Raw genomic sequence first — 57671 nt, forward strand, 5'->3', positions numbered from 1 at the left:
ACACATTTCGTTTTATTCTTATTGCATCCCCATACTACAAGAAAACTACAAAAAATGAGTAGAATAAAAACTATCTTTTTCATACTTCTTTTTATTTTTATTGCGACAAAGATACAGAATTTCTTTTTATTTTCTGCAAAAATTAGCAATTATCTTACTCCACCAATCGCAATTGGATATAAATCGTGCTGTGGGAACTTCTCGCAGCCGATATAGAGCGTTTCGAAGGCATCGGTGCCGTCGGTACGGTGTTCGAGAAGTTCTTCTTCTGATTCAGGTTGTTTTCACCCAAAAAGGTGCAGATGAAGCGAAGCGTAACAGGAGATGATGCCGATGGCTGCTGCCCACAAAGGAAAAGCCATTGTCCTACGTTTGTTGGGCGCAAGACAAAGGCTGTATCTGGAAAGGCGGATTAGGAGGGATTCCGCTTCAATGCAAAATATACTTTCTGTTTAATTTGGCTACTTTTTATTGCAAGCATTGCAATAATTCTATTTTACACTCGTTATTATAGTAAGAAAGTACAAACTTTGTTGCTTCAATAATGTACTTTATGTAATCACAATAAAGCGATATAAAAAGATGAAACAAAACGATAAAAATATAAAAGAGATACGAATATACCATAGCCTTTGGAAGAATATTCTTCTGACTGTTGGTTGTTTTGCTTTTGCTGCAGGTGGATATTTCATACTCCATGATGCTAATACCTCATGGCCAACAAAAGTATTTGGCGGTATAGGATGCATGGTGTTTTTTGGTTGTGGCGGAATGCTTATGTTTATGATGACTTTGTATAACATAACTACTCATATACCATTTTTGATAATCCATGACGATAGGCTTGACATTTACGAACAGCGCAAGAGAACATATCGAACAATCTATTTTAAAGATGTGGAGCAATTTCGCCTAATTAGTATATATTCTAACAACTACATAGCCATTGATTATTGTACAGTACCTTTGATGCGTAAGATGGAAAATGCTTCATGTCTAACCCAACGTATGATGAAATTTAATGTGTCTGTATCAGGAGCAATAGAAAGCATCCTCGTGCAGAATCTGACAATGAGGGGTAAGGACATATGCAATACTTTGAACAATCGAATGAAAATATGGAGGTCGAACTGCAATTAATAATTGTGCTGTTGAGTTTTTATAGCACAAGACAAATACTTTATTGAAAAGCGGATTAGGAGAGATTCCGTTTCAATAAACAATATAGTCCTTGGATACTTTTACATTTTACTAATATCATCATCAAGTTGTTTCCTCCAGATTAAAGTTCCGATACCTGAAAAGATGAACGTGAAAATTAAAGCTGCTTGGGCATAACCGACAGGCAAATAATCTCCTTCAAAAAAAAAGATAATCAGTTTTTGAAGAATAGTATAATTTAGGAAAATACCCTGACTTTATCTTGTCCAAAATTCGATCTCCCGTATGTAATGCATATTGTTTTGATTTATAGGTTATAAGAATTGTATTTGAACTCTTATAGTTACTTTTTTCCTTAAATCCATTATATGTATAACCAGTAATAGGCTCCTGTGTCTTTTCTATATAGTTGCCGTATAAATGGCATAGATACAAAACAAGAGTTAAAACTAATCCTGCGCAAAAAATTGTCTTAAATAATGTTTTAATCTTCATATTCTTACGATTTTATAATAGTGTTATAATTGATTGTGTAATTACGGACTTTGCATCATCAAAGGACATATCTCGTTGATCTACTAAAGTAAGTATTATCCTCTATTGATTCGTTCTACCAATTCGTCTGGTGTAAGTATCTCCATCTTAGAGAAAACAAACTCTTCATCATAAATAAATTGTTTGCATTAGCTTCGATAGCCCAATTCCCATGATTCCACATTGCCGATAGTTGATACCGCCAGTTCGTCTCATTCATTTCGAGATTGGATCTGTTTTGCCCATAATACTAAGAAAGTACTCTCCCCCTAAATAGCCATCAATTTCTTGGACAATTACATTGTCAACAATAATTGATTTGAGTTCCAGTTGGATCCTTCCTGGAGAGATAGGACGCTTGTCTGCATCAAAAACAAATTGCGAAGGACATTTAAAGTTGAAAAGCACAAGATGCTGCTTTCCGCCATAGTTCAGTGTCACAGGTACTTTGCTATCGCTATATATGATTTTCCCCATTTTGCTCGCTTCTCCTGTTTCTTCGTCTGAGCTTGCAAAAGAATAAGGTATCGAAATATCATAATCGGGCAACAGCTTGACTGCTTCTGCCAATTTAGTATCTTTTATAACAAAACTTATCCAGCTGATTGGGACTTGCTGTAAGGTGACAGTCCGGTTTTCGTACCCTCCAAAAGTGTAGTGGATGATAGGTTGACCATTTTCTGTGACCTCACCCTTCCATAAACTTTTATAATCCATCTGTTCTTGCGATGCATTATAGATTACAGGAATGAATATACTGCTGTATTGTCCTTTAAGCTCATTACTCAACTCCTCAATTACACTTTGACGCTGGAAGTAAGAATCCACATAAGTAGGATCCTCATGGCATCCGTTTAAACTAATCATGGCTGAAATAGCCACAATGACCATTGATATCTTTTTCATTGCTATTGTTTTTATTATATAACGGCGAGACTATATTATTATTGTTATGTTCAGAGTCTATCGTATAGTTTACGTTTGCATCGTAACCATAAGCTTTCTTGGTTGCCTCAAGTTCGTTGTCCGTCATGCGCTGATAAATCACCATGCCGTAGAATGGTTTCAGATTTCCATTCTCATCGGTTGCATCGCCCAGTTTCTGCATGGTGTGCATTTGCAAATAATTTGACTCTGTTTTTGTGAGGAGTAAAACTTGCATATAGCGGCTTTGCATACTTTGACTTGCCGAACCGCGCATGATGAATCCTGTTACAGCATCATAAAACCATTCTGTCTTGTTATATGACTTACCATCGGTATCGCCATGGTGGAAACCTATCAGATGACCGTCTGACTCATACCAATAATCCATATATCCACCGCCATAAACTGTCTTGCGGTAGTCTGTTTGTGAAAGTCTGCCGTTATCCTGCACTTTATACATGCCTATGACTTTCCATCCATAGCCCTTTACCTTATTTTCAATGTCAGCAGCACTTACGGGCTTTAATCCTTTAAACACACAGCATCCATCGTTGTTAATAATATAAGTCCTATCGAACTCATAGTCAATAACTGTAACTGGTCCGCTAGGTTCCTCAGTCATATCACAACCTGTAAAAGAAACGATGCTGAGCATCGCCATCAAAAAAATCCAAATCCTTTTCATTGCTTACTTTATATTTATGTATTAAGTTCTTTTTCTTGAAATTTGTATGTATTATCCTCTATTGATTCATTCCACCAATTCGTCTGGTGTAAGTATCTCCATCTTGGAGAAACCAAACCACTTCTTGCCCAAGTCCTTAATGGATGCTCCTATATGATACACATCATCGTCTATACAAAGGAAGCGGTCATGTGATAAACGGAATGTTTCAACATCAATCGGTGCATATTGAGCATTATGACGGTCTATGTCGAGTTGGAACTGACGGCTTATCTGCTGAGTGTAGATGATTGCAGACACGTTATTGTCTCTTTTATCGAGCAATGTCAGTACAGTCTCGTCAACATAGTTGTCGATAAGGACAATACGTTTCTTTGAACTCTTAATCAAGTCGGACACGAAAGTATAGGCATCATAAACTTGCCCATTGTAGAACACACCCTGCTTCGGCTTTGCGTTGCCCTCGTCCAATCTACGGAACACTTCTTCTATACGCTTGTCGGATTCTTGCAAGTGTTGTTGCATTTCCAATTGATGGTATTCCATAGTCGAGAGACGCTTACAAACAATCTGCTAATTTAGGAAAGAATAACGAACCAATCCTAAATCGGCTTTCATTCCTAATAGACTGTAAATCAGTGATATTACATCACCTTACTATCCTTTCATTTCCGATGGTTAGACCCGCTTGGGATAATTGGTGGTTACTGGTGATTAGCGAAACCGCCGAACAGCAGAAAGTGATCGGCGCATGGCTCTGTGATTATGCGGAACACCAACAACAATTTGATGAAATAAAACATCGCCACACACTCAATGAGGTTGGCGATGTTGCAGAAAGTCGGTATGATTAGAAGATTGATAGGGGGCGAGGGGGAATCAGTCTGTAATGATTATTTCTTTATTATGATAAATTCCACCTTTTGAAGCCCCTTTTTATGGACGTTGGCAAGAATAAGCGCATATCTGACCTCCTCGCCGGAGTTCATGGAGCGGATACGTGTAAACTCGTCTTCTGGAACGACATTCTTGAACATCGGGCCGGATGACTCGTTACGCACCAGACGAATTTTGTCGGTAAAGGGTGAAATGACATACGAGTAAGTTGCTTGATAAGGCACACTATGGAATTTCACCCAGTTCGGGTCTTTATGATCAAGGATATTTACCAGCCATATACGCGCCTTATCGTAAGATGGTAGCGGCGAAACATTGTCATATTCAACTTTACCATTTATTTTACCTTCATCATCTACTACAATAGTGCTAGCTACGCCATACTTTTCGAAAGGACACAAGTCATAGTATTCTATGTCTGCTTCTGTTTTTATCTCTTTGTCAATCGGAATTTCAGGGTCTGCTACAAGCCTGTCTTGAAGAACACGGATAAGTTCATATCTGCGGTCGGAAGCATCCGCAGGTGGATTGGCGAGGATTGTGCGCTTTACCGAGAGATAATATTCGTGCCCGCGTTCATAGGTAAAGCCTTTTATCTGTTTAAATCCAAGGTCTTGCCATTCTTCGGAATCACCTTCCGTCTTGACGAGCAAGCACTCTATGGGGTTTTCCTTCATATCATCGCCCCACGCATACGTCACGCCTGTTTCTGCCGACACCAGCATCCTGATTTCTTTGACTGAATCTTTAGGCTCATCATCATCGCTACAAGCTGCCAGTCCTGCCATGGCGAGGAATGTCATGAGCAGCATTCTGAAAAAATTTATATTCATCATTCTTTTTAAATTTTAATTGTTCTCTACATAATAATAAACACCGAAAATGCAAAAATATTGCATTGCAAACACATTTTTAATTCCGAGAACTCTGTATCTTAGCCAAAAGCTCCTCAGACATCCATACCCTGTCAGCTCATGGGGAATTACATTTAAAGAAAACGTGATCCAACTATGTCATTTCCCTCAGAAACGCCACTTACGTATATCTCCTTCTCTGACTCATTTGAAGAACACGAAACCTTGGCAACACTATCATCAGAAGAAGTTGCTGATACTTTACCCTTAGCTCCATTAACATTCACCTTGCTGCCACTATCGGTATAGGTTTGTAAGAGTGTTAATAACAATCTGCTTACCAGTAATTATATCACCGAGTACTTCGTCTTCAGTGAGTTGGATTCCAGAATCATCATCGCTACAACTTGCCAAACAGAGCAAAGCTGCTAATGCCATAAGAATCATTCTAATTTTCATACGCTTCTTGATATTAAAGGGTTATAATTATTCTATAAACGCAAAAGAAATCAAAAACTTGCATGAGATTTCAAGATTATTTTATTCCTTGTGTTATTTCATCAATACAGGCTTATTATCGTAGCCGTTCATCTTGTTTGTCACTATTGTCGTTCCAAATAACCTCTGGTTCATGTACAGTTTGCAATGGTACTTTAACAATAGAGTCAGAAGCCACTTTCTCATAGTCATTTGGTGAGTGATTGGTTTGCTCTACAAAGGTTTTCTTCTTGGAGAGACAGGCATGACGGAGCTTACTTTGTTCTACACTCTTGAATGGTGGCAGTAGGCATTTCGTAACAGTGTCAAAGACGTTATCCAAGATTCTAAGACAATTGGTTGCAAGCCTAAGTAATGCGATATGCGCTTGCGTATCTTGTCTGCTTTCAGATTATGTAAACCATGTTCACATTGCCCATTGTCTGCAACTCATTGACTGTGATACATGAAGTGGTGCGATTAAAATTATCGAAAAAAGCAACTGTGGAATAATATTTTTTAAGATAATAGTTTGCTCTAATCCAATATAAATCTGTATCTTTGCAACCAGATAAGCGTTCTGTAACACAAGAAACGGAAGAGACTGAGAAACAATGCATTGCATTTGTTTCCAGAATCTTACAAAAAAGGCTAAAAAGGAGCGGTACAACTTCATCGCTAACAGGCTGAGAATAAGCACATTACATTTGTTATTCATTTTCTCTGCACTTGTAAAAAGGGTAGTTGTACCGTTTAAAAGATAAAAGCTTAACTATCAGCAACATCCACATGTTGCATCGGAAAGTAACCCCCTGGACAGCTCTAAAACGAACATTTTTATAACTGCTTGCAAGCCACCTACTTAGGTGGCTTTTTTCGTCTTAACACATTCCATTTGTAATTTGCTGAAACCAATATTTTGGTGTATTTTTGGCTCAAATTTCATTCGTGGCCCTCAATTCTGTGATCAAATGGAAAGCCAAAATTCTATTTTTGGACACTAATTGCAAAATCTGCAAACCTTTCCAGTGACCGACATTTCTCATGTTGGACACCATCATGAAAATTGCTGCAAAAACGTGAAAATTGCTGCAAAAGAATTAGGGGGACTCATAGGGTACTAAATAGCAAACAAAAATGAGGATTTTAAGAAAATGTGAGGTATGTGGTGAAGAGTTCATTGCTACCAAAATCACAAATAAGTATTGCTCCAAGAGGTGTGCTCGTGTTGTGCATCGGAAGAAAGAAGCCGAGAAAAAGAAAAAAGCAAGAGAAAGTAAGAAGGACGATGCTCAGAATTTGCAAAGTCTGGAAATCGCTTCTCGACCTTTCTTGACACCTTCAGATGTCGCATTTCTTCTTGGTGTTAGTGTTACTACTGTGTATCGATGCTTTTACTCTGGAACACTCAAAGCTGTCAGACTACGACGTAAGACATATGTTCGTCGTGAAGATCTTGATAAGTACTTTGAGGAAGCTGGTGCATACAAGAAGAAAAGCTATAAACGCAAAGATGACCAGGAGTATTATACTTTGCGTGAAATCATGGAGAAATATAATATCGGTCGCAAGGCCGTATGGGGACGCTGTGACCGTTTGGGTATTCCAAAAGTCTATGTAGGACGTAACACCTTCTTCAGTAAAAAGGCAGTTGATGCAAAGTTTGCAGACCTTCTTGAAGAAATCGATCTCGACAACTACTATACAATGGATCAGGTGATGGAGATGTATGGTATGACTCGAACTAACGCTATGAGTTTTGTAACCTATCACAAGGTACCAAGGGTAAACAGAAATGGTAAAGCCTATTACTCAAAGATACATATCGATAGTATCAAGCAAAAAGGCAATGAGGTAGATCCGGACTGGTACACTTACGAAGAGATTTCAGAAAAGTATGGCTTAACAAAGGATCAGATTAGCTACACTCTTAAAAATTATGATGTAAGGACAGAGAAGCGAGGTAAGTTCACGATGATCTATAGAACCGACTTCGACAAGATTACTCAACAGCGAATGGGCAACACCAAGAAAGTGGAGAACCTGGATGGAACAGAACGTGTCATCTTCCAACCAAAAGCACAGGAGCGAGCATGTCCTCCTACTCCAGAAGGATATTACTCAACTGAGGAAGTGGCAGAAATGTTCAAGATTACCATCAAGCATGTCGGTGTGATGACCAGAGAGAACAAAACTCCTAAAATAGCTCTTAAAAATTTCAACTTCTATGAGAAGAAGGCCATTGACATCCTGTATAATCAAAAGCATAAGTATGCGGATATAAATGACTGGATCACTCCTGAAGAGATGAGAGATACCTACAAGATGACGCATGACGCAGTACGTTCATTCATCCACAGGCATAAGATACCTTCAAAAGTTGAATATGGAGTAACCTACTATTCAAAGCAGCACATCCAGGCGCTGAAGACTGGATATTTCGAAGGGAGAGAACGCTACTATTCCGTAGAAGAAGCAATGAAGAAGTATGGAATGACAAAGGATATTGTTCAGTATTACGTCAAGCATTACAAAGTCACTAAAGTAAAGAAGGGGCAATTCATGTTCTTTAGAAAAGAAGAATTCGACAGACTCATGGAAAAACGTTTCAAAAATGATGATTTGAAAACAGATTATACTGAATAGTATGATTTACTTTCTCTTTACTGCTGTCAATGTAGTATTATTTAAGAATTTTGCAAACGAATTTTATTAATACAAAAATCAGATATATTATGCAAGTATGTAAAACCGTTAAGCTCCGTATGCGTGACAGACGCAACGGAACAAAGTCACTTTTCCTGGACTTCTGGCCAGGATATAGAGACCCGGAGACGATGGAGTTGATACGCCGTCGCTCACTTGGCATGTACATTTATGCCGATCCTGCCAACAAGCAGCAGAAGCTCTACAACGACAAGATTCTCGCTAAGGCAGAAGCTATTCGTTGTAAGGTGTACATTGATGTTCTTGATGAGAAGTACGATTTCTTCAACCGTGACAGATTGAAGGAGGACTTTCTCGGATATTTCAGAAATATGGTGAATCGCAACTATGTGAAGTGTGATGCAGCCTACAAGCATTTCGAGAAGTTCAGTAAAGGTAAATGTACATTTGAGATGCTTGATGTACTTTACTGTAACAAGTACATGGAATATCTCCTTGACACCAAAGTGTCATCAAGAGGTGGACATGTTATCAAGAAGTCTATTTCCAGAAATACGGCATCAGCCTATTGGAATGTGTTCAAGCAGGTCTTGACAAAGGCATACCGTGAGCGAAGACTGACAGATGATCTTGCCAGCCTGTTGGAAAACATTTCATGTACAACGCCAGTGAAGCAAAGTCTTACATTGGAGGAAGTTAGAAGAATGTATGCCACTGAATGTTCTATTCCGGTGGTTCGAAAGGCAGCTTTGTTCTCTTGTCTGACTGGTCTCCGTATCAGCGACATCCTGAGATTGAAATGGGAAAACATCCGTAGCTATGCTGATGGTGGATATTATCTGGATTTTATTTGCGTGAAGACAAAATGCCAGACCCAGGTTCCAATTGGCGATGATGCGTATGCTCTAATCCATCCAAAGACCAACAGAACATATATCTTCCAAGGTTTCAAACGTACTATGACGTATGGTGTGATGCAGAACTGGCTAAAAGAGTGCGGTATCGAAAAGCATATCACCTTCCATTGCTTCCGTCATACGTATGCCTCGTTGCAGCTCGAACTTGGTACAGACATCTATACAGTTCAGCATCTGCTTAACCATAAAAATGTCAGCACAACGCAGATCTACGCTTCTCATGCAAATCCAAAAACACGTGAGGCAGCAGGCAGAATTACGTTAACGAACGTAAAAGACGACGAGAAGCCAACAGAAAGCAAGATGTGCCCAAAAGCAAATAAGAGAAAATAAGATTATAATACGGCAAATAAGAGAAAATAAAATATCGCTTAAAGCATTGAAACACAGAATAATAAATAGTGTTTAAGAGACGCATTTTGTTGATACGAAATAGTAGAAAATAGCAAGATTCTCTATATCTTTGCAGACACAAAAACTCCAAAAAGTAACAATTGCAATGATTAAAAAGTTAAAAGAGAACTTCTTGATTCTCCTCATTTCGAATATGCTCACCATCGTTATGGTAGTAGTCGCTCCAAGAATACATGGAGCGATTGCTAACCTGATGGTGACAGTTTCCGACTCTGATTTCGGTTTCTCTTTGCCGATGATATTCTATTATATATCATTTGCCATCATTGTCTGTGCATTCATGTGCTTGCGTAAGCCGCAAGCGGTGAGAGACATCGTGATCAACAACAGTATTTCTTCCAACGAACCATCCATCTCGGATGTGGAGAAAGCAGAAGAAATGCGTGAACGCTATCGCAACAGGCAGTATAGTCTTGAAAGTTCAAAATATGATGCAGTCAAAGACTACACTTACTCTGTACTTTCGCCATATATGACAGATGAGTACTTGGAGATGCTGTGTCAGAACATAAAACTGTATGACATCCCTGAATCATGTATTGTTCCAGTGAAAACAAATGGAACATTGAATACTCTCGACATCAGGCATTACTCCTGGAATATTGGAGAACGCCTTGGCTGGAGCGGTCAGAAACGAGCTACCTTCATAAAGCTATGTTTTCCTACCGAACTCCAGGATGTTGAAGTGGAAAGCATGAGACGTACATTGAGACAGAAGGGCAAATGCGTAATTGAGATAGATGTACCCGATTACAATGATTATCAATTTCATCATCAGAAATAAAGAAAGTTTTCAATATGCAGAACGAAGAAAGACAAATAACATTCAATGACATACCGGAAGTATTGTCAGAGATTCTAAAAAGATTCGATCTTCTTGACCAGTCTATGGAACTGATTCGAGAAGAAGTGCGCAGGACTAAAAGACCTTCCCTATCAGATCATATTCCGATGGATGTGAAGGAGGCATGTGAGTTTCTTAAAATCAAGAAATCCACTATGTACACTTACATACAAAACGGTGAAATCCCTGTCAATCAGAAGGGTAAGAAATACACCTTCTTTAGAGATGACCTTATCAAATGGTTAGAATCTGGCTGCAAGATAGAGGCTCCAATCAGCACCATGGAGATTAATCAGATACTCAGCAAAAGACCAAGACGAAGAATTTGACAGGACAGATAAATGCCTATAATTCAGAAGCCTACATTGGATATTCCCTAATGTAGGCTTTTCTTTTGATAACAGTCTAAATAATCATACTGATGTTATTTTTTATACTGAATGCAGATAGACTGCACAATTTTAGTGTATCTTTGCACTGAAATGATGACTTACATAGCAAATATCAGTCAAGTTAAATACACATTTCCGCCTGCTTCATTAAGTAGGCGTATTTCAAATTTATTCATTAACAAAAAGTAATATGAGTCAGAAGAACAATTCCTCTGTGCTCTCTCTTTTTGTGTTTACAATGCTCAGATCATTGTCCAAAACAAGAGATTGAGCTTTCCAAAGATGAGCTTTGGACACTCTATCGTGCTGCTTACGAGCAGTACAAGTCGGAAATCCTTAACGATGGCAAGTTGTATGACAGATATGTCAACGACTTTGTTAGCTATCACCTCCCGGTCTTCTCTTCCGAGGAGCAGATCGTCCGCAACCATTTCAAGCATGTATTCAGCTTGTATGAGTTGCTTACAACCAGAAAAGACCTTGTCACTAAGTACTTCACCAAGTCCTCATTTGAGAAAGGAGACTTTGAGACAATGGTTTATGAGTTCAACCACATTGAAGTTGTGGTTGAAAGCCCTCGTATTCTTGCTTCATTCACTCCAGAACAGATTCGACTCATTACGAAATTCGCCAATGAGTCGAATTTCTTTGTAGATGGTATCGATGAAGAAACGATGGACGGATTCTTCAAATGTGCGTTGGAAGAATCTCTGGTTGTAGTCAACATGCGACAGGTACTTCAATTGCTGTATGCTTTGTCTATCGAGAAGATGATTCCCCACAACTGGGTATCACTTATTGCGGACAATCAGCTGCTCATCCCTAAGAGTACGGGAAAGGCATCCAAGCGAGGTGCTATCAGCAGCCGACTTAGTGAACTGAAGGCTTCATCTGCAAAGTTCCCAAGTGGGGAGTTTCTGGATTTTGCAAAACAACTGAAAGAAATGCGATGAAGTAAAGTAAGTTAAACAACTGAAAAGAAAAATCTCCTTACTTCCCCCCTGACACTTCCGAGTGTCAGGAGTAAGGTCGGTTGTATTAGATTTTATTGGGGTAATTTTGCCCCCGAATCGATTCAGTTTCGGGGGTAGCCCCCTTATTGTCTAACATAAAAGTAATTAGAAAATGGAAAATAGTAAAATTGACATGAACATACTTGCCAAGAGAGTAGAACTTTTGGAAATGAGAGTAAAGGAACTTACTTCGGTAGAACCTGAGGCACTTAACGAGCGACTTTCAAAGATTGAGGAAAGATATTTCTCAAACAAAGAGATGCTCACCACCACTGAGGTTGCGGAATATCTTGGCGTTTCTCAGTCTCAGATATACAAGCTCACCATGAACATGGAGATTCCTCACTACAAGCCACAGGGCAAAACCATCTATTTCGACAAGAAGGAGCTTTTGAAATGGATGCGCAACAACCATATCACCCCGGCACGAAAGGACAGTGCCAATAAATAGAGAAGCGTTATGAAAGACAGAAAGAAAAACAAGACCAGAGTTTATTCTGATGTCCAACTGACGGCTCTCTTGGAAAAGTCTGAGATAGTGATTGACCCCTCAAAGTGTAGAAATCAAATTGAAAGAAGCAATGGCAAGAGGAAGAAACAGTAAAAGTGAGAAAGAAGAGTCTGCAGCAAGTTCTCTTGAAGTAGGCATGCTGTGCAAGAGCGCTTTCAACGACAGTGAACTGGAAAGCTATCTCAGACAAGGAGAGATAAAAGCTTCAGAAAAACCGCCCGTACCACCCCAGGTGTTATGGGTCGGTGACTGTACCATTGCCACTTTCGGAAATTTCAGCGCATCAACTGGTAAGGCAAAGAGTAAAAAGACGTTCAACATCACGGCGATGGTAGCAGCAGCTTTAACCAATTCCACTGTACTCAACTACCGGGCAAGTTTTCCTGAAGGAAAGAGACAGATCCTCTATTTCGATACGGAGCAGAGTCGCTATCATTGCCACAATGTTGTTGAACGAATCTACCGACTGGCAGGACTCAGCCTTAACAAGGAAGACAAGCGCATCAAATTCTATGGACTAAGGGAGTTCACTCCTACTCTACGCATAGCCCTCATAGATTATGCGCTAAGAACATTTGATGGTGTGGGACTTGTCATTATCGATGGTTTGCGAGATCTCATGTACGACATCAACAATGCCAAGGAGTCAACAGACGTAATGACGATGCTGATGGCATGGACGAGCAAGTATGATCTGCATATCCATTGCGTGCTCCACCTTAACAAGAATGACAACAACACTCGTGGCCATATTGGTACTGAGTTGGAGAATAAGGCAGAAACGGTGCTGATTATCAGCAAGAACAAGCAGGATGCCAATATCAGTGAGGTAAGACCCATGCACATGCGAGACAAAGAGTTTTCGAGCTGGGCATTCCACATTGACGATAACTCTCTGCCTGTCCTTGATGTCGGTTATCACGTCACTGTTGTCAAGCCCAAAGACAAGCCGCTCACCTCTCTGCCTGACGATGTTCATACGATGGTACTTCAAAAGATTTTCTCCAAGAGTACCCCACAGAGATACGTCGATTTGGTAAAGGCTCTGGGTGAAGCTTATGCCGAAGAAGGTTACAAACGTGGTGATAATGCCGTGAAGGAGATGCTAAAGATTTTCAATGAACGAAAGTTGATAACAAAAGAGAAAGACGGCTACCATTATCACCCTACTCTGTTTCCGTCCAAGTAAGTTTATAAGTTTAAGTTTAACCGGGTATATATATATTAAACTAATATGTGCCCATAAAATATGTAACAACATGACTATAGAAGAAATCAAATCAGTCAGCATTGTGCAGTTCCTTGAATCACAGGGCTATCATCATGTCTATATATTAAAGGAGAACTATTGGTATCTGTCTCCTTTTAGGACTGAGGCATCGCCTTCATTCAATGTCAGTCCCAAGAAGAATCTATGGAATGACTTTGGAGCTGGCGAAGGTGGCAATCTCATCAATCTGGTTCAGAAAATGAATCCTTCCTGGAACAATCATGAAGTTCTGACCTATCTGGAACAGAAGATAAAAGAACACCATCTACAATATTCAGAGGATTATGAAGCCCAAAGAAAGGAAAATGAGAGAAAGGAAGCCTGGAAACAAGACCAAGCTGACCAGCGAGAGAAGGCAAAAGAAGCCAACACCATCATTGAGCGTATTGTTGGGCTCAGTCATCCTTATCTCAGAGACTACATTTTGCAGAGACGAATAGACTATGACATAGCCAAGGAGTATTGCAAGGAAGTACATTATCGTATCTATGACAAGAGTTACTATGCCATAGCCTTTGAGAATATCGAGGGTGGAATGGAAGCAAGGAACAAATACAGCAAACGAAGCATTGGCAAAAAGTCGATTTCAATCATCAGACCAAACAACGAGCTACACAAAGAATGTTGTATCTTTGAAGGTTTCTTTGATATGCTGACATATGCCAGTATCAAGAAATGGATAACAGACAATGAGATTTGTCTGCCACATGAATGCGACTATCTCGTTCTCAACTCTGTCAGTAACATCAAGGTTCTGCTGCCATACCTGCAGGAATACACTCTGATACATTGTTATCTGGACAACGATGATGCAGGTGCAAAGACTGTAGAGAAGATAAAAGCTGCTTATCAGGATAAGGTAGTAGATGAATCCCATCGATATGTCAATTACAAAGATGTTAATGATGTAATCAATGGTATCATCAAACCACCCAAATAATGTCCCAAATGCCATATCACTGACCAATCAGGAGGTTCTCTTTCGAGAGGGTCTCCTTTTTTGTTTTATATGCCCTCTTGTTATTTTATAGTATGATTATTAAAATATTATCATACTTCTTTTATAATCTGTGTTAAGACTGAAACGGTTTTAGCTCTGTTTTTTCATTTATCGCACAAATATATGTTCCTTTGCACTGTTTTTGGGAAATACGCCGACTCGTCGGATGTAAGTTCCGAGTATGATAACAATAAAAATAACAAATAAAATTCAGATTAAAAATGTCAGGATTCGTAATTTTTGCGCTCGTCCTCACTTTTGTGTATGTAGTGTACTTTGCAGTAATGATCACATTAGACCTACATGGAAAGAAGGATGAAAAGAAAACAGAAGAAGAGGCCTATGATGTAGGTGATTTGACCAATGAGGAACAGCCAGTTGCAATCGAAGAACGCAACGAGGGTCCTGACGAGGGTGACATGACCTTCACGGAGCAAATCACGGATGATGGACTCAGAGTTGTCAACCCGACAGGAAACGTACCCTATCCGCAACCTCCTTCTGGTGAAGAGCAATCGCAGCAGCCACAGTCACATACCGTGACCAGCGAAGAACTCAACGAGAAGAACGATGAGATTTTGGAGCACATAGATCCAGTGCCACAATGCAGTTACCTCTCAGATGAGTTTATGCAGAATCTCAACAATAAGCACAACACCCGAAAAATAGAAAAGAAGAATGCCAGAGATAAGCTGTAAACACAATCTTTTGTTTGCCATAATGTTAATAGGTGTCATGCTCTTCCAGCCAATGTTGGCATCTGCCAAATGCGGTGGTGTCGATTATAGCTGGGGAGCAGACGCACTGAGCAATGCTCATGACTTTACGGTAACAATGATGCTCTATGTAGTCTATCTGGTGTATGCCATAGCTGCCATCGTAGCCATCATAGGAGCTTTGCAAATCTATATAAAGATGAATACGGGCGAAGGTGACGTAACCAAATCCATCATGATGCTGATTGGTGCCTGCCTTTTCATGATAGGTGCAACTATCCTGTTCCCTGCATTCTTCGGTTATAATATAGTATAAGGTAAAAAAGATAGGATAACAAAACATCTCAACCTGCAGGAGAGATAAATGAGTGTAAATTTTTTAAGTAACATCAAAAGAAATCAAATGAAGAAAATCAAGAATTTCGCAAAGAATCTTTTCAGTGCCAAGCGTATGAAGACGCTCGCCATGCTCCTTTTCTGTGGAACATTGGCGACCTATGCCCAGAACGCAGCTGGTGATTACACAGCCGGAACAGATGCCCTCGCAACTGTGACGGAGGAGATTGCCAAGTATGTACCTTTTGTGGTTAAGCTCTGCTACGCCATTGCCGGTGTAGTTGCCGTTGTGGGTGCTATCAGCGTTTACATCGCTATGAACAATGAGGAGCAGGATGTCAAGAAGAAGATCATGATGGTTGTTGGCGCATGTATCTTCCTCGTTGCTGCAGCCCAGGCTCTGCCTTTGTTCTTCGGCCTCTAATCTATCGTTCAAGCATTAAAGAATACATCATGTCAGGAGAAGTAAAAGAAAATCAGTACGTAAGCTATCCCATGTTCAAGGGTCTCCAGAAGCCCCTTGAATTTATGGGATTCCAGGGACGCTACATCACCTGGGCAGCCTGTGCCATTGGTGGAGCCATCCTCGGCTTCATCATAGCATATTGCATCCTCGGCTTTGTGGTTGGTCTTGTGGTTCTCGCTGTTTCCATCTGTTCGGGAGCTGCTCTCATCTTCTTCAAACAGAAGAAAGGGTTGCATACCAAGAAGGAAGAGCATGGTGTGTTCATCTATGCTTGTTCGCATAGAATGTAATCAAACAAAATTCAAACGTAAACAAATGAGCAAGTGTGTTGAAATCTGAATAGTGTAAATCGGTAGGCTCACCCTCTCGCAAGGATGAGCCTATCTTCATTTGATAAAAGAGCAAATAACAATGATCATATATGTAATCATAGCATTTGTAGCAATACTCATAGGCATGTCTATCTCAGTCTCTGCCTTTGGAACCGGAGGCAAACGCAAGAAGATCTTTCAGGACATCTACTTCTCTGTTGAGGATGTAGATGGCATTGGCGTGCTCTACACCAAGACTGGCGAATACTCAGCCATTTTGAAGATGGATAACCCGGTGCAGAAGTATTCTGCAAACATAGACAGCTACTATGAGTTCAATCATCTTGTCACCGCACTTGCCCAGACCCTCGGTGAAGGCTATGCCATTCATAAGCAGGATGTCTTCGTGCGTAAGCAGTTCCAGGATGAGAGTAACGACAACCATGAGTTCTTGTCAGAGTCTTACTTCAAGTATTTCAATGGACGTTCCTATACCGACAGTCAGACTTATCTGATTATCACCCAGGAGAATAAGAAAAGCCGTATCTTCTCTTTTGATAGCAAGAAATGGCGTGACTTTATGGTGAAAATTCGCAAGATCAAAGACCAACTGAAGGACTCAGGCGTGGAAGCATCCTACCTCGATGGCAATACGGCTCGTGAATATGTTGACCGCTATTTCTCCATGAACTTCAACGACAAGACTGTGTCTATGACCAACTTCAAAGTCGATGAAGAGTCTATCTGTATGGGCAACAAACGATGCAAGGTCTATAGTCTTGTTGATGTTGATTGTGTCAGCACGCCATCTATAGTCCGTCCTTTCACCAACATTGAGGTGAACAATGTTTCCATGCCAGTGGACATGGTATCATTGGTTGACAGCATTCCTTCTGCCGATGTAGTTGTGTATAATCAGATGTTCTTCATTCCTAACCAGAAAAGAGAACTCTCCCTACTCGACAAGAAGAAAAACCGTCATGCCAGTATGCCTAATCCAAGCAACCAGATAGCCGTGGAGGACATCAAGAAGGTGCAGGATGTGATAGCAAGAGAAAACAAACAGTTGGTATATGCCCACTTCAATCTTGTCGTTGGAGTATCTATAGATGCTGATATTCAGAAATGTACCAACCATCTGGAGAACTCCTTTGGCCGATTGGGCATTCATATCAGCAAAAGAGCCTACAACCAATTGGAATTGTTTGTCAACTCATTCCCTGGTAATTGCTACTCCACCAACCCAGAGTATGACCGATTCCTGACCCTCAGTGATGCAGCCGCCTGTCTCATGTACAAAGAGCGCATTCAACATAGTGAGGAAACACCTTTGAAGATATACTATACAGACCGCCAAGGTGTGCCAGTTGCCATCGACATCAGCGGAAAAGAAGGAAAGAACAAGATAACGGATAACTCCAATTTCTTCTGCCTCGGTCCGTCTGGAAGTGGTAAGTCCTTCCACATGAATAGTGTAGTCCGTCAGATGTGGGAACAGAACACCGACGTTGTGATGGTTGATACCGGTAATTCATACGAAGGACTCTGCGAATATGTCGGTGGCAAATATATCAGCTACACAGACGAGCATCCTATCACGATGAATCCTTTTGCCATCAAGCGTGAGGAGTTGAACATCGAGAAGATAGGCTTCCTGAAAAATCTGGTCATGCTCATCTGGAAAGGAACCCAAGGTGAAGTCACAAAGACGGAAGACCGTCTCATAGAGCAGGTTATCACGGAATACTTCGATGAATACTTCATGAAGAAACAAATTGAGAACCTATCGTTCAACACATTCTACGAGTACAGTAAAGTCCGTATTCCTCAGATTATAAAGGAGAACAACCTGGCAGGAATCGACTTGGCATCCTACAACTATCTGCTGAAGGACTTCTACAAGGGCGGTAGCCATGAGCTTACTCTCAATGAGAACCTCGACACAAAGCTGTTTGATGAGACCTTCATCGTTTTCGAGATAGACTCCATCAAGGATGACCCTCTCCTCTTCCCTCTTGTTACACTGATTATCATGGACGTTTTCATCCAGAAGATGCGTATCAAGAAGAACCGTAAGGTGCTTGTAATTGAAGAGGCATGGAAAGCCATTGCTTCGCCAATTATGGCAGAGTACATCAAATACCTCTACAAGACAGCACGTAAGTTCTGGGCATCAGTGGGTGTGGTTACTCAGGAGATCCAGGACATCGTGGGAAGTCCTATCGTGAAGGAAGCCATCATCAACAACTCTGATGTGGTGATGCTGCTTGACCAGAGCAAGTTCCGTGAACGTTTCGACGAGATCAAGGCAATCCTGGGCTTGACAGATGTGGACTGCAAAAAGATCTTCACCATCAACCGCCTTGAAAACAAGGAAGGCAGAAGCTTCTTCCGAGAAGTCTTCATCCGAAGAGGAAGTGTCGGAGGCGTGTTTGGTGTAGAAGAACCTCATGAGTGCTATATGACCTATACCACCGAGCGAGCAGAAAAGGAAGCGCTGAAACTCTACAAGAAAGAGTTGCAATGCGACCATCAGCATGCCATCGAAGCCTATTGCCGAGATTGGGAACTGTCAGGGATCACTAAATCCCTGCCATTTGCCCAGAAGGTGAACCAGACTGGTCATGTGCTGAACCTCAAACCCAAGAGGAAATTTGATGAGTATATGTAACAAGTCATAAACAATAATTTTCAGACAAATGAAACGCTATCTGATAATACTTACTCTCTATCTCTGTGCCGTAGTACCTACGATGGCACAGTACTACAGTGTAAACTATGACAAGCGCACTGTAGAAGCAATGACAGCCGCTTTTGCAACAGAGGCAGCTACTGAGGCGTATTATGCCGAACAGGTAGCCAAGATACGTGATCACTATCAGGCGGCAGAGGTGGCAGCGGCAGGAATCTTCACATCCAAGTTCCTTGACCGCAAAGCCCTCACCCACTTGGGACTATGGACAAGTTCGACGGAGAACTACTATTACCGCCGTATCTACAACATGGTGTCGGCCAAGATCATGCCGAAGATATGGACTGTAGCTGGAATGATGCTCAAAAGTCCACAGAATGCTCTCTACTGGGGAAGCTATTTATATAAGGTATGTGAAGAGACCAAGACTCTCTGCTATCAGTTTGAGTCAATCGTCACCAACAGCACCCTCTCATTCAAGGATATTGCATTTCTGGAGATCAACCAGGAATTGGCGGCTATTCTGAAACTCTCGGAGTTGGGCAACGTAGATTGGGAAGCGATGTTTGACAACTTTTCCGGGTTCGGTTCCAACTTTACGAAGGAGAATCTGAAGGAAGACATAGACAACCTGTATGCCATGGGAGTCAACCTTGCTTCTGCTGGAGCTGGTAATGCTGTAGGCTCAATCCTTGGCAACAGTAGTTTCAGTGGTACGATGATGGATAAGACAAGCAGCGTCATTGAGATTGCAGAAAATGTGTATGGACTCTACAACAGTCTGTCTGCAAATGCAGGCAATACGCTCTTGCAGTTTGTTGGAGGAAGGGACAGCATTGCAAATCTCTTCTCTTTATCGAACTACAATCTGACCTCTTGGGTAACAGACTATGCCCGTGAAGGAATGGGACAATACTACACCCAGCGATGGTATATCTATAGAGTTGATGCCGGTAATGTGAAGCTGTGCGACTACTATCCACCTACAGACAATGATGCCATCATCAAAGGTGATCACTGGTATCGTATCAGCACAAAGGACAAAAACTATACTCCAACATCGGCAGAAAGAGAAGCTGCATTGAGAAACTCAGAAAGCCATGCTGGATGGAGTCGAAGTGATGTTCAGCAGCATAACAACTCGAATGACGGCTACAATTATAGCATAACCTACTATATGTCAGGCTATATTCTCAGTAAGAAGAAAAGTGGTCAATATGCTAAAGCCTATGCTTACGAGATTCATGTTTCAAAGAGCTGGTATAAAAAGGAAGTTGCTTATGAGGATGTCTTTGATTCCTACACAATGGACATGAACACATCCAAAGCCGGATTGAATGCACGACTGAAAGAACTCAATGATAACGAGGAAGGTTACACCTACTATCTTTCAAGTGATGCAAAGAGATACTATCAGACAACCGATGCCAAGAAGATTGCAGGATGTGAAACTGCAACCATCAGTGTTACCTGCCATGGCGGTACCAAACTTGGTGAAGCTTCGACCCAATACAAGTGTTCGAGTTGTGGAGGTAGCGTGAATGGTCACACCAAGCAGTGTGCTATGGCCACAAGTGTCACTCATGAAAGTGTCAACACCTCAGAGATTGATTCCAAGATTGCGGAGACAGAGAGGAAAATAGCTTCTCTCCAGTCTGAAATCACAAACTTGGAGGCAGAAAATTCGGAACTTCTTAGAAAAATTAAGAATTCAAATGTGAATGATGCTGCGAGGTATCGTCAACAGTACAACGCTAACAAAGATCGCATTACAGCATTGAAGTCTGACAAGAGTACTGCCGAATCAAAACTTGCCCAGTACCAAAAGGCAAAACAAGAGGCTATTGATGGTGAGAATGCCGTGACAGATGATTATTACCGCATACCGGCCATCATGCAGGATTGCAAGACTGCCTATAATCTCAGTTGGAATGGTTCGGGTGCATGGGAAGGTAATACTTTCGTCCGTACTGCATCTATGCCTAATATCAATGGTGTCATCACTTTCAAGGCAACAGTCTCGATAGCGAGAAAGCCCAAGTACTTCATGGGTATCAAGATACACCGTGCCATCGTGCAGATTTCATGGACTCTGACCACGGAATATAGCGATACGCAAGTGGTAGCTGTAGTAAACCTCGACCCAGCTAAGACCGATGAGGAGAAAGCAGCCGAAGTAAATGCTAAACTTGCAGAGATTGCCCGTGACTATCCAGACTGTGACCCTACGGTTGAATATGCCAAGAGTAGCCCCGTAGAATCAGACAATACGGATGATACCTATCATTTGCTCTGGTCAAGTGACCGCCTGGAAATAGCACGTCAGATAGACAGCCGTCTCACTAAGATTTTTGCCGATTTGGTGTCATTGGAGAAGATGATGCATTACAAGCATTCCATCATAGACATTTTAAGGAGTGTTGCTCCCCCACTGAATGACGAGCAAGGCAGAAGACAGACTCTCATTGAACAATGCAGGAAACGATGGTTGCGACATGCAGCCGATAGTGGACATTCAGATAGTTATAACGGAAAATATGAAGACGATGAAGAAGACAACAGTGAATAGCAAGATACTGACAATACTCATTTGTCTGTTGACCCTTTTGCCTTCAGCAGCAAAAGCTCAGGTAGGCTTTGATGCAGTTTCTATCGAGGCCTATATCAAAGATCACAAGCAACAGCGCAGTCTGCTACTTGTGCGTTCCACCTTGGAGGCAAGCAATAAACTGCTGCATGACTACAGCGGCGATGCCAACATTGGATTCAGGGACATCAACAAGGAACTGGATAAGTACACCAGGGCATTTGACGTGATTGATATTCTGTATCAGTCACTCCGTACCAGTCTCAATGTGTACAGCACCTATGAGAATGTGAGTGACAAAGTCGGTGACTATAGAAAGATGCTCAATGATTTCAGGAAAAAATGCCTGGAAAGAGGAAACATCATGAGTACCGATACGCTGATTATCACCATCAACACCAAGGCTTTGGCTAAGATTGCAGATGAAGGCGACAATCTCTATAGGTCAGTCAGTGATTTGCTGCTATATGCTACTGGAGCTGCGGCATGTTCAACGTCAGATTTGCTTCTCATCATTACGAGCATCAACAACTCGCTCGACAACATCAACAAGCATCTCAACAAGGCATACTTCGAAACATGGAGATATATCCAAGTGAGAATCGGCTATTGGAAAAAGCAGGTGTACCGTGCCAAGAGCAAAGAGGAAATCATAAGTGATGCCTTTGGAAGATGGAGAGGCGCTGGATATTTAGGCTATTAGGATAATAAATAAAAAATCAATGAATATGAAACATTTAATCTCTTCACGGACAGCACTTTGCTTATGTGGCTTGACGTTATGCTTTAACGCATCAGCCCAAGGATATGTGAGTTACAACCATGATGCAGCCAAGATGAACCAGATTACAGTTCAGGAGATTGGTTCTGGTGGTCTCACTCCTGCATTCTATTATGATGCCTTACACAACAGCTATCAGAAGACTGCAGCAAAAAAGAACAAGCAGTTTTTCAGAACCATGGCAGGAGTCTCTGCATATCAGCAGGTGGATGTTGCTGATAGTATCAAAGCATCTCTTACCCAACGAGCAGAAATAGAAGCACTCAACATTGCAGACCGGCAGATTGACATTGCCTGGCTTGCAGAAGGAAACAAGATCAACTCCAAGCTCTCGGACTTTCAGGCGAATATTGACCGAATAGTAAGCGTTGGTGGTTCTATTTCAGACAAGACACGATGGACAGAATACTACAAGATGTACAAGACAGCCATCAAGGAGATGCAGGATGCCTATATGCCCAATGCCCAGCGCAAACAGCAGTATCTTGCCATCTATGATGACATTACCAAGCAGAATGAGACACTTATCTCCTTTTTAGTCCAACTAAGCAACAAGAGAAAGACCTCCTCCTTGCTTGCTGCACGACTTGAAAGAAGAAACAATGTAGCCAGCCACGCATCATCAGCAATCAGCAGATGGCGTGAAGCAGGCAAAAAGAATGTAGGAAATAACTCTGGAGGCTCAGAATCTGATGACTCCGAAGGCAATAACATAGTAAGACAATAAAACATGGCAGATTCAAACATCCTTTCCGATTTCGGTATCAAGATCCTCGAACAGGAGATTGATGATGTGATATTCCAGACCAACGAGTTCCTTTGTGATGCCACGTTCACAGGCTCCCAAGGTCCATTTTGGTGGATATTGCAGATGTGTATGGCTCTGGCTGCGCTGTTCTCGATAGTCGTAGCTGGCAGTATGGCCTACAAGATGATGGTAAAACATGAGCCGATAGACATCATGAAGCTGTTCAAGCCTCTTGTGGTCAGTGTCATTCTCTGTTGGTGGTACCCACCTGCAGATACCGGCATAACAAACAGCGGCTGCAGCTGGTGCGTACTTGACTTTCTCTCCTATATCCCTAACTGCATAGGTTCATACACCCACGACTTGTATGAAGCAGAGTCTGCACAGATTGAGGATAAGTTTGAAGAAGTCCAGGAACTCATCTATACACGAGACACTCTTTATAACTCATTACAGGCTCAGGCAGACGTAGCCCATTCCGGCACATCGGATCCAAACCTGATAGAGTCAACCATGGAACAGGCAGGTGTGGATGAAGTGACGAACATGGAAACTGATGCTTCGAAGCTCTGGTTCACATCACTCACGGCAGGTGCAGTGGTAGGCATAGACAAGGTGATTATGCTCATAGCCCTAATAGTTTTCCGCATAGGTTGGTGGGCTACCATCTATTGCCAACAGATACTCCTGGGTATGCTGACGATATTCGGTCCGATACAATGGGCATTCTCTCTCTTGCCGAAATGGGAAGGAGTCTGGTCAAAGTGGCTGATACGTTATCTCACGGTACATTTCTATGGAGCAATGCTATACTTCGTGGGCTTTTATGTTCTGTTACTATTTGATATAGTGCTCTGTATTCAGGTGGAGAACCTTACTGCCATTACCGAAAGTGAGCAGACGATGGCAGCATACCTGCAGAACTCGTTCTTCTCTGCCGGTTATCTGATGGCAGCAAGCATTGTAGCGTTGAAATGTCTGAACCTCGTTCCAGACCTTGCTGCATGGATGATTCCTGAAGGAGATACAGCATTCTCTACCCGAAACTTCGGTGAAGGTGTGGCACAGCAAGCCAAGATTTCAACCCAGGGCATGATTAGCAAAGTGATGTAAACAGCAAATAATACATATATAATAAGGTATGGTAATAAAGAATCTCGAAAACAAAATCAAGTTGGTGATGATTATCTGCTCACTCTTCCTTGTGGGCTGCATCATCATCTGTATATCCAGCATTTGGACAGCTAAGCAAATGGTTTCAGATGCTCATCAGAAAGTGTATGTACTGGATGGCAATGTTCCTATTCTCGTTCAGCGCAGCACCATGGAAGAAACACTCGATGTGGAGGCAAAGAGCCATGTGGAAATGTTCCATCATTACTTCTTCACTCTTGCGCCAGATGACAAGTACATCAAATATACAATGGATAAAGCCATGTATCTGGTCGATGAAACGGGTCTTGCGCAGTACAATACGTTGAAGGAGAAAGGCTTCTACTCAAACATCATGGGTACAAGTGCCGTATTCAGCATCTTCTGTGACAGTATTAAGTTCGACAAGGAGAAGATGGAGTTCACCTACTATGGCAGACAGCGTATTGAGCGACGCACAAGCATTCTTACCAGAGAACTTGTGACGGCAGGTCATTTGAAGCGTGTTCCCCGTACTGACAACAACCCACATGGTTTGCTAATCACCAACTGGAGAACCCTTCTCAATAAGGATATAGAACAAAAGACCAAACTGACATATTGATATGGGATGGAAGAAAATGTTTATCGGTGAAAAGATGCCGGACAAAGATGATCCTCAATATCGTCAGAGATATGAGAATGAGGTGAAGGCAGGACGCAAGTTTGCCAAGACTATGAAGCTTGATGTGCTTGCAGCCAAGGTACAACTGTTTGCTAATGACCATAAACTGTTGTTCCTCTACCTTGTATTTGGTTTCATAATCTTCTGTTTTGGTCTGAACATCTACAGGATGGTAGTGGTGTATAGTCATCAACAGTCAAGACAAAGTGCTACGGAAAGGCAAGAGCAGATGTTGCGTCTGCGACACAGCAAAGTCTGGAAAGCTGTTGAAAATGCCTACACCACGCATCCTGCCATGAATAGAGATAATCAAAAGAATAATAACGAAAAGATAGAAAACGATGGACGCATTGAAAAAGATTAACTGGAAACAGCCCAAGTATATGATACCGCTTATCATTTACTTCCCTCTGTTGTTTGTCGGCTACTTCGTCATTGACCTCTTTCATACGGAGAAGGCTGAGATTCCTGATGGTCTCACTACGACCGAGTATCTTAATCCAGACCTGCCTGATGCCAAAATGAAGGGAGACGGTATTGGTAACAAGTATGAGAGTATGCTCAAATCATATGGTAAGATAGACGATTATTCTGCAGTAGGAAACATTGAACGCAATGAAGAAGATACCAAGGAAGAGTATGATACAAAGTACTCAGATGAAGAACGTAAACAGGTGGAAGCCCAGGAAGCCGAGAAACTCTCTGAGATGCAAAGGCAGCTACAGGAGAGCGCACAGAAAGGCCAGGAAATCGCCAAAGGCAACAATTCTGCAGAAAATGATCGCTTAGCTCGTGGCAAACAGCGTGAGCAGGAGGCGATGGAAGAACTCAATCGAGCCATTGCCCAGGCAAGGATTCAGGCTCAGCAGGTCTCTACCCCATCCATGCAGGCCGAAGTAACTGCCAAAACGGGCGATGCCAAGGAAGGAAAGGTTGAAATTCCGGAAAAGAAGAAGACCGATGATGAACCTCATGAGGTCGTCAAGAAGGTCAAGGTTACTTCCGACTACTTCAACACCCTGTGTGACAATGACAAGGAAGCTGGACTTATCAAGGCTATCATAGACGAGAATATCAAGGCGGTGGATGGATCAAGAGTACGACTTCGTCTGCTCGATGATATTGTCATCAATGAAGCGGTCATTCATAAAGGCTCCTACATCTATGCCACCATGAGCGGCTTCGGTTCACAGCGTGTCAAGGGCACTGTCAAGAGTATCATGGTAGATGATGACATCGTCAAGGTAAACCTTTCGCTCTATGATACCGACGGACTCGAAGGATTATATGTACCAAGCAGCCAGTTCAGAGAAACCACGAAAGATGTTGGAAGCGGTGCTTTGAGCAATACTTCAACCCTTACCAACAGTACATCTACAGGAGGTGGCAACCTGGCAAGCTGGGGAGCACAAGCCGTTACCAATGCCGTTCAGAAGACAAGCAACGCCATTAGCAAAGCCATCAAGAAGAACTCAGCCAAGCTGAAATACGGAACCTTTGTGTATCTCATCAATTCACGTTCAAACCAGAAAGAAAAATAATAAAGACATATACGAATATGAAGACTATCAAGAAATTCTGCGCATTGGTAGTATGCGCATTAGCCTCCCTCCCATCCATGGCACAACAGACGTATCAGGAAATGGAGCAGCTTACCATCAATGAGAATGTCACAACAGTCATTACCGCCTCTGAGCCAGTCCGCTTCGTTGACATATCTACAAATGCAGTGGTCGGCGACCAGCCAATCAACAATACCATCCGTTTGAAACCCAAGGAAGGTGCTACTGTTCATGCCGATGGTGACATCCTTGCTATTGTGACGATAGTTACAGAGCGTTACAGAACCCAGTACGCTCTGATATACACTACACGAATGCAGGAAGCAGTCACAGACAAACAGATTCTTACTTCGGAGAAGATTCCATACCATAATCCTTCCGTATCTATGAGTACTGAGGATATGACCAGATATGCCCGAAAGATCTGGAACTCACCGGCAAGAATACGAAATGTGAGCACCAAGCAGCACAGAATGACCATGAGGTTGAACAACATCTACTCTGTAGGAGAATACTTCTTCATTGATTTCAGCATCGAGAACCGCACCAATATCCGTCTTGACATCGACGAGATGCGTATCAAGCTGAATGACAAGAAGGTTTCCAAGGCAACTAATGCCCAGATGATTGAACTTACGCCAGCTATGGTGCTTGACCAGTCCAAGACCTTCAAATATGGTTATAGAAACGTTCTCGTCCTGAAAAAGATGACATTCCCTAACGACAAGGTGCTGACTATTGAGATTTCTGAGAAGCAGATTAGTGGAAGAACCATCAGTTTGGATATAGACTATGAAGATGTTCTGTATGCCGACTCATTCAACTCATACTTAATGATGGAGGAATAAGACGATGAAGAAATACATTTTGTCATTGATGATGGGACTGTGCGTTTCAGTCTCATCATTCGCCCAGAGCCATAGCGACCGAATATCCGTTGGTGCAGGAGCCTTATATCAGAGAGGCTTGGATGCCACAATCTCATGGGAACATGAAACACGCTACCACAACGCTTGGGAGTACTTCATCAACGGTTACATCAAATGGGATGAATGCGCATCATGCGGACACGTCTGTCCTGAGTCTTTCTGGAATAACTACCGTACATGGGGAATAGGCGCTGCCTACAAACCCTGTGTGGCAAGAGGAAGGAACAACTACGGAAACCTCCGTATTGGCGCAAGTGCTGGCAGTGACACAGACAAGTTCGTCGGTGGCTTGCATGTAGGTTACGAGCATAACTTTGCCCTACGTCATGGATGGGGATTGTTTGTTCAAGCCAAATGTGACCTCACTCTTCCCAAACGGGAAGACTTGTTTCGCACTGGCATCGTGATAGGATTCAAGATACCCACTTTAAAGAAATAGCAACAATGAAGATACTACATATCATTTGTGCTACTCTCATGGCAGTAGCATTTGCCTCATGCGATGAGCATCGAGACTTTCCTGATACGGCAATGAAGACCTGCGACATCCTCTGTACAGATGGTAAAGTCGTAAGATTCGAGGAAGTTAAGTCCCAAAACAAGACTCCTATAGCCGTGGTATTCTATGTGAATCAGAACGAGGACATCCAAGGCACAGGCTATGCTGTCTATCTAAAGGACATTGAGCCGTTTGCATACTCAGACTCTCTCGGATTGAAGCATAACACATCAGCTGATATTACAGCATTCGATGGCAATGGCAATACGCATGCTATGTATTCCACTGGCACTTCGCCTGCAGCTTCAGCAGTCTTTGACATGTGGCAATATGGTCAGAGCGCCTACATCCCTTCCGTTGCTCAGATCAAACTCTTGTATCAAGCACGCAGTGTTGTAAATACGTATATCAGCAAGTGCGGTGGCGATGTGATTCCAGACAATCCGGATGAGTGTTGGTATTGGACTTCGACAGAGGTTAAAGACCAGGAAACTACCAAAGCCTGGCTATACTCGTTAGCTTCAGGGGCACTTCAAGAAACACCAAAGACGCAAGCACATAAAGTTCGTCCAATCATCACTTTATATAATTAGCATTAAATATTCACTATAATACAAGAATAAGGTTTCATGGAGGAAACAAAAGAATTACAGACCATGTATAAGATATTCCGCTGTCTGATATACTTATCATTGATAGTGGAGTTCTTTGAATATGCTATAGACCCAGCGTTGCTTGACTATTGGGGTGGCATTGTTTGTGACATTCATAGCCGTGTAAAGAGGTGGTTTATCTATATAGATGGCAACCTCGTATGGAGCAAGATTGCTACCATCGTGCTTATCAGTATCACTTGCATTGGCACCCGAAACAAGAAACATTTGGAGTTTGATGCTCGTCGTCAAGTGTTCTATCCGTTGGTGGGTGGACTGTTCATTACCATACTGTCTATATGGCTTTTCGGTCATCGTATGGATATGAGGTTCTATACCATCAGTCTGAACATCTGGCTCTACATGGCTGCCTCTATTCTTGGTACCATCTGCATCCATGTTGCCCTCGACAATATCTCTAAGTTCCTGAAGGAAGGATTGCTCAAAGACCGTTTCAACTTCGAGAACGAGTCTTTTGAGCAATGTCAGGAACTGCAGGAGAACAAGTATAGCGTAAACATCCCGATGCGCTATTACTACAAGGGCAAGTTCCGCAAAGGTTGGGTGAATATCGTGAATCCTTTCCGAGGAACATGGGTAGTCGGTACTCCTGGCTCCGGTAAGACTTTCTCCATCATTGAGCCGTTCATTCGTCAGCACAGTGCCAAGGGGTTTGCTATGGTTGTCTATGATTACAAGTTCCCGACTCTTGCGCAGAAGCTGTATTATCACTACAAGATAAACCAGAAAGCCGGGAAGGTGCCACAAGGATGCAAGTTCAATATCATCAACTTTGTGGATGTGGAGTATTCCAGACGTGTAAATCCTATTCAGCAGAAATACATCGGCAACCTTGCTGCAGCCAGTGAAACGGCTGAAACTCTTTTGGAGTCTTTGCAGAAAGGCAAGAAAGAAGGTGGTGGCGGTAGCGACCAGTTCTTCCAGACATCAGCGGTCAACTTCCTGGCAGCTTGTATCTATTTCTTTGTCAACTACAAGAAGGTGCCATACGACAAGAACGGCAATCCTCTTATTGCTGAGATGACAACAGAGCCAAAGACTCATCGTCCGAAACCTACTGGCAGAGTCTTTGACCATACCGGCAGAGAGGTGGAACCAGAGTATTGGTTGGGCAAGTACAGTGACATGCCACATATCCTTTCGTTCCTTAATCTCGATTACCAGACTATCTTTGAGGTTTTGGAAACAGACCCAGAGGTTGCTCCTCTCCTCGGTCCTTTCCAGACTGCCATGAAGAATAAGGCTATGGAACAGTTGGAAGGTATGATTGGTACGCTCCGTGTCTATACCTCACGATTGGCTACCAAGGAGTCATATTGGATATTCCATAAGGATGGTGATGATTTTGACCTGAAGGTGTCCGATCCGAAGAATCCTTCATATCTACTCATAGCCAACGACCCAGAGATGGAAAGTATCATTGGTGCATTGAATGCTTTGATTCTGAACCGTCTCGTTACTCGTGTCAATACCGGTCAAGGCAAGAACATACCTGTCAGCATCATAGTGGACGAGTTGCCTACGCTCTACTTTCACAAGATTGATCGACTTATCGGTACTGCCCGAAGCAACAAAGTCAGCGTGGCTCTCGGTTTTCAGGAGCTGCCACAGCTTGAATCCGACTACGGAAAGGTGGGTATGCAAAAGGTCATCACAACTGTTGGTAACGTGGTTAGTGGTTCAGCAAGAGCAAAAGAAACTTTGGAATGGCTCTCCAACGACATCTTTGGCAAGGTAGTTCAGCTAAAGAAAGGGGTGACCATCGACCGCGACAAGACCTCCATCAATCTCAATGAGAACATGGACAGCCTTGTTCCTGCCAGTAAAATCTCAGACATGCCTACAGGTTGGATATGCGGTCAGTCTGCTCGTGACTTCATTAAGACCAAGACCGGACGAGGTGACAGCATGAATATCCAGGAATCAGCAGAGTTCCAGACCTCTAAGTTCTATTGCAAGACTGACTTTGATATGAAGAAGATTGCTGAGGAAGAAGCTGACTATGCGAACTATAAAATACCGAAGTTCTATACCTTCCCATCCAAGGATGCCAAGGAGCGAATCCTGTATCAGAATTTCGTGAGTGTAAACCTCGATGTCAAGAATATGATTGACGAGATAAACAAATTCAAGATAAAATGACTTTCAGAAAAATAATATTATTCCTACTTATATCATTGAGTCTGGTTGCGAATGCCCAGGCTCGAATGCCGACAGAGCGACTGGCATCAACACCGGCTTCCATATTCGAGTTGCCACCTTTCGAGCGTGCGGTATGCTGCATTAGGTTCTATGAAGGTATGCATCGAGCTAAGGACTATCCGTATGTAGGTTATGGACATAAGCTCAGATCTGGAGAGCGTTACTCTGCTAATATGTCAACATATGAAGCAGAGCAACTTCTTCGTAAAGACCTCAGAGAGTTATGTGCTATGTTTCGTTCCTATGGTCAGGACTCCCTACTCCTTGCCGCTTTGGCCTATAACATCGGACCATACAAGGTGACAGGATATAAGGGCAAATACCCGAAAAGTTCTGTTTTAAAGAAACTTGAAGTAGGTAACCGGAACATCAGAGACGATTATGTGAATCATTGCCATTGGCGAGGGAAACGAATCCCTTCCATTGAGCGAAGACGGTATGCAGAACTCATGTTATTATTTACTCCATGACAGAAAACGAGCCAATCAAAACTGTTTCAGACGGTATCACATTCCTATCCACTGGTAGATATTATGATGGTATCAACCGGTGGGTAGCCCATAAAGTGAAAGAAGGAGACCATGATGCCATAGACTATGCTGCTCGCCAGATAGCAAAGCTGTTACCACAAAATGCAATTCTCGTTCCTATCCCTGGACATCATGGCAAAGCCGAACAGACCATGCAGTTGGTAACGGCAATCTCGTCATATACTCGTCTCCCTATTGTTGATGCCCTCCGCGGCATAGAGCGAGACTCACAATATGATGCCAAGAAAAGAGGCCAGATGCTTTCAGCCGAAGATATGGGGTTCTACAGGCATAAAGACTTGCCTACAAACCGTACTCCTTATCTCATTGATAATGTAGTAGATACAGGCAATACCGCTAAGGCAGCTATCAGAGCACTTGGCTGTGGAACAGTTGCATCATTTGCTATGAGTGACACTCTTCTACAAAGAGAAGAAACCAGAAGTCTTCGGCGATAACACAATTATAAAGATTGATTTATGCCCAAACCAAGAAAGAAACAAATAAAGCCAATCGCAACTGCAACAATCTATCGTTGTAAGGATTGTGCTAAAAGTTACGATTGGCATAGTAAAGCTTTAGACGGCCACCTTATCCTGTGTCGTTGTCCACACAAACAGGAAGGTGCCCGCTATTGTATATTCCTTAATGACCCACAATGTGAGCATTTCGTGAAACGACTGAAAGAAGAGTGTTCTATGTAATAGACTACTCTTCATTTCGACAAATTATAGGTCATCCATAATTTGTTTTCTAAGTTTCTCCTGATTCGCATTATCGAAATAACTCAACATCACATAACATGACGAAACATCATTATGAGCTATTTCAAGTTGAATATCTCCTTGCTCACAGGTAAAAACTGAATAGTACTTATAATTATCGAACTTTATTCCATACATCTTGGAAGAAGCATCACGATCATAAAGCTTATCGAAATACTCCTCGCATTTTACCGGTTCACCATACTTTTCCGTCAGCATGGATTTATAACCGGAATAACATTTATCCAACTCACCCCACTGATCCATACTCGGAAAAATCACTGTCACTTTGCAAATCATACCACTTTTATCAGCGATTGCACCAATGGTACAATTTTTATAACCCGCAAATTCACCAGTTAGCATAGATACTCCATCCTGAATGCCAATTGGTGTAAAGCCCTTAGTTTTCAACTTTGTTGTAAATGTTTGGAGAGTTCCTTCCATAGGAATCCCTTTGAATTTCATATGCTCAGATTGGGCATATCCGATGCAGACAGCAAATGTCAGCAATAAAGTCAATAAAAAATGTTTCATAATTATATGTTTAATGTTTATTACAATTATTAAAAAGCTTCAAAGCCAAATTTCTTAGTATAATATGGCATTTCATTCTCAGCAAGATCATTTATTCGTTTTGCAGCGAAATCACTGTTGACCCACATTGCATTCAGAAGCCAGGTTTCAAATATAAAGCTAGACGTAAAATCAACATCTTCAGTATATCCTGTTATCATACGTGCTTTAGTTAATCGCTTAAAATGCAGAATCTCTTCTTTGTTCATTTTCAATGTGCTGCAACTTCCAAAATGAACATTTCTACCTTCGAAAATACCTCGATTTGCATCTTTTTCAGCAAAAGCAATCAAGTCCAAATTTGTTTTATCAGCAAAGCAGATACTCTTTTCCTTCCCATGAAAGCACAAATATATCGTGTCGTATGCGCTATAACTTGGTTGGTGTAAATGTTCTATATAATATTTGAAATCTGATTCAGTTGCTACCTGTCTGAATGTATAATCTACTTTTATAGCATTCTCCAAAAAATCAAGAAGAGGTAAGACCGGTGATTTTTTCTTCAAATCATGCAGAGTCTGATCCCATTCTGTTTCCAAGCAAAATATTTTATTCATCGTATTTTATTTTATAGTTCATACACGTTTTGTATTATTGAAATCGATTTGTTCATTACATCATAAGTCATTGAGGCTTGAATATTGATGACTGACAAATATATCCATGAGTTTATTCGTAAGTGATTGTGAAATGCGTTCGTCTGGTTGATATTTACCTTTTAGCAGTTCTTTTGGCAAATACAGTTCACAATCCTCCATTATAACGGGGCCAACCACGTTCGTTAAAACATAGCCAGTACAGTCATCAACTCGATGCAGATCTTCAATGTCTTCAAGGAATGGCATGGTTTGTTCACCAATGGCAATTGTTTTCATAAGATACATGAAATACTGCTCACCATCATAATACAAGAATACCACTTTATCACCTTTATTTGGTAAGTCACGCTCCCAAGGAGGAAAACCACCCCAACGAAAATAAGTATATCCTTTCTGCCACAGTTCGTCAGCCATATGTTTCCATTTGTCCTCTTCTGTAACAACCATCATTCGTAGTCGAAAGTCATCTTTTTCAGGCTCTTCTTCGACATCTTTGTTTTTTATAAAGATAGAGATGTGAATGCGGTCACTGTAAGGCGCATCCTTTCTTAGTCCACTGATTTCAGTTTCAAAGACATCTTGCCACCCCATATCAAGTAGTGCAGCCAACGACTTATTTACCTTTCTTGGTATATATCCAAGAGTTGGTCCAACGTCCTCGTATTCAGATCCTTCATCACCTGCTATGGCTACCGCTACAGCATTTTCATCATGGACGTTGTATTTCTCACGAACAAGGACCAATTTCGAACCGTCTTGTAGCTCGTCCCAAATATCATCAATGTTGTAAAACGCTGCACCTGCTATGTTACATTCCAGGAACAATTTTCTTTTCTCTATAGGAAAAAAGTCCATATTCCCTTCTATCGGATCGTCTGGAACAAGTCCATCTTCAATAGCAAGGTCACCTTGTAAAGGCATAGGCATACCTTGCGTTCTTTCGGAATCGTCATCAGGAACAAGAAGAGAATAATCTTCTACCTTAGTTTTGGATAGATAATTTCTTACCATTTCCCTAAGTTTGGCATCTTCTGAAATATCGGTAATACCTTTAGCTTCCAGCTTTTCTTGAAGATCAGCCAATTCGCCATCACACTTCGGGCAAGTGCCTTGACACTCACCTTTATGATTACATTCTGAAGGCGTATATTCCACGCCATACTTGTTCGCAACATAAGTACGGATAGCTTTCAGTATCTCACATTTTTCTTTTCCTTTTCTCATATCGAACTATTGTTTTGAATCAAATTTAGCTTCTCGTTCTATGTATTTGATTTGAGAAATGTTCTTAAATCCCATCCTCTTCAATTTATTAATGCTTCTATCGACATCTACCTACGTGTTGAAATGAGGAATAAGAGGCACTTTGATTGTAACTTTATCTAATGGCACAAACTTTTTTAAGGTATGGAGTTGCCATTTAATATCAGAAGTCACCTTCGTATAATTCTTGTATATAGAATCATTCATATCCTTAACATCAACAATCCATTCATTTATATATTTGGACAAAGCCTCTATAGTCTCAAATGAACAATGAAGAGATGTCTCTATTGTCAGTTTCCAATTTCTGGGGCATAGTTTAGCAAACTCAATGATAAAATCCGCATTCATTGTAGGTTCTCCACCTCCAAAACATATACCTCCACCAGTGGATTGAAAGTAGATATTATCAATCTTCACGACATCAAACAATTCCTTTGGTGTAAGCATCCTTATGCCTTTTTGCAAAGATCTACCATCATTTTCATATATTGGGGCATGACATTGATCGTTCAGGCAGTACCTACACTTCAATGGGCATCCCATGAAGGCAACGAGTGTAGTAACCCCATTTCCATCTATGCCCATACGATGTCGGCTTATACCGAATATTGGTCTTTCCATATTATATTTGTCCATGTTGTCTTAAATGAATATTTTACCACATTTAACTTTTCTAATAAGCTCCTCTGTATCAAACTCAGCATTTCGCCATCTACACGATACACTATGCCCATGTTCACTATTAAACAGTCCAACTATATTTTGGATGTCTTTAGGCAGTTTCTCCATGCCAAAGTTGTACAGAGCATAAGGCATCTTGTTATAATAAGCACCAGCAATGGCTCCAGTTATTGCTCCCATTGTATCTGCATCACCTCCTAACGAGATACATAACCGCAAAGCATCCTCATAGTCTTTGCTGTCGAGAAAAGCAATGATGGATTCTGGCACTGTACCTTGACAACTGCCGTCAAATCCATATGTTGGGCGTATATCATCGCAACTTCTGTTAAGATTGTAACCGAAGGTATCAGTGATAAAGCGGCGTATATCTTCCTTAGAGTTAGCAGTCCTTGCCATAAAAATAGCAGCTGCCGTTGCCTGTGCTCCCTTAATGCCTTCGGGATGATTGTGTGTCACTTCGGCACATATCTTTGCAACTTTAATTGTTTCTTCCAATGTATCAAAAGCAAAACCGACTGCAGACACACGCATGGCAGAACCATTGCCCCATGAATTATATGGTTTCGGATTGTCTTTGCGTAGCCACTGTGAGAACATCTTACCATATGCTCCCATAGGATTAGGATATTTGCGTCCCCATTGCTGCATACGTTCAACTAATCCCTTTTTGGTATGCCGCTTATCGTTCAAAATCCAGTCAGCCACAGCAATGGTCATTATAGTGTCATCGGTGTAGTCCATTCTCTTATCTTGGATGTTTATATCCGTTGACTTATGCGGATCAAACTCATAGATACTTCCTGCAATGTCCCCTAATATAGTTCCCATGAGCATTGGGCAGTACACGTTGACAGGATTCTTTTGATGTTCATTACTTTTTCTTAAAACATTAGTATAGTCAAGAGCTTCGTACCAACTGCGAAACGTATCAGGCGTCTCGCACCAACCCCAATGGCAGAAACGGTTGTAAAGAATTGCCTTCATGGATATTGGCACACCATCATTGGCACAGAAATCGCCAAGCCCTTCTCTTATGTAACACAGGGTTTCGTTCAATAGGTAATCATCATTATTAAAATGAAATCTAACCCAATATCCTTCATATTGATGACCCACATGAGCACCACAATCCTCCGGAATATTTTTGCCATAGTAGAAACAATGTTCAAGATAAGGAGCTACTATTATGTCATAGAACTCTTTGGGAAGATATATGTTACAAACTGCTATAGCTTGCTTGAATAGTGGCGCTATCTCTTCATCCTTAAAACCTGCTATGCCACAGCCTATACGTGTGACGAGGAACTTCTTCTCCTGATGTTCCTTTGCAAACTCAACAAACTCGTCAACGTATGGTTTGATAGTTTCCACACCTCCTTGCATAGTTGGTATGGCATAAGCTTGACCTGTCAACCCTACACCTACTCCCCATTGAGCTCCAAATTTATTATGTGCAGCTTTTGCTGCACCCCCAAGATGTTTCCCTACAAGATTACTACCAAAGACGAAGATTTCATCCTTTTCAAGTTTATCTATTCTACCCGAAGCAATATTGGGGTTTTCAGTTCTATTCTTGCTCATAATCTTACAATTTGCATACGTTTATGATTAACTCTCAGATGTCAGTTTCTCCCAATCTATGATAAAATCAGGATTTTGACTTTCCATCCATTTCAAGTATTGAACATCATCGTTATAGACGCTTTGCAGGGTTTTACCCCGATATTTACCGAATGTTATCAAATCATCTGGTTGCAATGTCTTTAGATTACTTCTGTGATATTCAATTATAGAGTCTATATCAGCTAACAATCGCTGAGACTCAATGATTGCCCACTTTACATAGTTCCAGTCTGCATCAATAACTTCTCTAATAGTTTTGTTCTTATATTTTCCGAATGTAAACACATCATCCAATCCGAGTACTTTAACTTCATGCTCTTTTGCACCTTCTCCCTGTATTTCAAGTAATGCCCAGGAGCCACATCCGCAGTTTGGTATTGGCTGAGGTTCCGTATCGTCCTTCTTACACCAACATAATACTGGTGAGTCTGAACTATCTGCCCTTTCGCCATTACGATAATAGAAGCCATAAGCGGTACCATACTTACCAAATCTGCCATGTGGTTCTACTCTAACAACCTGAACGTATTGATTTCTGTACCAAGCAGATACTCTACCATCAGGAAACCTTTGGGCTGTAAAAGGTAGAACTCTACCAATATCATAGTAGAGCTCCATTATATTGTTTTGTGGAAACTTGCAATTTATTGCATCTACAAGTTTCTGTTTATCTTCTGTATTCATACTTATAAATTATCAGTTCTCCAATCGAGCAATTCATCATCCGTTGTTGCTGGATAGTTGTAATGCTCAATCAGTTCTCGTTCCGTAAATGTTCTTTTGAAAGTACTGCCTAAAAGCAGAACGATCATATCATCCACCCTTCTGTTACACTCTTGGAGCTTGGAATTGTAAAGCCCTTGAAGAGCCTTTGTACCAATGTATGCTCCTGTACGTGCCTCCAAGATGCCAGAGAAAGTGTTTTCCAACTCCTCTGTAGCAATCCTATAACGAAGAAGAACATTCAGAAGTTGCTCTCTGTCCTCGTTTAGCTGAAATTGTTTCAGCAGATGTTCCATTCGCCATGATTCATCGGACACTTCACAAAGCTTCTTTTTGAGTTGCTCAAAGTCCGACACATCGATATTCGATTCCGACAGAACTTTTCTGTTGTCGAAATTTGAGAATACAAGGCTGATGATTTCGAATGGATCCGACTCTTTCAAATTGTAATCGAGATAACCACTTATTACAGCTGCTACCCTACGAATCCTTACCTGGCTGTCCCAAGGAAGGTTTTGAAAAGGAATCGTGTCATTCGTCATCCAGGCGATGCCTATATATTCCCTCACTAATCTGTTGGCATCCCATGAAGCAATTTTGCCTTTAGAATTATATTCTACTTGAGCTTTTTTCATATCATTGTTTATTAAAAATCTCAATTCTTTGGCAAAGGTAAATCACATTTATGCAGCCTATCTGCATCTCAAAATAAAAATCGATAAAATCTTCTTGAATGCCTTAAACACCCAATTTTTGGGCAAAGATACAAAATACTTGGACATAAATTGATGTTTTTATCATTTTTTTGAGCGTAAAGCCTCTTTTTTTCCAATTTTATTATGATATTTCGAATAAAAACACTACTTTTGCATATGTAGAAACATTAAATAAGCAATTATGGAAAATAAAGACCTGAACCGGCTGAAAGTTGTTCTAGCTGAAAAAAAGAGAACCAACAAATGGCTCGCTGAACAATTAGGTAAAGATCCTGCAACGATCTCCAAGTGGTGTACCAACAATGCACAACCGAATTTGGAGAATCTTGTTGAGATAGCAAAGTGTCTTGGAGTCACAGTCAATGATTTAATTCGATAATGTAAAAGGAACCCAGTATGCCAACAAACAAGAATGCAGCTATACGCTACCAGACTCTCGATAAATGCTTTCGAGACAGACGACATCGATACTACATGGAAGACCTCATCGACAAGTGCGAAGAGGCCATCTACTACTATAATGGCGTAGGAGGAGTGAGTCGGCGACAGATATTTGAGGACATCAAATTCATGGAAAGTGAAACGGGCTGGAGTGTGCCGCTTGAAAGAAAGCAAGATGGCAGAAGGGTTTATTATCGATACAGTGATCCTGACTTTACCATCAATGCCCAACCACTGACAGAAGATGAAGCACGACAGCTTCGCTCAGTCATCATTACCCTCAGGCGTTTTAGAGGATTGCCAAGCAACGCATGGGTGGATGAAGTCATTTCCAACCTGGAATGGCGATTTGGACTTAGAGGCAAGCAGGAGAACATGATTGGCTTTGAACAAAACCCCTATCTCAGGGGACTGAACTTACTGCCTGACATCATAGATGCTGCTACAAGCCATCAAGCTGTAAGAATCACGTATCGCAACTATAAGAATTGCGATGAGGAGTACACCGTTGTTGTGCATCCTTGGTACATCAAGCAATACAACAACCGATGGTTCCTTATGGCGTATGATGCCGAGGCTGACAGAATATCAAACTATGCCCTCGACCGTATACAGAACTTCAATGTAGAGGAGGATGTGGCATACATACCAAATAAAGAGGTCGATTTTGAACACTACTTCGATGATGTGTTCGGTGTGACAATACCGCCATCAGATGTTGAAAAGATTAGGGTTCTGCTTCAATTCTCAAAAAAGCAATACCCTTATATCGTGTCCAAGCCCCTGCATCATTCGCAGGAAATAGTAGATGCAGAAAACCGCATTCTGGCTGTTGAAGTACGACCGACATACGAGTTTACGCAATTGATACTTTCATTTGGATTTGACGTTAAAGTGCTCGAACCCGAGCCTTTCAAACAGGAGATATTGGCAAATCTACGTCGTAATTTGCAGAATTATGATGAAATGCAGATAGACTGCACCGATTAGTATTACATTTGCAAAAGTATTTAATAATAATGAATAAGAATAATAGTCCATATACAGCAGCATTGACAGGTGGGGGCTTTCTTTTCGAAGAGACACTCACCCTGTTGCCTTTACTTCAGGCTGAGAACAGTGAAGAACTGCTCCAAGAAGAAAAGGTTAACAACAATCTGCTGCATATCAATGCAGAAACAGCTCGTTCAAGAAACATTCACGAGATTAAGAGGCGTTATCAAACAATGCCTCCTTCATTCTGGAATGATTTCAAGGAAATGAGCGATAGTGACAAGGTGATAGCTCTGTTCTATGTGATACTCAAAACATACAAGATATGTTTCGACTTCCACGTGAATGTCACCATGCGCAAGTGGAACAGTATTTCAAAGAGCATAGACAAGGAAGACCTCATGATGGAGTTCAACGAAATCTCTGCCAAAGACGAGTTTGTTGACTCATGGAGTGACTCTACTAAGGGAAAGGTGGCAAGTGCATATCTCACCATCCTGAGAAAGGTGGGAATGCTGACCAATGACAACCGTCTTCATTCCCTGGTCTGCAACAATTACGACTACTACTTGGCAAAGGGAGAACCATGGTTCTTGGAAGCCTGCCTCCTGCAGCCATACGAAATAGATAACATAAAGAAATCAATGTGATATGACGATAAAAGAACTTGATGATAAACTGAACAGCCCTGGCTTCCAGGACACGGAGAACGGCGACCTGTTCTACAACTTCTTCATCTACCAATATCCGGCAGAGAAGGAGTATGACATCCGTCGGCAGATACAGGAGTTCAAGGCGAATCTCATTCGCCCGGTCAACTACGTGGATGTGCTTACGCTGAATCTGTTTGAGGAGTTTTGCAACTTTCTCGACCAGAAGAAGTTTCTGCGCCATCCATCCATGCTGAAATACCAGTTGGAGAAAGAGCAGGCAGATCCGTCAAAGGCAAAGAACACCCAGGACACGCTGACCCGTAATGCCCATTCTCCAGAGTTCGTGCAGTACATTCATCAGCGTATCATCGACCATATCACCATCAAGGATCAATACCGCCGTCCATACGTTTTCCTGTATGGCATCGGCAGTATGTTCCCCTATCTGAGAGTCAATGAGTTTCTTGCCCTCTATGAGGACTACAACGAGACTGGGAAGTATAAGATTATCGTCTTCTACCCAGGTCATCGTGACCAGAACTCTTTCCGTCTGTTTGATACGCTCCCAGACAATCACACTTATCGTGCAACACTACTTATCAATGAGTAACTTATGAAACTGAAAGATTTATATAACAAGCCAATCAACCGTGCTGTCAATCCTGCCGTCAGTGCTACCAAGTTTGACCCAGAGACAGAACGAATAGAAATACAGGAATACGTGTTTACGGATGAGATTATCAATGGTCTCTTCCGCATACTCGATGCCATCAAGAACAACAAGCCATACGACCATGTGGGTATCTGGATTGACGGTTACTATGGTTCGGGTAAGTCTCACTTCCTGAAATACCTCGACTACTGTATCACTCCATCAACCCGCGAGGATGCAGTTTCACGTCTGCTCGATGCAGTAAAAGCCATCGACCCACTCGACGAGAAGCACAACCTCAGTTTCGATTACGATGAGTTGCTCTCCATCGCCAACTGGCTGAAGCGTGCCACCATCGACACCTGCATCTTCAACCTGGAAACCAGCTACGACAACTCTACAGACAAGAAGAAGGCTTTCCTTCACGTATTCTGGAATGAGTTCAACGGCAAGCGTGGCTTCAACAAGTTCAATATCACCCTGGCACAGAACCTGGAAAAGCCTCTTGCCGAGAAGGGCGTATTCGAAGCCTTCAAGGAGCGCATTGCCGAGGAAGGTGGCGACTGGAACGACCCAGGTATGGCTGCCGACCTGATTGACAACGAGCTGGATTGGGTGTTGGATATTGCCAAAGAGCTTGCCCCTACCCTCTCTATAGATAGCATCCGTGAGCGCATCATCAAGCGTGACACCAATATGAGCATCGACCGCTTCGGTATGGAACTGGCTTCCTACCTGAAGGACAAGGGCGATGACTACCGTCTGATTCTCCTTGCCGATGAGGTGAGCCAGTTCATCAACAAGGAACGTGACCGCTATCTCAACCTCCAGGAGATTATCACCAAACTCTCTGAGGCTTGCGACAACAAGGTATGGGTGGCTTGTACTGCCCAGCAAGACCTTTCAGAGATTATGGACGATTGCCACATTGCAGAAGAGAAGGATAAGGAAGGCAAGATCAAGGGACGCTTCGAGGTAAAGGTTTCCCTGAAAGGCACACAGCCAGAGGTGATTACCCAGAAGCGTATTCTCGACAAGAAAGAGGAAGTGAAGCCAGAGCTTGCGGCACTCTACAACAAATATAAGGCAGGTTTCGACCTTCAGTTCAAGCTGCCTACATCCTATAGTAGCTACGAATCACAAGACGATTTCGTGGACTACTACCCTTTCGTGCCTTATCAGTTCAAGCTGATTATGCAGGTATTCAACTCGTTCCTCAACCTCGGCTATGTAGCCAAGGAGGTAAAGGGTAACGAGCGAAGCATCATCAAGGTGATTCACTCTACTGCCAAGACGAATGCAGATGCAGAGTTGGGCAAGTTTATCTCTTTCGACGAGCTCTATAACAATATGTTCGAAGAAGGATTGCAGGCCCGTGGACAGAAGGCTGTGGATAATGCATTGCGCATGGCTCGCACTTACCAGACCGACCGCCCAGAGCGCACCCGTCTTGCCGTGAGAGTAGCCAATGTGCTCTTCATGATCTGTAACATCTCGCAGACCGACCAGCTGGTTTTCCCTGCCACATTGGATAATGTAACCTCACTCCTTATCAACGATATGGAGACTCCTCGCCTCAACATCAAGAACGAGGTGGAAAAGGTGATAGAATTCCTTTGCGACAACAACATCATCCGTCGTGAGCAGGGCAAGAATGGTGCACCAGAAACCTACGCTTTCTATAGTGAAGAAGAAATGAAGGTGGCTCAGCTCATTCAGAGTCAGGTGGTTGACAACAACACCCAGGCTGAGCAGCTGAAGGAAATCTTCAACAGATATATTACGGCACTCCGCAACAAGGAGCAGTATAAGACACGCAGTTTCTCCGTGGGTCTCACCATCAAGCAGCGCACCTTCCTCAGCAACAATCCTGATGTGCAGGTAGAGTTCGTGATGGATGCAGACTATGAAACTGCCGAACAGTTGGCTTTGCAGAACAGCAATGTCAACCGCATGGTTTACTATGTGGGTCCTCTGTATCGTGACAACAAGCGTCTGTACAATGCCTTCTACTGGTATTGCCAGGCAAACCGCTACATGGCTACTCCGGTAACAAGCGAGGACAACAAAAAGACACGTGATGAGTTTGAGAAACGTGCCAACGAACTTTACGACGGAATCATCAGAAAGGAGTTTGAGAAGATTCTCGACACCTGCCCTATCATCTCCGGACTCAGCGTGATTGATGAAGCCGAACTGGGACAGAAGCGTGGCAACGACCGCTATCGTGTGGCGATGGACAAGCATCTGTCCAGCATCTATACCAAGGCGAACCTGGTAGATTACCCAAGCATGCCTCGCACCACGGAGCAGTTGAAGAAGGCCATTCTCCGAAATGTCAACCCAGGAGACTACGATGGAATGAATGCCGTACTTACCGATGCAGAGCATGAAGTGGAGATTTATCTCAACAAGCAGTTTGCTGAGGTAAACGTCTCTGATGTGCTTGCTAAGTTTGCAAAGGCACCATACGGATGGGATAATATCTGCACGCTCTATATTATCAATGAGTTGGTACGACGTCATAACCGTGACTACTCATACGCTAACAATCCTAACGTAGAGACATCAACCGTTGCCAACCGCATTGTCAGCGAGTCAAACAAGTTCACATTGCGTCAGGCTAAGGTCATCTCTCCACAGGTGATTCAGAACTTCACCAGCGCATGGAAAGAGATTTTCGGTATTTCTGCCGTTCCAAGCTCCACAGACAGCACTCAGCTCTTCCGTGCCTGCCGAGATATAGAGAGCGTCCACAGTCTAGCCAAGTTCATCAAGGGCTATAAGGATATTGAGCAGCAGATAGCAGGCTACCAGTTCTGCCAGCCTATCCGTGAGGCAATTGAGCTTTTCGAATCATGGCTCAACGAGCGTGACCCGCTGAAGTTCTTCAACCTCGTCATCGCAGCCAAGGATGAAGCCAAGGTGCTCATTGATAAGTGCAAGGAAGTGGTGCAGTTTACCCACGATCAGCTTGATACATACAAGCAGCTCATCCAATTCCAGACCGACAACCAGTATAACTTCCCATTCGTTCCGATTGAGATGCAGGGAGCAGTCACCGACTTCAACAAGTTAAAGAACGACCCATGGCCAATTTCTGGTCTTCGTGGCTACATCAAGCTGCAACGCCAGTTATCAGGCATATTGGATGGTGTACGTGACGAACTCCGTGAGAAGATAAAAGCAGCCTATAATGATATGTTCGACTATCTTAAGCAGGTTGCCGAGAAACAGCATGTTCCAGAGAGTGTACTGTCTGACCGTGAAACCGTTATTCGTGTCAAGACCACTCCAACAAATATTCTGGTACTGCAGAACAATGCCAACACAGATACGTTCTATCAGGAGCAGGTGGATAAGATTATGTCTTATAATCCTCCTCAGCCTCCTATTGTTGAAGGAGGAGGTAACACGACACGACCAGTAACTCCAGAAAAGCGCATCCGCAAGGCATCTTTGCAGACTAAGACAAAGTTGCCTATTACAAATGCAGAGGATATAGAACGCTACCTGGAAGGTCTGCGCCAGCAGCTCGAAAAGCTGCTTGTTGACCAGGATGGTGTAATGATTATCAAATAAAATCCATGTTCAAAAGATAAAGTATGGACACAAATAGAATCAAACGCTTCGCTACCGAAGCACGAAATATATTGAAAGCCGGCATTGCTGCCAAGATTACTACGCTTGGCTTCGACAAGAATGGCAATGTGGCAGAAGAGAACATGCCTCAGCTGATGCAGGGCGGTTCTCTCTGGAATGAGCAGTTTCAGACAGAGGGCTTCTACTACCAGTGGATGTCCCTCTATAACCGTATTCAGCAGAAAGGTATCAGCGAGGTGTATGAGGAAGCTGCCTACACCTGGTTCAACCGTCTCTGCGCCATCCGAATCCTGCAGAAGAACAATCTCTGCAGTCCGGTTCTGGCGTATGCTGATACAGCACGCACTCCCGTCATCGTGGATGAAGCCCGACAGGGACACATCCCACAGATGAAGGAAGAGTTACGCCAGCGACTCGTGGAACTCCTCGATGATGACACCAAGGTGACAGAGCAGTTTGCCATCCTCATCACAGCCTGGTGCCACGACAACCCTATCATCAACCAGTGTTTCGGCAGTATTGCTGATTACACCGAACTGCTTCTGCCAAACAATATTCTGGCAGCAGGCGGTTTTGTGGATATGCTGAACCATACAGAATTTATCACCGATGAAGACTTCCAGTCACCAGAGTTGATTGGATGGCTTTATCAGTTCTATATCTCTGAGCGCAAGGACGAGGTGTTTGCCAAGAAGGGCAAGTTCGAGGCTGATGAGATTCCTGCAGCTACCCAGATCTTCACCCCTAACTGGATTGTGAAGTACATGGTACAGAACACCGTGGGAAGAATCTATCTGGATAATAATCCATACGAGACGCAGCTGCAAAAGAAATGGCAGTATTTGGTTGAACCTTCAGATAAGCCAAGCAATGATACTCTCTTGAAGTACAACGAATTAGAAGACTTAAAGATAGCAGACCTTGCCTGCGGTTCCGGTCATATTCTCAACGAATGTTTCGACCTGCTCTATGACCTTTATATTGCCGAAGGCTATGGTCGTGGAGAGGCTGTGGAGAATATCTTCAGCCACAACCTCACGGGTATCGACCTCGACACCCGTGCCAAGCAGTTGGCAACTTTTGCCCTTTTGTTGAAGGCCTGCCAAAAGGATGCAGCTTTTGCGGATGCGCATTGTATGCCTAATGTGCTCTCTATGCCTAAGCCATGGAACAGAGAGAAGCAAGGCACTATCCAAGACATGCTTCATATCTACTTTCAAGGTGAGGCTACCAACCAGCAGAAGGAAGAGATTACAGCTTGCTTCGACCTGATGCAAAATGCAGACTCGCTTGGCTCTATCATGAAGTTCGACATCAGCGAGAGCACACGATTGCTTATCAAGCAAACTACCGATTACTGGTGCAGTCAGGAGATTGTACCAGATTCCTAAGACATAGCCAAATTTTTGAGCAACTTTTTGTGTTAATAAATACAAAAGAGGTATTTTGGAACATACAGGCACTAAAATATCGGTAGCAGAAATGGTCAAAAATGATTTTTCTGTTACAAATCAACACGGAACTCGTTCTTTTAATAGCGTGTGGCTAGATTCCTAATTAGTTATCCGTGTTTGTGTCTTTACAAGACTCTAAATGGCAGTAGCACAGACTGCTATAGTTCACTTGTTTCGGACTTATGATATTGCAAGTTTTTCATTGCTGCTCTTTGAATCCAACGGTTCCCATTTTCTGTTCTGCTTACCTATAGCGAACATTCTGAGAACAAGTTTGAACTTAACGGCATTCAATGCCTTGCGTTTTGTGTCTGAATCTTGCTTACCTCCTAATTTACGGTTATAAAATGATTGTAACTCTGCATCATATTGTACAACAACTGTGGCCGCCATGGATAGATCTGCTTTCGCCTGACCATCACAGCGTGCTGAAGGTCGGGGACGCCATTTCACACTGGTGCCTGAAGTGCGGAAGTGCGGTGCCACGCCAACATAACTGGCATATTGCCTTGCTGTTTCAAAAGCGGTAAAGTTTCGGGTAATGACAATGACATTTATGGCATTGACGAAGCCTATTCCCGGTATTGTCAGAAGATTCTTGTAAGTAGACAAGAGGCTATCGTCTGTAGCCAGCAACTTCTGTTCTTCCAACTCGATGTTCTCAATGTCACGGCTGAATTTTTTGATGTAGCCATCATATAACTGGGCATCTTCCTTTGTGATGCATAGCTGTCTTCTGTTCATGAAGCATGTACGCTGTTCCACCAGGAACTTACGCTCATTCATCAGTGCCTTGAGTCTCTGCATGGTCTTGTCAGGCATATTATAAGGCTTGACACATTCAGTACCATTATAGCGATAGAGAAAGTCTGCAATCTTGGCAGAGTCAATCTTGTCGCTCTTGTCCTTGGGCCCCATGGGATAATGCTTTACCACATGGGTGGAGAGCATGCAGAACTGATAGTTCCTGGTATTAAGAAACTTCTCCAGCTCCATGGAATAGCTGCCGGTGAACTCCATTCCGAAGAGACTGTTCGAGAGAACCACATGATTCTTCTTGAGCCATGTGCACATTTCGCCAAATCCCTTGCGGGAATTGTTGAATACATCGTGAGAAAAGTCCTTAATTGGGGTTTCTTCACAGAAAATTGATACGTCAATGACATTTTTTGAGATGTCGATGCCGATAAATGATTTATTTTTCATACCTTTGTACCGCATTTTGTAGGAAGGAGCTCTCTATGTCAGGGTAAGCCACATCTTTTAAAAGCTTCCACGGCTAATTCCCTAAACGGCACTTGACCTGGCATTTCAGGCTGGGGAGACTAGATCAGGGAAAGGTCTTTGTCTAAGACAAAATAGTTCACTACCCCCGTCCGGAGTTCCTTCCATTTCAGATGCTCCGGCAAAGGTAGTGAAAAAAACGCAGACAAAAGACTTAGTCGGGAAATAGTTATGCTCTAAGAAGTGCGATAGTTCACTTTTGCTGCATTTTAGTTCTTATATGCATCTGTCTCCACATATGGTGTTCCACGCTTTATCACGGCAAACATACGAAGGACCAGCTTGAACTTGACGGCATTGAGCACGATGCCACCGCATTTTTCCTTTCTCTTGCGTATCCAATAGTCTCTTATTGAAGGATTGTTCCTTATGGCGGAAAGGACAGCTATGGATAAGTCTGCCTTGGCTTCAGAAAAGCCTTTCTTGGAAACCCCCGTTTTCTTTCTTACTGAGGTACCAGATTCCTTTTTAAAAGGGGCTATTCCTATGTAACAGGCATATTTGCGAGGATTGCTGATTGCAGTGAAATTTTCCGTCAATACAATGGTTTCCAACGCTATGATGCGACCAATGCCAGGAATGGAGGTCAGCAGATTGTAATTCTTTCTGATGCTTGTATCTTCATTCATGTAGCTGTCAATCTCTTTGTCTATTGCTTTCTGGTTTTCCTGCATGTTCTTCAGCAGGAGTTTCTTGCGTTCAACGGATAAGTCTGTATCGTATGCGCAGATATCATGAAGCTGCTGCTTATAGAGAGTTGACTGCTTGGTGTTCTGCTTACGCTCTGCCAGCAATCTCTTCAACTTGAAATAGACAGGTGAAGGAAGTTTGGAGGGATTGCGAAGAATCTTCTTGTGGTTCTGCTCACAATAGATTGCTATTCTGAAAGCATCCAGTTCATCAGTCTTGATACGGTCTAGAGAGCGCTGGTCATCATCCAAGTCTGGCTCGAAGCGATGCATTTTGCGAGGTTCCACCATACCATAGATATATTCTTTGGATTCCAGCCATAATCTGAAGTTTTGGTTATAGAGTCCAGTATATTCCATACAGAACAAAAAGGTATCGAAGTCTTTTCCTACCTTTGCGACCCAGGAGCCAATCTTTTTGAACCCAGCATCATCATTGCTCACCTTAATATGAGCATTCTTCCAGTCGATGGTTTCACCATCATAATAAGCAAGGTCGAGAGTCTTCTTGGAGACATCTACGCCAAAGTAAAGTTCCTTATCCATATTATTGACATTTTAGCATTAAATGGAAACAAGAAAACATTTGGTTTGGCGAAGGACTGAATCAAAAAATAGTGATATTCTAGCGTGACATACAGTTCACCTTAACACCCGTTAACCAATTCGTTTAAACTTGTTTCCAGGTGCAAAGGTAAAAGAGGAAGTGCGTACCCAAATGCCAACATTCAAACTGATTCTTGCTTTGACGGAGAAGTATCATGCGCTGGTTATGAATCCGCCTTATATGGGAGCAGGACATATGGACGAAGTACTATTGTCATACGCTAAAGCAAACTATCAAAATACATCTAATGATCTTGGAGCAGTTTTTATGGAGGTTGCTTTTGAAGCAATTAAGGAAAATGGAAAATTTGGAATGATAAATCAGGCTGCATGGTTTTTCAAACCAACATATAAAGCTTACCGTATTGATATTATTAGTTCAGATTCATACAATCTAGAAAGCGCATTATATCTTGGTCCAAATACCTTTCCAGAGCTAAAAGGGGAAGTAGTACAGTCTGTAACTTTCATTGCTTCTAAAAGTAATAAGCAGTCTACTATTTTCTATCATTTGAAAAATGGGGCGACAAGTGAAATAAAATGCAATATGTTTATTCATAAAGATTGCAGAATTTTCATAGAGAAGTTAAACGAATTTTCTAATTTTAATGGTTGCCAATTTGGATTTTGGATAGATTCTAATGTACAGAAGACTTTTAAAGAATCCCCAATTTCTAAATTTGGAGATGCAAAACAAGGCCTAAAAACAGGAGACAATACATATTTTATAAAAACATGGTTTGAGGTATCTAAGTTAAAATTAAACGCCAAATGGTTTCCTGTAGAAACAGGTGGAAACTTTAGAAAATGGTATGGCAATGGAATTAATGTATTGAATTGGGAAAATGACGGAGAAGAATTGAAAAATTTCAAAGATGGAAATGGCAAATTACGTTCTCGTCCACAAGGATTACAATATTCATTTAAAGATGGCATAACTTGGTCTACTTCCGCAGGTGACAAACCTTCTTTTAGATATTCAGACAGAAGATTTCTTTTTGAAAGTTCTGGTTCGAAATTCTTTTTAAAAGATACAGAGAACAATCTTGATGTCTTTTGTGCATATTTTAACTCGTATGTTGTTAAGAGTTTTATCAATATGTTATCTCCTGGACTAGGTGTTTCTGAAGGTGCTATTAAATCTTTACCATTTATAGACGACAAAAATATTCATACATATAAGGCTCACCAAAACATCGCCATCAGCAAATCCGACTGGGACGCCCACGAAACCTCTTGGGATTTCCAACGCAACGAGCTCTTATCCATCGATACCTCCACCTACATGGAGAACATCGATTATAAGATGGAGAAGCATTTCGAGGAGACGGGCGAACATATCAGCATCTCCCCTGCTGCCCCACAGTTAGGCAGTCTGGAATGGCGCATGGAGCAATACAAGACGAAGTGGGAGCGCAAGTTTATGCAGCTACATAAGAACGAGGAAGAGCTCAACCGCCAGTTCATCGACATCTATGGCCTGCAAGATGAGTTGACTCCTAACGTTCCACTGAAGGAAATCACTATCCTTCAGCAGGGAGAGATTGATGTAACAGATAATGGTATTACCTGGAACGAGGATGCAATGACCAAGCAGCTCATCAGCTATGCTGTGGGCTGCATGCTCGGACGTTATCGTCTCGACAAGCCGGGACTCCACATCGCCCACCCTAACCCAACCGATGAGGAGATTGCCCCTTACGAATACAAGGGTGAACAGTGGGAAATAGACGACGACGGCATCATGCCGCTCATGCCAAACGACTGTGGCTTCTCTGACAACGCCTCATCCCGCTTTGCCGACTTCATCCGTGTGGCTTTGGGCAACGAGGAGCATGTGGAGAACCTGAACTACGTGGAGAGGTGCCTGGGCAAGCCGCTGGAGCAATATTTCGTAAAGGACTTCTGGAAAGATCACAAGAAGATGTATCAGAACCGCCCTATCTACTGGCTTTTCTCATCCAAGAAGGGCGCCTTCCAGGTCATTGCCTACATGCATCGCATGAATGCCTACACCGCAGAACGAGTGCGCTCGAAGTATCTCCTCCCTTACATCGAACACCTGGAGGCTGAAATCGACAAGCTCGATGCCCGCCGTGCCGAACTCTCCACCAAGGAGACCAAGCAGCTGCAGATCCTTCAGAAGCAACTCGACGAGTGCCGTGAGTATCATGAGCGCCTACAGGTAGTTGCCGAGCAAGCCATCAGCTTCGACCTTGATGACGGTGTTGTTGTCAACTACGCCAAGTTCGGTAATATATTACAGAAAATTAAATAGACAGAAAATTAGTAATGGACAATCAGCAAATTGCAAATTTATTAAATATCCAAAGAGCAAGTCGTGAAAATCGATTGGTAATCTTTGTTGGTGCTGGAGTTTCTATGAACTCCAGCGTTCCTTCATGGAATCAACTGACCAATAGAATGAAGGCTGAGTTACCAAATGAGTTCTCGGAAGAAACTGACGCACTTAAAATTGCTCAGATTTATAAAGATTCCCGCGGACATAAGGAGTATATGGATAAAGTGAAAGATATTTTACTTTATAACAAAGCTGTACCAAATCCATTACATAAAAGTATATTAGCACTGAATCCATGTCATATAATTACAACAAACTATGACGACTTGATAGAGCAAGAACTTTCCAAGGATTTTTTACAGTATCATATAATACGAGAGGATAAGGACATACCACAAATGACATATCCTAATACTCTTGTAAAGATGCATGGGGATTATGTTACAGATAACATAGTACTCACAGAAGATGATTACTATAATTATAAGGAAAATTTTCCATTAACAAGGGCGTTTGTACAATCTTTGTTTGCAAGTAAATTGATATTATTTGTAGGTTTCTCTTTTGCAGATTTAAATCTTAAGTTTATTCTTAATGAACTTAAAAATATTCTTTCAGATAAAATGCAAAGACCATACCTGCTATCGTGTGATGAGCCAAGCTATGCGACAAAACTTTATTTTGTAAAGAAAGGTGTTAATATAGTTTATATTTCTGAAGCTGATGTTGATTTGCTTAATGATGGAAAATACCAAAGCAAAGATTTAAGCGGAATAGGATTGCATACAGACAAACTTTTGTATGCAATCAAAAACTATAGTGCCATACCACAAGATAATTTGGCTTTATATCTCTATAATCGTATTGTACCATATATGAGTGAAATGCGCTCTTTTGGGGATGGGCTTCAATACTTTTTCCCGAAAATGAAATTACACAGGAAGGCTCATTCTTCTGGTCTGCGAACATTTACTGAATATTTTAAGCAACTTGCAAAGGATTTAGCAACAAATGAAGCTAAAAGAAAATTTCTTAGAGAAAATCCCGCAATCAATTTGCGAACTCTTATGAAATTAGCGTATTATAACTATCTATTTGAAATAGATGGGCTTACCATTCTTGATGCAAAATTAATAGAGAATATAAAAGAATTCAAAGCCTCAACTCTTGATTATATCCATCAATTTGATTCTGCAAAAGTCAATCAGATTGTTAAAAAATTAAGAGTTAGACGGATTACTTACACTATAGAAGATTTAGAACTACCATACATATTATATACTCTTGGTGATGCTTATAGCGCCTATAAATTTTATGGTGATTTGCTTACAGAATACTGGAATAAAAAGAAATACATCTTATATTTCATTTGCAGACATAATATGTGGGCAATTCGCTATTGTGTGTGTAACCAATTATGGCATAATGATAAGTATGATGAAGGTAAGGAAATAGAGTTGGCATCAAGCACAAATCTTGACACTATATTAGCTAAACTGCCTATAGAGTCTGAGGTTAAAATGATACTTCAAGATATGATTTCTTATAGGTCAATAGGAGACCGTACTCTTCATACAGTACATCTAAAAGAAGAAATTTATCAACAAAGAAAAAATGCAGAGAATGGTGGAGGTTCTATAAATAGCTTCATTCCAAATCTGATGTCTCAATTTTATAGGGAATCTTTGTTCTCATGGGCAAATTTCATTATATGGGACAATAACGCATATTTTAAGCAACTTAGTGAAAACAATGCTCTAGGCATATTGAATAGTTTCGCCACACCTTCTTCATCTATGTTTGGAGGGTATGGGCAAAATACCCGTATATGTGCACTTGATGCTTTTATGCTGGAATCATTAATATTTAGCATAGATCATAAAAGGTTAAGAGAAATTATAAAGGGCTATGATATAAAAACGTTGTCATTTAGTCAAAAAGGCGTGAATTATATTACTTCATGTCTTGATGGTTTATTAGAGAAAACAGAAAATATGTTTGTTGACGAAAAGTTGTTTTTCGCTCCGCTGAACAACCTTTTGTTAATAATAAGTAAAGCTAAAGACGAACGAATTGATTCTGTAAAAATATACGATGTAGTAGTTAAATATTTGAACAATCAGTATTATAATAGACAATTTGAAAGCGACATTCTTATGCAAATTATTTGCAATTATGCCCCTAATGTTCATAGAAAAAAGGAGTTAATTATCAAGCTTCTTGATTTCACAGATAGCTACCAACAGTATCTAAATTGCATTATCTTTTTGTCTAAAGAACTATATGATGAGCATCAAATAATAGATAGCTTTAGCTCCAATCATTTTGCAAACAAGGAAAATATTGGCACAGAGATGAGCTACTTATACCCTATTTTACAAGGTGAGATACAAGAAAAAGTTTTAAATTTTTCTTTAGAAAAAATAAACAACTTGTATGACTACATATATTTCATCAACAAGAATAACATTAAAACCTACTCTGTAGGGAAATTTAGAGAATTACTGGAGCTAATGAAATTCTCTGCAATTACTTATAGTACATACTATATTCTTGCTGAGTTACGAAAAAAAGACATATTTCAGGAGCTTCATCAATATATAGATGAGTCCACACTATTAGATAAGGAATGCATAAGATTCTTTTTAGCACCCTTTGAGTATGATAATGAGAAAAATGTAGAAGTCCCCTGGATTCTATCTTTTGATGAAGACAACCGTCAAATGTTGTTTAAAAAGGAAGTATACAAGAACAAACTGAAACAGTATATTTGTGACCCACTGGTTCAAGAGGGCGAGAAACTACAATTATTGAAGTATTTATAAAGTTATGGTACAAGATAGAATATACAATTATTTTGAGCGCAATCCACAACTTCATGTGCTCTTCATCTTTGACAAGATGAACATCATCCAAAACGAACTGGATGAGATGAAGCTATGGAATGACGATTATATATATAAGGTGTTTGATGGTGCGTGGTTCAATGCCAAGTATGCCATCGAGAACGATTGGAAGGACAAACATGTAGTTCTGCTCTTCCCTGAACAGGTATATCCTCATACAGAGGAACAGCAGCTTAGTTTTCCCCTACTCGATATGCTGAAAGCCAACATGGAATATAAGGAAGAGGACTATGCCAGCTTCATGCAGCAGTATAATCTTCCAGAAAAATTCCGTAGTTTCGTGAAGAAGAACATTGGCGAAATCATGTCGTCTAAGGTAAGCAACATCCTTAATGGACATATCGACAGTACATCGTTCAGCGAGGATATGGTTTGCCGTGCCTTCATTTCCAATTATCTTGGCGATAAGAAACTGCAGGAATGGGAACAGCTCATTATCAAGATGATTATTCTGGATGGAATAGCAGAAGAGAAGAAGCGTACTGATTTCTGGTATAAGCTCAGCAAGAATTTTGATGCTTCAAAGGCTTTATCGGAAAAGTTGGATAAGCTCTTCGGTTTGACACCTAACTTTAACGCTGCCATCAAGATGAAAAACGTGGCTGAGAGTTTGAAGTACAATAGCATCACTCAGCTTTTAGACGCAGTACCTGGAGACACCTATAAGCAGTACAAGATCAGCAATTCTGTAGTGCTTGACCAGGTGAACAAAATCTATGAGCTGGGTACACACGACCGCCAACTATCAGAGAAGTTTGCCCAGGCAATGAGTATTTTGGCAACAGACATTAAGGAAGAGGAAATCATCAATATCTATGGTATTGATGCCAACTACTACTATCTTACAGAGTCGCTCTGCTGGCCAATACTCAAAGAGATTGTAGAAGAAAAGCTGATGGCAGACCCAGAGCAGGTAAATGACCGCATGCGTGAGTTGTCTTTGAAGCTTCCTGTAGATAGTGACATTCAGATTGCAATCCGATTCATAGAGCAGTCGGCTTTATACTATGCTCAAGTAAGAGGTCTTGGAACGCTGAAACTCAACAGCACCAAGGAGTATATAGAGAAATATACAGAAGAGTTCTATCTTGTAGATCTCTACTATCGTCGTACACTTGAAGCTTACCACGAGCTGATTACAAAGGAGAATCCTATCGAACAGACATTAAGTGATGCCAAGCGTCAGTTGGATTTGGAATATGCCAAGATTACTAATGTACTAAACCTCGAATGGCTGACATGCGTCGGGGAAAAGGGTGCCTGGTTTACTGAAACCGGATTAAAGCGTCAAGAGGATTTCTACAAGAACGAGTCAGATACCAGTGTTAAGCAGGTTGTCATCGTATGTGATGCGCTTAGATATGAGGTAGCAAAGGAACTGATGCAGGAATTGGCCAAAGAGAAGCATATTGCAACAATAGATGCATACCAGGCAATGCTCCCTACGGAAACCAAGTATTGCAAGCCTGCCCTCCTCCCTCATCACTTGCTGGAGTTGAATGGCACAGACATGATGGTGGATGGAACATTGCTGACGACTACAGAACAGAGGACTGCACATTTGGGAAAATATCGGGAAGGAGCCATCTGTACACGCTATGAAGACGTGATGAATAGCGACGCACAATCCATGCGTGAACTCTTCAAACGTTCATTGGTGTATATATTCTATGATACAATAGATGAAGCCGGTCATTCACAAAGTCCGTTCGAGGTAATCAGTGCTTGCAGAAAAGCCATTGAGCAACTGACTGTACTGGTAAAACGTCTGCATGCAACATGGAATGTAACAAATGTACTTCTTACAGCAGATCATGGTTTCCTCTATAATGACATGAAGTTTGAAGATAAGGACAAACATAGCATTACAGACTCTGCTATAGAGAAAAAGACAAGATACTATCTCACAGATAGCAACGATACTTTTGAGGAAATAGTAAAATTCCCACTTGACAAGGTATCTTCCATCAAGAGTACCACTCCTTTACAGGTTGCAGTTCCTATCGGAACCAACCGCCTGGCTGCACCGGGTGGCTACAACTTTGCTCATGGTGGCGCATCGCTTCAGGAAATGATTATTCCTATTATTAAGAGCGTGCGTAAGAAAACAAACAAGACAGAAAAGGTGGGCGTAGCTCTGATGAGCCACAACCTGAATATGGTGAGTAGCCGCCTGAAGTTCCAGATGATACAGTCGGAAGCTGTAAGCATGACCGTGATGGAACGCAAGGTGGTTTGCTGTATTTATAATGGTGACGATCCTGTAACCCAGGAAAAGGAAGTGACACTGAACAGCACTGATGCAACGAACTTGAACAATCGTGTGTTTGAAGTGACACTCAATCTGAATAAATCTGTCAATGCAAGTATGTTACAGCTTAGAATCTACGATGTGGATGACAAACTGAACCCACTTGTACGTGAGACAGTGAAGAACAATACAATGATAGAACAAGATTTTTAAGGAATACTGCATATGGATTTACAACAGAAAGTAATGAATGCCTTCATAGGCAAAGTGGTAAGAAAGGATTTGGCTTTCCTCGTGAAGGGAGGCCTGCCTGTTCCTACATACGTGTTGGAATACCTGCTGGGGCAGTATTGCGCCAGTGATGATGAAGAAATCATCAACGAAGGTTTGGAAAAGGTGAAGCAAGTGATCCAGAACAACTATGTTCACCGTGCTGAAGCTGAATCGGTAAAAGGAATCATACGTGAGAATGGCAGACATCGCATCATCGATAAAGTGACCGTTGTACTCAACGAGAAAAACGATGAGTACCAGGCTACATTTGCCAACCTGGGATTGACAGGAGTACCAATTGGTACAGACTACGTGCGTAAGAACCCAAAATTGCTGAGTGGCAATGGAGTTTGGTGCATCGTAACCATCGGTTATATCAGTGGTGAAAGCGTCAAGGTGAGATGGGAAATTCAGACATTGAAGCCTATCCAGATTTCAAATATCGACCTGCAGGAATATATCGACCAACGTAAAAACTTCACTACAGAGGAGTGGATTGACTTTCTGATGCACACAGTGGGTCTGAACCCTGAGGCAATGAACCGCCGTGAGAAGTTCATCACTTTGGCTCGTCTTCTCCCTCATGTTGAGAACAACTTCAATTTCATGGAATTGGGTCCAAAGGGAACAGGTAAGTCTCATGTATTCCAGGAACTGTCTCCTTATGGCGTACTTGTCAGCGGTGGTGACGTAACCTCAGCCCGACTTTTCGTGAAAATCCAGGGCAACAAGGAGATTCTCGGATTGGTAGGCTATTGGGATGTAGTGGCATGGGACGAGTTTGAGCAGCAGAAAGGCCGTAATGTGGATGCTGTGCTCATCGACACGATGCAGAACTATCTTGCCAACAAGTCGTTCAACCGTGGTAAGGGAACCCATGAGGCGAGTGCATCCATGTCTTTTGTCGGTAATACCAAGCATACTGTTCCATACATGCTGAAGAACAGCCATCTGTTTGAGAGCATTCCTACATCATTCATCAAGGGTGCGTTCCTCGACCGTATCCATCTCTATAATCCAGGTTGGGAAATCAAGATGTTGAAGAAGAACAGTTTCTCCAAGGGATATGGTCTTATTACCGACTACATTGCTGCCGTACTTCACGAAATGCGCAATGATGACAGAACAGCAGTACTGAATGACTATGCAAAGTTTGACGGTTCACTCTCAGAACGTGACCATCTTGCTATCCGCAAGACTT

General features: G+C 41.9%; 50 protein-coding genes and 2 pseudogenes (2 of these 52 cut by a window edge). 37 read left to right on the top strand and 15 right to left on the bottom strand.

Annotated features, from left to right (window positions below):
* Nucleotides 1-83: the beginning of an XAC2610-related protein gene (locus ONT18_RS04265; RefSeq protein ID WP_217326340.1), read on the bottom strand. The gene continues 610 nt to the left of window position 1, outside the view; 83 of the gene's 693 nt are visible here — the first part of the coding sequence; its start codon is at nt 81-83; its stop codon lies off the left edge, out of view.
* 499 nt (nt 84-582) lie between these two features.
* Here ONT18_RS04265 and ONT18_RS04270 point away from each other — a divergent pair, with 499 nt between their 5' ends.
* Nucleotides 583-1140, top strand: a complete 558-nt coding sequence (locus tag ONT18_RS04270; protein WP_264904267.1) for an STM3941 family protein — start codon at nt 583-585, stop codon at nt 1138-1140.
* A gap of 771 nt (nt 1141-1911) precedes the next feature.
* Here the strand turns inward: ONT18_RS04270 and ONT18_RS04275 are convergent.
* From ONT18_RS04275 to ONT18_RS04295, 5 genes and pseudogenes are all read right to left on the bottom strand, one after another.
* On the bottom strand, nt 1912-2601 hold the full coding sequence (locus ONT18_RS04275; RefSeq protein WP_264904269.1) for a DUF4840 domain-containing protein: 690 nt from the start codon (nt 2599-2601) through the stop codon (nt 1912-1914).
* The gene (locus tag ONT18_RS04280; protein WP_264904271.1) at nt 2555-3307 is read right to left on the bottom strand and encodes a hypothetical protein; all 753 of its coding nucleotides are present in this window, start codon (nt 3305-3307) and stop codon (nt 2555-2557) included. The genes ONT18_RS04275 and ONT18_RS04280 overlap by 47 nt, the downstream gene beginning before the upstream one ends.
* Nucleotides 3308-3373: 66 nt before the next feature.
* Nucleotides 3374-3808: pseudogene (locus tag ONT18_RS04285) on the bottom strand (ORF6N domain-containing protein); the annotation flags it as partial.
* Between the two features lie 392 nt (nt 3809-4200).
* Nucleotides 4201-5040 carry a DUF4377 domain-containing protein gene (locus ONT18_RS04290; protein ID WP_264904273.1) on the bottom strand — a complete coding sequence of 280 codons (840 nt, stop codon included), beginning with the start codon at nt 5038-5040 and terminating at the stop codon, nt 4201-4203.
* A gap of 780 nt (nt 5041-5820) precedes the next feature.
* Nucleotides 5821-5946, bottom strand: a complete 126-nt coding sequence (locus ONT18_RS04295) for an Abi family protein (protein WP_245403052.1) — start codon at nt 5944-5946, stop codon at nt 5821-5823.
* A 726-nt stretch (nt 5947-6672) separates the two neighbouring features.
* On the opposite strand from ONT18_RS04295, the gene ONT18_RS04300 reads away from it, so the two are divergent.
* From ONT18_RS04300 to ONT18_RS04425, 26 genes and pseudogenes are all read left to right on the top strand, one after another.
* Nucleotides 6673-8181, top strand: a complete 1509-nt coding sequence (locus ONT18_RS04300) for a helix-turn-helix domain-containing protein (RefSeq protein ID WP_264904274.1) — start codon at nt 6673-6675, stop codon at nt 8179-8181.
* Nucleotides 8182-8270: 89 nt separating this feature from the next.
* Nucleotides 8271-9452, top strand: a complete 1182-nt coding sequence (locus tag ONT18_RS04305; RefSeq protein ID WP_264904276.1) for a site-specific integrase — start codon at nt 8271-8273, stop codon at nt 9450-9452.
* 166 nt (nt 9453-9618) lie between these two features.
* Nucleotides 9619-10317 (top strand): hypothetical protein, encoded by a 699-nt coding sequence (locus ONT18_RS04310; RefSeq protein ID WP_094881203.1) that lies wholly within the window; start codon nt 9619-9621, stop codon nt 10315-10317.
* Between the two features lie 14 nt (nt 10318-10331).
* Entirely contained in the window at nt 10332-10706 is a 375-nt protein-coding gene (locus ONT18_RS04315; RefSeq protein ID WP_094881202.1) for a helix-turn-helix domain-containing protein, read from the top strand.
* A 290-nt stretch (nt 10707-10996) separates the two neighbouring features.
* A complete protein-coding gene (locus tag ONT18_RS04320; RefSeq protein WP_264904280.1) occupies nt 10997-11722 on the top strand; it encodes a hypothetical protein in 726 nt (241 codons plus the stop codon).
* Between the two features lie 172 nt (nt 11723-11894).
* The gene (locus ONT18_RS04325) at nt 11895-12233 is read left to right on the top strand and encodes a helix-turn-helix domain-containing protein (protein ID WP_264904282.1); all 339 of its coding nucleotides are present in this window, start codon (nt 11895-11897) and stop codon (nt 12231-12233) included.
* A gap of 130 nt (nt 12234-12363) precedes the next feature.
* Nucleotides 12364-13482, top strand: coding sequence for an AAA family ATPase (locus ONT18_RS04330; protein ID WP_118081761.1), 1119 nt, complete (start codon nt 12364-12366; stop codon nt 13480-13482).
* A 70-nt stretch (nt 13483-13552) separates the two neighbouring features.
* On the top strand, nt 13553-14503 hold the full coding sequence (locus ONT18_RS04335; RefSeq protein ID WP_264904285.1) for a toprim domain-containing protein: 951 nt from the start codon (nt 13553-13555) through the stop codon (nt 14501-14503).
* A gap of 344 nt (nt 14504-14847) precedes the next feature.
* Entirely contained in the window at nt 14848-15261 is a 414-nt protein-coding gene (locus ONT18_RS04340) for a hypothetical protein (protein ID WP_233544393.1), read from the top strand.
* Between the two features lie 22 nt (nt 15262-15283).
* Nucleotides 15284-15595, top strand: a complete 312-nt coding sequence (locus tag ONT18_RS04345) for a DUF4134 domain-containing protein (RefSeq protein WP_118115504.1) — start codon at nt 15284-15286, stop codon at nt 15593-15595.
* 87 nt (nt 15596-15682) lie between these two features.
* Nucleotides 15683-16039, top strand: coding sequence for a DUF4134 domain-containing protein (locus ONT18_RS04350; RefSeq protein WP_118191493.1), 357 nt, complete (start codon nt 15683-15685; stop codon nt 16037-16039).
* Nucleotides 16040-16068: 29 nt separating this feature from the next.
* Nucleotides 16069-16371: a DUF4133 domain-containing protein gene (locus ONT18_RS04355; protein WP_264904289.1), complete on the top strand. Its 303-nt coding sequence runs from the start codon at nt 16069-16071 to the stop codon at nt 16369-16371.
* A gap of 163 nt (nt 16372-16534) precedes the next feature.
* Nucleotides 16535-19063, top strand: a pseudogene (locus tag ONT18_RS04360) (TraG family conjugative transposon ATPase); the annotation flags it as partial.
* Nucleotides 19064-19091: 28 nt separating this feature from the next.
* Entirely contained in the window at nt 19092-21653 is a 2562-nt protein-coding gene (locus tag ONT18_RS04365) for a hypothetical protein (RefSeq protein WP_264904293.1), read from the top strand.
* Nucleotides 21631-22374 carry a hypothetical protein gene (locus tag ONT18_RS04370; protein ID WP_094881168.1) on the top strand — a complete coding sequence of 248 codons (744 nt, stop codon included), beginning with the start codon at nt 21631-21633 and terminating at the stop codon, nt 22372-22374. Before ONT18_RS04365 ends, ONT18_RS04370 begins: the two co-directional genes overlap by 23 nt.
* A gap of 25 nt (nt 22375-22399) precedes the next feature.
* Nucleotides 22400-23179: a DUF5045 domain-containing protein gene (locus ONT18_RS04375; protein ID WP_264904295.1), complete on the top strand. Its 780-nt coding sequence runs from the start codon at nt 22400-22402 to the stop codon at nt 23177-23179.
* A 3-nt stretch (nt 23180-23182) separates the two neighbouring features.
* The gene (locus ONT18_RS04380; protein ID WP_264904297.1) at nt 23183-24313 is read left to right on the top strand and encodes a hypothetical protein; all 1131 of its coding nucleotides are present in this window, start codon (nt 23183-23185) and stop codon (nt 24311-24313) included.
* Nucleotides 24314-24341: 28 nt separating this feature from the next.
* The gene (gene traK / locus ONT18_RS04385) at nt 24342-24956 is read left to right on the top strand and encodes a conjugative transposon protein TraK (RefSeq protein ID WP_118079520.1); all 615 of its coding nucleotides are present in this window, start codon (nt 24342-24344) and stop codon (nt 24954-24956) included.
* 1 nt (nt 24957) lies between these two features.
* Nucleotides 24958-25380, top strand: coding sequence for a hypothetical protein (locus ONT18_RS04390; RefSeq protein ID WP_301331978.1), 423 nt, complete (start codon nt 24958-24960; stop codon nt 25378-25380).
* A complete protein-coding gene (traM, locus tag ONT18_RS04395; RefSeq protein ID WP_264904299.1) occupies nt 25358-26557 on the top strand; it encodes a conjugative transposon protein TraM in 1200 nt (399 codons plus the stop codon). Before ONT18_RS04390 ends, traM begins: the two co-directional genes overlap by 23 nt.
* A 17-nt stretch (nt 26558-26574) precedes the next feature.
* On the top strand, nt 26575-27426 hold the full coding sequence (gene traN, locus ONT18_RS04400; RefSeq protein WP_264904301.1) for a conjugative transposon protein TraN: 852 nt from the start codon (nt 26575-26577) through the stop codon (nt 27424-27426).
* Between the two features lie 4 nt (nt 27427-27430).
* The gene (locus tag ONT18_RS04405; RefSeq protein ID WP_118115522.1) at nt 27431-27946 is read left to right on the top strand and encodes a hypothetical protein; all 516 of its coding nucleotides are present in this window, start codon (nt 27431-27433) and stop codon (nt 27944-27946) included.
* A gap of 5 nt (nt 27947-27951) precedes the next feature.
* Nucleotides 27952-28599 (top strand): DUF1566 domain-containing protein, encoded by a 648-nt coding sequence (locus ONT18_RS04410; RefSeq protein ID WP_264904304.1) that lies wholly within the window; start codon nt 27952-27954, stop codon nt 28597-28599.
* Between the two features lie 36 nt (nt 28600-28635).
* Nucleotides 28636-30822, top strand: coding sequence for a type IV secretory system conjugative DNA transfer family protein (locus tag ONT18_RS04415; RefSeq protein WP_264904306.1), 2187 nt, complete (start codon nt 28636-28638; stop codon nt 30820-30822).
* On the top strand, nt 30819-31352 hold the full coding sequence (locus ONT18_RS04420) for a glycoside hydrolase family protein (protein WP_264904308.1): 534 nt from the start codon (nt 30819-30821) through the stop codon (nt 31350-31352). Before ONT18_RS04415 ends, ONT18_RS04420 begins: the two co-directional genes overlap by 4 nt.
* On the top strand, nt 31349-31870 hold the full coding sequence (locus tag ONT18_RS04425; RefSeq protein ID WP_118139853.1) for a phosphoribosyltransferase: 522 nt from the start codon (nt 31349-31351) through the stop codon (nt 31868-31870). The genes ONT18_RS04420 and ONT18_RS04425 overlap by 4 nt, the downstream gene beginning before the upstream one ends.
* Nucleotides 31871-32140: 270 nt before the next feature.
* On the opposite strand, the gene ONT18_RS04430 is transcribed toward ONT18_RS04425, so the two are convergent.
* From ONT18_RS04430 to ONT18_RS04460, 7 genes are all read right to left on the bottom strand, one after another.
* Complete coding sequence (locus ONT18_RS04430) at nt 32141-32713, bottom strand: hypothetical protein (RefSeq protein ID WP_264904310.1); 573 nt, start codon at nt 32711-32713, stop codon at nt 32141-32143.
* 29 nt (nt 32714-32742) lie between these two features.
* Nucleotides 32743-33309 carry a DUF6642 family protein gene (locus tag ONT18_RS04435; protein ID WP_264904312.1) on the bottom strand — a complete coding sequence of 189 codons (567 nt, stop codon included), beginning with the start codon at nt 33307-33309 and terminating at the stop codon, nt 32743-32745.
* Nucleotides 33310-33369: 60 nt separating this feature from the next.
* Nucleotides 33370-34575 (bottom strand): HIRAN domain-containing protein, encoded by a 1206-nt coding sequence (locus ONT18_RS04440; protein WP_264904314.1) that lies wholly within the window; start codon nt 34573-34575, stop codon nt 33370-33372.
* A 111-nt stretch (nt 34576-34686) separates the two neighbouring features.
* The gene (locus tag ONT18_RS04445) at nt 34687-35253 is read right to left on the bottom strand and encodes a radical SAM protein (RefSeq protein ID WP_264904316.1); all 567 of its coding nucleotides are present in this window, start codon (nt 35251-35253) and stop codon (nt 34687-34689) included.
* Nucleotides 35254-35259: 6 nt separating this feature from the next.
* On the bottom strand, nt 35260-36882 hold the full coding sequence (locus ONT18_RS17385) for an A1S_2505 family phage non-structural protein (RefSeq protein ID WP_437183706.1): 1623 nt from the start codon (nt 36880-36882) through the stop codon (nt 35260-35262).
* A 27-nt stretch (nt 36883-36909) separates the two neighbouring features.
* Complete coding sequence (locus ONT18_RS04455) at nt 36910-37608, bottom strand: hypothetical protein (RefSeq protein ID WP_264904317.1); 699 nt, start codon at nt 37606-37608, stop codon at nt 36910-36912.
* A gap of 2 nt (nt 37609-37610) precedes the next feature.
* Complete coding sequence (locus ONT18_RS04460; RefSeq protein WP_264904318.1) at nt 37611-38282, bottom strand: hypothetical protein; 672 nt, start codon at nt 38280-38282, stop codon at nt 37611-37613.
* 262 nt (nt 38283-38544) lie between these two features.
* Between ONT18_RS04460 and ONT18_RS04465 the strand changes: the two genes are divergently transcribed.
* The 6 genes from ONT18_RS04465 to ONT18_RS04490 are packed head-to-tail and all read left to right on the top strand — an operon-like array spanning nt 38545 to nt 46096.
* A complete protein-coding gene (locus ONT18_RS04465; RefSeq protein ID WP_094881851.1) occupies nt 38545-38742 on the top strand; it encodes a helix-turn-helix transcriptional regulator in 198 nt (65 codons plus the stop codon).
* Between the two features lie 17 nt (nt 38743-38759).
* A complete protein-coding gene (locus ONT18_RS04470) occupies nt 38760-39794 on the top strand; it encodes a helix-turn-helix transcriptional regulator (protein WP_118139861.1) in 1035 nt (344 codons plus the stop codon).
* Between the two features lie 29 nt (nt 39795-39823).
* Nucleotides 39824-40447 carry a DUF1819 family protein gene (locus ONT18_RS04475; RefSeq protein ID WP_264904322.1) on the top strand — a complete coding sequence of 208 codons (624 nt, stop codon included), beginning with the start codon at nt 39824-39826 and terminating at the stop codon, nt 40445-40447.
* A gap of 1 nt (nt 40448) precedes the next feature.
* Nucleotides 40449-41060: a DUF1788 domain-containing protein gene (locus ONT18_RS04480; RefSeq protein ID WP_264904323.1), complete on the top strand. Its 612-nt coding sequence runs from the start codon at nt 40449-40451 to the stop codon at nt 41058-41060.
* A gap of 3 nt (nt 41061-41063) precedes the next feature.
* A complete protein-coding gene (gene brxC, locus ONT18_RS04485) occupies nt 41064-44684 on the top strand; it encodes a BREX system P-loop protein BrxC (protein WP_264904325.1) in 3621 nt (1206 codons plus the stop codon).
* A 23-nt stretch (nt 44685-44707) separates the two neighbouring features.
* Nucleotides 44708-46096: a BREX-1 system adenine-specific DNA-methyltransferase PglX gene (locus ONT18_RS04490; RefSeq protein ID WP_264904327.1), complete on the top strand. Its 1389-nt coding sequence runs from the start codon at nt 44708-44710 to the stop codon at nt 46094-46096.
* Nucleotides 46097-46339: 243 nt separating this feature from the next.
* On the opposite strand, the gene ONT18_RS04495 is transcribed toward ONT18_RS04490, so the two are convergent.
* Both ONT18_RS04495 and ONT18_RS04500 read right to left on the bottom strand, forming a co-directional pair.
* Nucleotides 46340-47365: an IS110 family transposase gene (locus ONT18_RS04495; protein ID WP_181993552.1), complete on the bottom strand. Its 1026-nt coding sequence runs from the start codon at nt 47363-47365 to the stop codon at nt 46340-46342.
* 287 nt (nt 47366-47652) lie between these two features.
* A complete protein-coding gene (locus ONT18_RS04500) occupies nt 47653-48678 on the bottom strand; it encodes an IS110 family transposase (protein WP_118063236.1) in 1026 nt (341 codons plus the stop codon).
* Nucleotides 48679-48850: 172 nt separating this feature from the next.
* Between ONT18_RS04500 and pglX the strand changes: the two genes are divergently transcribed.
* The 4 genes in view from pglX to brxL are tightly spaced (at most 14 nt apart) and all read left to right on the top strand, a layout consistent with a single transcriptional unit that may run on beyond the window.
* Nucleotides 48851-51016 (top strand): BREX-1 system adenine-specific DNA-methyltransferase PglX, encoded by a 2166-nt coding sequence (gene pglX / locus ONT18_RS04505; RefSeq protein ID WP_264904331.1) that lies wholly within the window; start codon nt 48851-48853, stop codon nt 51014-51016.
* 14 nt (nt 51017-51030) lie between these two features.
* Nucleotides 51031-53865: an SIR2 family protein gene (locus ONT18_RS04510; protein ID WP_264904333.1), complete on the top strand. Its 2835-nt coding sequence runs from the start codon at nt 51031-51033 to the stop codon at nt 53863-53865.
* Between the two features lie 4 nt (nt 53866-53869).
* Nucleotides 53870-56410: a BREX-1 system phosphatase PglZ type A gene (gene pglZ / locus ONT18_RS04515; protein ID WP_264904335.1), complete on the top strand. Its 2541-nt coding sequence runs from the start codon at nt 53870-53872 to the stop codon at nt 56408-56410.
* Between the two features lie 12 nt (nt 56411-56422).
* On the top strand, nt 56423-57671 hold the 5' portion of the coding sequence (gene brxL, locus ONT18_RS04520; protein WP_118139870.1) for a BREX system Lon protease-like protein BrxL. 830 nt of this gene lie beyond the right edge of the window; 1249 of the gene's 2079 nt are visible here — the first part of the coding sequence; the start codon lies at nt 56423-56425; its stop codon lies beyond the right edge, outside the window.

This window comes from Segatella copri (assembly GCF_026015295.1).
In the GTDB taxonomy this organism is placed as follows: domain Bacteria; phylum Bacteroidota; class Bacteroidia; order Bacteroidales; family Bacteroidaceae; genus Prevotella; species Prevotella copri_C.

Coding starts and splice junctions, on each gene's coding strand:
- ONT18_RS04415 (WP_264904306.1), top strand. CDS start 28,636: ATGGAGGAAACAAAAGAATTACAGACCATGTATAAGATATTCCGCTGT.
- ONT18_RS04375 (WP_264904295.1), top strand. CDS start 22,400: ATGAAACATTTAATCTCTTCACGGACAGCACTTTGCTTATGTGGCTTG.
- ONT18_RS04350 (WP_118191493.1), top strand. CDS start 15,683: ATGAAGAAAATCAAGAATTTCGCAAAGAATCTTTTCAGTGCCAAGCGT.
- ONT18_RS04315 (WP_094881202.1), top strand. CDS start 10,332: ATGCAGAACGAAGAAAGACAAATAACATTCAATGACATACCGGAAGTA.
- pglZ (WP_264904335.1), top strand. CDS start 53,870: ATGGTACAAGATAGAATATACAATTATTTTGAGCGCAATCCACAACTT.
- ONT18_RS04380 (WP_264904297.1), top strand. CDS start 23,183: ATGGCAGATTCAAACATCCTTTCCGATTTCGGTATCAAGATCCTCGAA.
- pglX (WP_264904331.1), top strand. CDS start 48,851: ATGCCAACATTCAAACTGATTCTTGCTTTGACGGAGAAGTATCATGCG.
- ONT18_RS04325 (WP_264904282.1), top strand. CDS start 11,895: ATGGAAAATAGTAAAATTGACATGAACATACTTGCCAAGAGAGTAGAA.
- traM (WP_264904299.1), top strand. CDS start 25,358: ATGGACGCATTGAAAAAGATTAACTGGAAACAGCCCAAGTATATGATA.
- ONT18_RS04490 (WP_264904327.1), top strand. CDS start 44,708: ATGGACACAAATAGAATCAAACGCTTCGCTACCGAAGCACGAAATATA.
- ONT18_RS04305 (WP_264904276.1), top strand. CDS start 8,271: ATGCAAGTATGTAAAACCGTTAAGCTCCGTATGCGTGACAGACGCAAC.
- ONT18_RS04335 (WP_264904285.1), top strand. CDS start 13,553: ATGACTATAGAAGAAATCAAATCAGTCAGCATTGTGCAGTTCCTTGAA.
- ONT18_RS04290 (WP_264904273.1), bottom strand. CDS start 5,040: ATGATGAATATAAATTTTTTCAGAATGCTGCTCATGACATTCCTCGCC.
- ONT18_RS04405 (WP_118115522.1), top strand. CDS start 27,431: ATGAAGAAATACATTTTGTCATTGATGATGGGACTGTGCGTTTCAGTC.
- ONT18_RS04475 (WP_264904322.1), top strand. CDS start 39,824: ATGAATAAGAATAATAGTCCATATACAGCAGCATTGACAGGTGGGGGC.
- ONT18_RS04455 (WP_264904317.1), bottom strand. CDS start 37,608: ATGAATACAGAAGATAAACAGAAACTTGTAGATGCAATAAATTGCAAG.
- ONT18_RS04460 (WP_264904318.1), bottom strand. CDS start 38,282: ATGAAAAAAGCTCAAGTAGAATATAATTCTAAAGGCAAAATTGCTTCA.
- ONT18_RS04470 (WP_118139861.1), top strand. CDS start 38,760: ATGCCAACAAACAAGAATGCAGCTATACGCTACCAGACTCTCGATAAA.
- ONT18_RS04330 (WP_118081761.1), top strand. CDS start 12,364: ATGGCAAGAGGAAGAAACAGTAAAAGTGAGAAAGAAGAGTCTGCAGCA.
- ONT18_RS04410 (WP_264904304.1), top strand. CDS start 27,952: ATGAAGATACTACATATCATTTGTGCTACTCTCATGGCAGTAGCATTT.
- ONT18_RS04495 (WP_181993552.1), bottom strand. CDS start 47,365: ATGAAAAATAAATCATTTATCGGCATCGACATCTCAAAAAATGTCATT.
- ONT18_RS04480 (WP_264904323.1), top strand. CDS start 40,449: ATGACGATAAAAGAACTTGATGATAAACTGAACAGCCCTGGCTTCCAG.
- ONT18_RS04510 (WP_264904333.1), top strand. CDS start 51,031: ATGGACAATCAGCAAATTGCAAATTTATTAAATATCCAAAGAGCAAGT.
- brxC (WP_264904325.1), top strand. CDS start 41,064: ATGAAACTGAAAGATTTATATAACAAGCCAATCAACCGTGCTGTCAAT.
- traN (WP_264904301.1), top strand. CDS start 26,575: ATGAAGACTATCAAGAAATTCTGCGCATTGGTAGTATGCGCATTAGCC.
- ONT18_RS04270 (WP_264904267.1), top strand. CDS start 583: ATGAAACAAAACGATAAAAATATAAAAGAGATACGAATATACCATAGC.
- ONT18_RS04430 (WP_264904310.1), bottom strand. CDS start 32,713: ATGAAACATTTTTTATTGACTTTATTGCTGACATTTGCTGTCTGCATC.
- ONT18_RS17385 (WP_437183706.1), bottom strand. CDS start 36,882: ATGAGCAAGAATAGAACTGAAAACCCCAATATTGCTTCGGGTAGAATA.
- ONT18_RS04310 (WP_094881203.1), top strand. CDS start 9,619: ATGATTAAAAAGTTAAAAGAGAACTTCTTGATTCTCCTCATTTCGAAT.
- ONT18_RS04420 (WP_264904308.1), top strand. CDS start 30,819: ATGACTTTCAGAAAAATAATATTATTCCTACTTATATCATTGAGTCTG.
- ONT18_RS04340 (WP_233544393.1), top strand. CDS start 14,848: ATGATCACATTAGACCTACATGGAAAGAAGGATGAAAAGAAAACAGAA.
- ONT18_RS04345 (WP_118115504.1), top strand. CDS start 15,284: ATGTTAATAGGTGTCATGCTCTTCCAGCCAATGTTGGCATCTGCCAAA.
- ONT18_RS04465 (WP_094881851.1), top strand. CDS start 38,545: ATGGAAAATAAAGACCTGAACCGGCTGAAAGTTGTTCTAGCTGAAAAA.
- ONT18_RS04275 (WP_264904269.1), bottom strand. CDS start 2,601: ATGAAAAAGATATCAATGGTCATTGTGGCTATTTCAGCCATGATTAGT.
- traK (WP_118079520.1), top strand. CDS start 24,342: ATGGTAATAAAGAATCTCGAAAACAAAATCAAGTTGGTGATGATTATC.
- ONT18_RS04500 (WP_118063236.1), bottom strand. CDS start 48,678: ATGGATAAGGAACTTTACTTTGGCGTAGATGTCTCCAAGAAGACTCTC.
- ONT18_RS04440 (WP_264904314.1), bottom strand. CDS start 34,575: ATGAGAAAAGGAAAAGAAAAATGTGAGATACTGAAAGCTATCCGTACT.
- ONT18_RS04445 (WP_264904316.1), bottom strand. CDS start 35,253: ATGGACAAATATAATATGGAAAGACCAATATTCGGTATAAGCCGACAT.
- ONT18_RS04390 (WP_301331978.1), top strand. CDS start 24,958: ATGGGATGGAAGAAAATGTTTATCGGTGAAAAGATGCCGGACAAAGAT.
- ONT18_RS04280 (WP_264904271.1), bottom strand. CDS start 3,307: ATGAAAAGGATTTGGATTTTTTTGATGGCGATGCTCAGCATCGTTTCT.
- ONT18_RS04355 (WP_264904289.1), top strand. CDS start 16,069: ATGTCAGGAGAAGTAAAAGAAAATCAGTACGTAAGCTATCCCATGTTC.
- ONT18_RS04425 (WP_118139853.1), top strand. CDS start 31,349: ATGACAGAAAACGAGCCAATCAAAACTGTTTCAGACGGTATCACATTC.
- ONT18_RS04300 (WP_264904274.1), top strand. CDS start 6,673: ATGAGGATTTTAAGAAAATGTGAGGTATGTGGTGAAGAGTTCATTGCT.
- ONT18_RS04365 (WP_264904293.1), top strand. CDS start 19,092: ATGAAACGCTATCTGATAATACTTACTCTCTATCTCTGTGCCGTAGTA.
- ONT18_RS04370 (WP_094881168.1), top strand. CDS start 21,631: ATGAAGAAGACAACAGTGAATAGCAAGATACTGACAATACTCATTTGT.
- ONT18_RS04435 (WP_264904312.1), bottom strand. CDS start 33,309: ATGAATAAAATATTTTGCTTGGAAACAGAATGGGATCAGACTCTGCAT.